The sequence below is a fragment of the Mycobacterium sp. IDUB_17 genome, assembly GCF_055419465.1.
In genome coordinates, this window is the sequence record NZ_JBVAXS010000001.1 from 111,340 (window position 1) to 167,161 (window position 55,822).

Below are 55,822 nucleotides of genomic sequence, written 5' to 3' on the forward strand. Positions count from 1 at the left end.
CGGTCAAGCACAGCTCAGCCATGAAATGGAGGTACTCACCCGTGAACCTGGTCCCCGCGATGACGTACGGATGGCTGTGGGCGACAAGCGCCGGATCGATCGGAGCCTCGGTAAATCGAGGAATCTTTGCAGGGTTCCACCCGAGATCCGACGGCAATTCAAACTCAGTCCAAACAATCCGGGCAGGGCGCGAAGCCCCCACCTCGATTACCTCTTCGCCGGTCTCAGAGTCGGCGATCTTACTGCAAATCTGCTTACTGGCCACGATCTGCTGAGCATCATTCGACGGCTTAATCGGCAGATGCAACAGAACATCACGGCTGACTTTGCGCTTATCTATCTCGTTGAAAATCCGTTCATTAATTACCATTCGCATTCGGTGCCAAGCGGATAGGTTCTCCCAATGCCAAACAGTCGCATCAATAAGGACGAGGCCCTCGGGGACCTCGATTCCGTAATCGGGTGACGGCGGTTTCCTTGGGGCGGCTCGCAGTGCCGGCGGCACCAGCGGCTCAAGGCTGAACCGTTCGAAATTGCAGCTCAGCACTGAGCCAACTTCGAGCTCGGCCAGGTTCTCCTCAAACACCATTTCCTTGGCACGGAACAGAGCTGCGATCTTGGGCTTGAGCACCTGGCGGCCCTCGGGGCCAACGCGAACCAGCAGCTGATTCAACGAGAAAGCCAAGTTGATCAGACGTGCGGCTGATTGCCCCGTTGGTGCGTTCCAGTAGATCGCTAGCTGACCAACCGGGTTCTTCGGCCAGTCCCCATCCTCGATGATTTTGAAGATCTCCGGGTAGATTGCCTGCGCAAACTTCATCCACTCCGCACCACTGTGCGGGCCGCTATCCGGGAATCCCTCAGGCATGGCCTCACGCGGGTCGATCGATAGAAAGTTGACCTGGAAGGACATGCCAAGGATCGTAGGACGGCCCAGTGACATCGCGTCTGCGAACAGGACAACTGCGGCTGTAAGCGGCGGGATTTGCAATCGTCAGCGTGGACGGTTCGCACTCGGCTCTGGACGCTTGTTAGCAGACCAAAAGCGGCGCCTCCCTGGAGACCCGAGGGCCTCGAAGGCCACCGGGCGAGTGCGAGAGGGCCTACGCCTTGCTCCGCCGGCCCCACTGGCAATCGGCCTAGCTGCCGCGCAACTCCCGGCGCAGGATCTTGCCGGCGGACGACTTGGGGATCGCCTCGATGAACTCGACCTGCCGCACCTTCTTGTAGGGCGCCACCAGGCCGGCCACGAACGCCATCACTTCATCGGCGCTCAACTCGGATGAGGGCTGTTTGACCACAAAGGCTTTCGGCACTTCCTCGCCGGATTCCTTGTCTTGCACACCGATCACCGCGGCATCGGCGATGCCGGGATGGCCCAGCAGCACAGCCTCCAGTTCGGCGGGCGGGACCTGGTAGCCCTTGTACTTGATGAGTTCCTTCAGCCGGTCGACGACGTAGACGCAGCCGTTGGAATCGACCTGGGCCAGATCCCCGGTGTGCAGGAACCCGTCGGCGTCGATGGTCTCCCGGGTGGCCGCCTCATTGCCGAGGTACCCGGCCATCACGTTGGGCCCCTTGAACCACAGCTCGCCGGTCTCACTCAATCCCTCTGCCGCGATCTCGATTTCCTTGCCGGTGTCGGGGTCGACCAGCTTGCTCACGCCGTTGGGAACGGTCCATCCGCACGAGTCCAGCGGCGCGATCGTGCCGACCGACGCCAGTCCACCGTCATGCGGGGTGATGTGGCTGACCGGGCTCAGCTCGCTCATGCCGTAGCCCTGAGACACCGTGCAGCTCAATCGATCTGCAACGGCGCGACCAAGGTCGGCATCGAGCGAGGCCGCACCGGACAGGACCGCGCGCAGTGAGGACAGGTCATAGGAATCGACCAGTGGGTGCTTGGCCAGGGCGACGGCCACCGGTGGGGCGATGTAGACGAACGTGCACCGGTGGGTCGCGATGTTGTCCAGGAATTCAGTGAGGTCGAACGACGGCATGATGACGAGTTGGGCGCGCGCGTGCAGGGCGGCGTTGAGCAGCACCGTCATGCCGTAGATGTGGAAGAACGGCAGCACTGCCAGCAGCCGGTCATCGGCGGTCATGCCCTGCAGCGGGCGGATCTGTGCCACGTTGGCGGTCAGGTTGGCGTGGGTGAGCATGACGCCCTTGGGGTTCGCCGTGGTGCCCGAGCTGTAGGGGAGTGCGGCCAGATGCGTGGCCGGATCGAAGCTCACGTCGGGTGCCGGGCCCTGCGCACCGAGGCCGTCGCCGTCGAGCACCACCACCTGGTCGGGGGCCAGGCCCGCGGCGGCCGCGCCCTCGGTGGCCTGCGGCAGCAACGCGCTCGCCGTGACCAACAGGCGCGCCTTCGAATCCTTGAGCTGCTTGGCGATGTCACGCGCGGTGAACAGCGCGTTGACGGTGGTGGCGGTGGCGCCCGCGCGCAGGATCCCGTGGAACGCGATCGCGAAACCCGAACTGTTGGGGGACAGCAGTGCCACCACGTCGCCGACGCCGATGCCGCGCGCCGCCAGCCCGCCGGCGAACGCGTCAATCCGGTTCACCAGGTCGCCGTAGCTGGTCTCGGTACCGGACTTGGCGTCCACCATGGCGATCCGGCCGGCATCGGCCGCTGACATGCCGGCGAACAGGTAGTCGTAGACGCTGACGGCAGGCAGGTCGACGTCGGGGAATGGGCTGGCGAAACTCATGGCTGCTTCCGATCAGTTCTCGTCGAGTTGTTTGATGAGCCGGCGCGCGGCGACCAGGCGGAACGAGGCGTCGATGAGTTCGCGGACCTCGCCCCAATCCACCTTCGCCGCAGTGAAGTCCAGACCGAGCCAGCCGAACGGGCCCATGTAGGCCGGGAAGAAGAAGCGGTTGTCCTGCTCTAGCGCCCGGCGGTCGCTTTCGTCGACCTTGATCAGCAGTGAATGCGGATACGGCACCATCTCGCCGCGACCCTCGGGTTTGACGTTGCCGCCGTACATGGCGAACATCTTCGGCGCACAGAACACCGGCCGGCCCCAGGAGATCTTCTCGAACGCCTCGGGAAATCCCAGGGCAACGGTGCGGAGTTCGGCCAGGCCCAAGTCGTCGTCGCTGAACATGATCGGGTGCGGCATGCACCTAGATTAATGGGACGCCCGGTCCCGCCTGCGGGCGCAACCCAGCAGGCGATTCGGCCGTTCTGCGCCTTGGGCAATCCTGTGGTGTCACGCTGAATCGATGATCGATCGGCGCGGATTTCTGGTGTTGTCCGCGGCAGGCGCCGCTGCGGCGCTCGGCGCCTGCACGTCACGGACGCCGTCGGCCGACAATTCTGGCAAACCCGTCGAAGTCGCGTTCACCGCGGCCGAATCCGACGTCGACCTCGGTGGCGTCGCGGTGCGCACCTGGACGTACACCGGCACGGTCCCCGCCACCGAGATCCGGTTGCGAAAAGGCCAGACGCTGCGCGTACCGGTGACCAACAAGCTGCCGCAGGAGACCAGCGTGCACTGGCACGGCCTGGCGATTCCCAATGCGATGGACGGTGTTCCGGTGCTGACCCAGCCGGCGATCGCTCCGGGCGGGAACTTCACCTACGAGTTCGCCGTCCCCGACGCGGGCACCTACTATCTGCACCCCCACGTCGGGACCCAGCTCGACCGCGGCATGTACGGACCGCTGATCGTGGAGGACCCTGCGGACGGCAAGGACTACGACGACGAACTCGTTGTCGTGCTCGATGACTGGGTCGACGGCACCGGCACCGATCCGGATCAGGTGGCCGAAAATCTCAAGAGCAAGGGCATGAAGCCGATGTCCGGTGCGGGACCGATGCTCAGCCCGACGATGCCGCTCGGCGCGGACGGTGGGGATGTCACCTATCCGTACTTCCTGGCGAACGGGCGCACCATCAAGGACCCGCAGACGGTCGATTACCGGTCCGGGCAACGTATTCGGCTGCGGATCATCAACGCGGGCGCCGATACCGCATTCCGGGTCGCGGTGCCCGGCGCCGAGCTGACCGTCACCCACGCCGACGGGTATCCGGTGCAGCCGCAGCGCACCGAATCCGTGATCCTCGGCATGGGCGAACGCGCCGACGCCATCGTCACGCTGGGGTCCTCGGTTCCGGTGATCGCCGCGGCCGAGGGCAAGGACGGTTATGCGCGTCTGAACATGCGGGTCGACACCTTGCCGTCAACGCTCGACGTGGAGGCATTCGTCAAGACGCTGCGTGCGCGGGCCCCACTGAACACCGCGATACTCAGGCCCACCGCGGCTGTCCTTCTGCCGCAACGCAATCCGGATATCACCGTGGATCTACGGCTGGCCGGACCGATGGCCGGCTACACCTGGCCGATCAACGGGAAGCTCTACGACCCGCCCGACAACGGCATCGTCCTGGCGAAAGCCAAGCGGGTCCGCATCCGGTTTCTCAGTGAATCGATGATGTTCCATCCGATGCACCTGCACGGCCACACGTTCCAGGTGGTCGGGCGCAGCGGTCCGGCGGCCCGCAAAGACACCGTTCTGGTGCCGCCCAAACAGACCGTGGAGGTGGACTTCGACACCGACAATCCCGGCAAATGGATTGTCCATTGTCACAACGACTACCACCTCGACGGCGGAATGGCGACATACTTCTCCTACAGCGGCTGATCGGCTTGTCGGCGCATTCGACTAACCTGCGGGGGTGACCTCGAACGACACTGGAGACGCTGACCTGCGACGACGTTGGCAGGAACTCGCAGAAGAGGTGCGGGGCCATCAGTTCCGGTACTACGTCAAAGACGCACCGGTCATCTCCGACGCCGATTTCGACGTGCTGCTGCGGCAGTTGCAGGCGCTCGAGGAGGCGCACCCCGAGCTGCGGACCCCGGATTCCCCGACGCAACTCGTCGGCGGCGCCGGGTTCGCCACCGAATTCGCGCCCGCCGAGCATCTGGAACGGATGCTGTCCCTGGACAACGTGTTCGATTCCGATGAGCTCTCGGCGTGGGCGGCCCGGATCAGCGGGGAGACGGGCGACGCCGCGCACTTTCTGTGCGAGCTGAAGATCGACGGCGTCGCATTGGCGCTCGTCTACCGCAACGGCCGCCTGGTGCGGGCCGCCACCCGGGGTGACGGGCGCAGCGGTGAGGACGTGACGCTCAACGCCCGCACCATCACCGACATCCCTGAGCAACTGACGGCCTCCGACGAGTTTCCGGTGCCCGATGTGCTGGAGGTGCGCGGTGAGGTGTTCTTCCGCGTCGCCGACTTCGAGGAGCTCAACGCCGGGTTGGTAGCCGAGGGCAAGCCGCCGTTCGCCAACCCCCGCAACAGCGCAGCGGGCTCGCTGCGTCAGAAGAACCCGGCGGTCACCGCACGCCGCCGGTTGCGGATGATCTGCCACGGGCTCGGGTACACCGAGGGTTTCAACCCGCCGTCGTTGCATGACGCCTACCGGGCGCTGGGTGCGTGGGGGCTGCCGGTATCCGCGCACACCGCAAAGGTTTCCGGCGTCGCCGCGGTCGCCGAGCGGATCGCCTACTGGGGTGAGCACCGCCACGATGTCGACCATGAGATCGACGGCCTGGTCGTCAAGGTGGACGAGGTGGCGCTGCAGCGTCGGCTCGGCTCGACCTCACGCGCACCCCGCTGGGCGGTGGCCTACAAATACCCACCGGAAGAGGCGACCACGAAGCTGCTCGACATCCGGGTGAGCGTGGGGCGGACCGGCCGGGTCACGCCGTTCGCCTACATGGAGCCGGTCAAGGTGGCGGGCTCGACCGTCGGCCTGGCCACACTGCACAACGCGACGGAAGTTCAGCGCAAGGGGGTGCTGATCGGCGACACCGTGGTGATCCGCAAGGCCGGCGACGTGATCCCCGAGGTGCTCGGCCCGGTGGTCGACCTGCGCGACGGATCCGAGCATGCGTTCGTCATGCCGACCAACTGTCCCGAATGTGGCACCGAGCTGGCGCCGGCCAAGGAGGGCGACGCCGACATCCGCTGCCCGAATACCCGTAGTTGCCCGGCGCAGTTGCGGGAGAGGGTGTTTCACGTCGCGGGCCGCGGCGCGTTCGACATCGAGGGGCTCGGCTATGAGGCGGCCACTGCGCTGCTGCAGGCCGGGGTGATCGCCGACGAGGGTGATCTGTTCACCTTGACCGCCGACCAGTTACTGCGCACCGAACTGTTCACGACCAAGGCCGGTGAATTGTCGGCCAACGGCAAGCGGTTGCTGGCCAATCTGGACAAGGCCAAGGCCCAGCCGCTGTGGCGGGTGCTGGTGGCGTTGTCGATCCGCCACGTGGGTCCCACTGCGGCGCGGGCGCTTGCCACCGAGTTCGCCAGCCTGGACGCCATCATCGCGGCGAGCGAGGAGCAGCTCGCCGCGGTCGAAGGGGTCGGCCCGACGATCGCCGCCGCGGTCATCGACTGGTTCACCGTCGACTGGCACCGCGCGATCGTCGACAAGTGGCGCGCTGCCGGGGTCCGGATGGCCGACGAGCGCGACGCCAGCATCGAGCGCACGCTGGAAGGTCTGTCGATCGTGGTGACCGGGTCCCTGCCCGGGTTCTCCCGCGACCAGGCCAAGGAGGCCATCATCAGCCGCGGCGGCAAAGCCGCCAGCTCGGTCTCCAAGAAGACCGCCTACGTGGTGGCCGGGGACGCGCCCGGATCCAAGTACGACAAGGCCGTGGAGCTCGGCGTTCCCATCCTCGATGAGGACGGCTTCCGCACCTTGCTGGCGGAAGGCCCGCAAGCGGGACCGGACGAGGAAACGCCTGAGGAGAGCTAGTCGCAGGGCGTTTCAGCGCAGGATCGTGGCGACGATCCCGGCCAGATAACCCAACCGGGCCACCTCCGAGGGCCGGAACCCCGGACCGCCGGGACGGCCCAGCACGACCGCTGTGTTCGGGTCACCCAGGGGCGCGGCGGCCAGGGTGGTGTCCATGTCACGCCACACCCGCGGCACCCATTCCTCGGTGCCGTCGAGTGCGGCGGCGTGCTGTAACGGCAACCACGGCGCCGACTGGGCCTGCGTCTCGGGAGCGCCGTGACTCCCGGCGATGCGTTCGACGCCGGTTGCGGTGGACCGGACCACGACACACCAGCTGACGCGCAGGACCCGGGGTGCTTCTTCGGCGAGCATCTTCAGCCGGTCGGCCCTTGAATGCGCGGCGGCGACGTGGTCGATCAATTCGAGTTCGCGGTGTGCCTCCAGCAGCCCGGTATGCGGGCGGATGCTGTCGACAAAGACGCCCGACAGGTTCTCGGCGGCAGTGATCAAGGTGTCCGGCATGGAGCCCTGCGGCAGGTCGACGACCAGATCGTCGATCGCGTAGCCGGCTCCGCGCTCGACGACGTCGAGCGACAGGATGTCGGCACCGACCGAGCCCAGAGCCACGGCGAGCGAGCCGAGGCTGCCTGGTCGGTCCTCTAGCTGGACCCGCAGCAGATACGAAGGCACGCGCATCACTGTTGCACAGGGCGCGTGCCGGGGCATGCCGGCGCATCGTCGGTTGTACTGCCGACGGGAGCCCGATTTGGCGGCTTGACTAGGCTGCTTTGTCGTGTCGAAGATCTCCCGAGACGAGGTTGCCCATCTGGCGCGTCTGGCGCGCTTGGCGCTGACCGACGACGAACTGGACAGTTACGCCGGCCAGCTGGATGCCATCCTCGGCCACGTCAGCCAGATCCAGTCCGTCGACGTCACCGGCGTGGAAGCGACGGACAACCCACTCAAGGACGTCAACGTCAGCCGGCCTGACGTTGTCGAGCCATGCCTGACGCAGGAAGAAGCGCTGGCCGCCGCACCGCGTGCCGAAGACGGGCGCTTCGCCGTGCCGCGGATTCTCGGAGAGGGTGAATGACGAGCATGAGTGAGCTGACCCGTCGCGATGCGGCGACCCTGGGTGCCCAGATCGCGGCCAAGGAGGTCTCCTCGACCGAGGTGACTCAGGCCCACCTGGACCAGATCGCGGAGACCGACGACCGCTTCAACGCTTTCCTGCATGTGGCAGCCGACTCCGCATTGGCGACCGCGGCCCGGATCGACGCCGCTGTGGCTGCCGGTGAGGCGCTGCCCTCGCCGCTGGCCGGGGTGCCGCTGGCGCTCAAGGACGTCTTCACCGCCACCGACATGCCCACCACCGCGGGTTCGAAAATCCTCGAGGGGTGGCGTGCGCCGTACGACGCGACGGTCACCGCCAAACTGCGCGCCGCGGGCATCCCGATCCTCGGCAAGACGAACATGGACGAGTTCGCCATGGGGTCCTCGACCGAGAATTCGGCCTACGGTCCGACGCGTAACCCGTGGAACACCGAGCGGGTGCCCGGCGGGTCAGGCGGCGGCAGCGCCGCGGCTCTCGCCGCGTATCAAGCTCCGCTGGCCATCGGCACCGACACCGGCGGCTCGATTCGTCAGCCCGCCGCGCTGACTGCCACCGTCGGCGTCAAGCCGACCTACGGCACGGTCTCGCGGTATGGGTTGATCGCCTGCGCGTCCTCACTGGACCAGGGTGGCCCCTGCGCCCGCACGGTGCTCGACACCGCGCTGCTGCACCAGGTGATCGCCGGCCACGACCCGCGTGATTCCACCTCCGTCGACGCTCCGGTGCCCGATGTGGTCGGTGCGGCCCGGGACGGTGCGGCAGGCGATCTCAAGGGCGTGCGCGTCGGCGTCGTCAAGCAGTTGCGCGGCGATGGATACCAGCCCGGCGTGCTGGAGTCGTTCAATGCCGCGGTCGCTCAGCTGACCGCGCTGGGGGCCGAGGTCACCGAGGTCGACTGTCCGCACTTCGACCATGCGATGGATGCCTACTACCTGATCCTGCCGTCGGAGGTGTCCAGCAACCTGGCCCGGTTCGACGCGATGCGGTTCGGGCTGCGCGTCGGCGATGACGGCACCCACAGCGCCGAGGAGGTCATGGCGTTGACCCGGGCCGCCGGCTTCGGGCCGGAGGTCAAGCGCCGGATCATGATCGGCACCTACGCGTTGTCGGCGGGCTACTACGACGCCTACTACAACCAGGCGCAGAAGGTGCGGACCCTGATCGCCCGCGACCTGGAGCGGGCCTACCAGAGCGTGGACGTCCTGGTGTCCCCGGCCACGCCGACGACGGCGTTCCGGTTGGGGGAGAAGGTCGACGATCCGCTGGCGATGTATCTGTTCGATCTGTGCACGCTGCCGCTGAACCTGGCCGGGCACTGCGGTATGTCGGTGCCGTCGGGTCTGTCGCCCGACGACGGGCTGCCCGTCGGTCTGCAGATCATGGCGCCCGCCCTGGCCGATGACCGGCTGTACCGCGTCGGCGCGGCCTACGAGGCCGCCCGCGGTCCGTTGCCCAGCGCGCTGTAATTCCCGGCTAGCGGACGCGGAATCGCATAAAAATCGCGCGGCGCGTGCGATTCTGCGTCTGCTCGAGCCGCTGAAACGGCCGGCGCGGGGCAAGATGGTGCCCATGCGCATCGGAGTTCTCACCGGCGGTGGTGACTGTCCTGGCCTGAACGCGGTGATCCGGGCGGTGGTGCGTACCTGCGACCAGCGCTACGGCTCGTCGGTGGTCGGATTCCTCGACGGCTGGCGAGGTCTGTTGGAGGATCGCCGCATCCAGCTGGCCAACGACGATCGCAATGACCGGCTGCTGGCCAAGGGCGGCACCGTGTTGGGCACCGCGCGGGTCAACCCGGACAAGCTGCGGGCGGGCCTGGACCAGATCAAGCAGACGCTCGAGGACAACGGGATCGACGTGTTGATCCCGATCGGCGGTGAAGGCACGTTGACCGCCGCACACTGGTTGTCCGAGGAGAATGTCCCGGTGGTCGGGGTACCCAAGACCATCGACAACGACATCGACTGCACGGACGTGACTTTCGGCCACGACACGGCCCTGCAGGTGGCGACCGAGGCCATCGACCGGCTGCACAGCACCGCCGAATCGCACCAGCGCGTCATGCTGGTCGAGGTGATGGGCCGGCACGCCGGCTGGATCGCGCTGAACGCCGGGATCGCCTCTGGCGCGCACATGACGCTGATCCCCGAGCAGCCCTTCGACGTCGAGGAAGTGTGTCGCCTGGTGAAGAAGCGGTTCCAGCACGGATCGTCACACTTCATCTGCGTGGTGGCCGAGGGTGCGAAGCCGGCCGAGGGCACCATGCAGCTGCGCCAGGGCGGCATGGATGAGTTCGGACACGAGAAATTCACCGGTGTGGCACAGCAATTGGCGCTCGAGGTGGAGAAGCGGATCAAGAAGGACGTCCGGGTCACGGTGCTGGGGCACGTCCAGCGCGGCGGCACCCCGACGGCGTATGACCGGGTGCTGGCCACCCGGTTCGGAGTGAACGCCGCCGACGCCGCGCATGCCGGCGAGTTCGGGATGATGGTGTCGTTGCAGGGGCAGGACATCGGCCGGGTATCACTGGCCGATGCGACCCGCCACCTCAAACTGGTACCGCAGTCTCGTTACGACGACGCCGCCGAATTCTTCGGCTAGGCCGGAGATCATGCGCTCTTGAGCGCTTCGCGGCGTAGCAGCTGCCACATGGACGGGGTGTCAACCGTCGTCGAAATCGTCACGGTCGCACCGGTTTCGGGTGATTCGGCCACCTTCAGCAAGTAGTCGGCGAGATCGGTGCGCGACGTGAACGCGCCGACCGGGTCGCGCCGGCCGGCGATGTATTCGGTGACGTCGGGCAGGTCGAACAGCCCGGACGGCCGCACGATCGTCCAGTTCAGTCCGCTGCCGGTAACGATGTCCTCCATCCTGCGCATGTCGGCGTAGAGGGTCTTGCCGAAGATGCGGCTGATCACGGGCTGGACCACGCGCAGCGCGAGCGGCGTATCGGTTCGGCCGGGGTAGTCGGCGATCGCGGTGGAGCTCACGACGGCCAACCGGTCGACTCCGGTGGCGCGCATCGCGGTGACGATGTTGCCGACCCCGACCGAGTAGGTGTCGACCGGATCCATGGTGAACGTGACACCCAGGGTGGACAGCACCGCGTCGGCGCCTTCGACTACGGCGCTGACCGCTGCTGCGTCGCGTACGTCGGCTTCGGCCACTGTGAGTGCGGCGTCGGTGAGCGGGAACTGTTCAGGGTGGCGCGTGACCGCCACGACGGTGTGGCCGGCGTCGAGGGCTCGGCGGGTGAGCAGACGTCCGGTTGCGCCGTTGGCGCCGAAGATGACGATTCGCATGTGAACTCCCGATATAGTCACTAATAGTGACAATCACTGTAGATGACAATCATCGGCAGTGCTAGTGTCCGCAGCGTGGCTGAGGAACCGATCGGTGTGTCCGCGCTCGACCAGCGCATACCGTTTCTGCTGTCCCAACTCGGCGCGTATGTGGCCGAGGGGTTCAAGGCCCGCCTCGAACCGCTGGGCCTGCATCCCCGGGCCACCGCAGTCCTGCTGGCGCTGGCCGCGGCCGACGGGCAGTCGCAGCGCGAGCTGTACGAACGCCTCGGTCTGCACCGCAACGTCATGGTCACGCTGATCGACACATTGGAAGCCGAAGGGCTCGTCGAACGCCGGCCGCACCCCGACGACCGGCGGGCATTCGCCGTGTCGCTGACCGAGCGGGCGCGCGAGCTGATCCCGGCGCTGGACGCCACGGGTCGTGCGCTCGAGGACGAGGTGACGGCGTCGTTGTCGGATGAGGAACGTGCCGCGCTGCGACACATTCTGCGGCGGCTGTCGGCCGCGGCCGGTCTGATCCCCGGCGTCCACCCCGGACTGGCCTGAAAAGCTGCCCAACTAGGATCGACACCATGTCTGTCGCTACCGCTGAACTCGTCGACTACGACGACGTCATCGCCGCCTACGAGCCCGTGATGGGCATGGAGGTGCACGTCGAGCTGTCCACGGCCACCAAGATGTTCTGCGGCTGCGCCAATCAGTTCGGTGCCGAGCCCAACACGCTGGTCTGCCCGGTCTGCCTCGGCCTGCCCGGCTCCCTGCCGGTGCTCAACGAGGCCGCCGTGGAGGCGGCCATCCGCATCGGTCTGGCGCTCAACTGCGACATCGCACCGTGGGGCCGGTTCGCCAGGAAGAACTACTTCTACCCGGACCAGCCGAAGAACTACCAGATCTCGCAATACGACGAGCCGATCGCGATCAACGGATACCTCGACGTTCCGCTCGATGACGGCACCACCTTCCGCGTCGAGATCGAGCGTGCGCACATGGAGGAGGACACCGGCAAGCTGACCCACCTGGGCAGCGACACCGGCCGCATCGCGGGCGCGACCACGTCGTTGGCCGACTTCAACCGCGCCGGCGTGCCGCTGATCGAGATCGTCAGCAGACCCATCGAGGGAACCGGGGCGCGTGCGCCGGAAATCGCCCGCGCCTACGTCACTGCCCTGCGGGATCTGCTGCGCGGCTTGGACGTATCGGATGTGCGGATGGACCAGGGATCGATGCGATGTGACTCGAACCTGTCTCTCAAGCCGATCGGCGCCGCCGAGTTCGGCACCCGCACCGAGACCAAGAACGTGAACTCGCTCAAGAGCGTCGAGGTTGCGGTCCGGTACGAAATGCGCCGTCAGGCAGCAGTCCTCAATTCCGGCGGCACCATCACCCAGGAGACCAGGCATTTCCACGAGGACGGCTACACCTCGCCGGGGCGCAGCAAGGAGACCGCGGAGGATTACCGCTACTTCCCCGAGCCAGACCTGGAACCGGTCGCTCCCAGCGCCGAGTTGGTCGAGCGGTTGCGCCAGACCATCCCTGAGCTGCCGTGGTTGGCGCGCAAGCGGATTCAGGAGGACTGGGGCATCTCCGACGAGGTGATGCGCGATCTGGTCAACGCCGGTGCGGTCGAGCTGGTGGCAGCCACCGTCTCACACGGCGCCTCCAGCGAGGCCGCCCGCGCCTGGTGGGGCAACTTCCTGGTGCAGAAGGCCAACGAGTCCCAGATCGAGCTCGACGCGCTGCCGATCACCCCGGCCCAGGTGGCCGCCGTCGTCAAGCTCGTCGACGAAGGCAAGCTGTCCAACAAACTGGCCCGCCAGGTGATCGAGGGCGTGCTGGCCGGCGAGGGAGAACCCGAGCAGGTGATGACCGACCGCGGGTTGGCGCTCGTGCGTGATGACTCGGTGATCCAGACCGCTGTGGACGAGGCGCTGGCCGCCAACCCGGACGTCGCGGAGAAGATCCGCGGCGGCAAGATCCAGGCCGCCGGTGCGATCGTCGGTGCGGTGATGAAGGCGACCAAGGGTTCGGCCGACGCCGCCCGGGTTCGTGAGCTGGTCCTGGCCGCGTGCGGCCAGAGCGGGTAATCGCCCGTCAGCGCACCGGACCGGCGAACATCGTCATCGCCGCGGCGGCATATTGCTCCAGTCGCTCGCGCGGGTAGTTGTCCGGATCGTGTACGGCCAGTCGGCCCAGCATCTCGGCGAATGAGAGCAGGGTGTGGCCGAGCAGCTCGGGGTCCAGCGCGGAAAGCCGGGGGTCCACCGCGATGCCGGCTTTCGCCATCTGCTCGAGCTGCGTGAGGATCTGGTTGCGGGCGTTGCGGACCGCCGCGCGGTAGTCCCGCGGAGTGCTGTCGGGCACGGTGAGGATGAGCCGCCAGCGCGTCGGGTTCTCCAACACGCAACGCAGGAACCCGGTGACGGTCGCGGTGTAGGCGTCCGTCGGGCCCGCGACGGACAGTTTCTTGGGCAGGGCGCTCAGTACCTGGCTCAGCCCGTTCTGGTGTTCGCGGATGAGCAAGGCGGTCACCAGCTCGGTGCGCGTCCGGAAAGCGGTGTAGAGGACAGGTTTGCCGACTCCGCCGGCCTCGGCGACCGCCTCCATCCTCAGCTCGTGCAAGGGGCAGTCGTGGAGCACGGTCATCGCCGCGTCCAGCAGTTGCTCGCGCCGTTCTTCACGCGGTAGCCGCGGTGCATATCTGCGGCGCTGGCGGTCAGGCACCCGGACAATGGTACGTGATAGGCGAACCATTTCTAAGGGCGCATCACGCACGTTGTATTCATCTCGACCCATTGACTCAGCCGGTCCCGGTCAGGCCCCGAGGGTCGATCTATGACGAAATGTCTTGTGCCTCAGGTGTTGTCGGCATTGCTGCGCGGGAAGCCGCCGCCCTGCGGGAAGAGCGGGAAGACGACGTCATCGAAGCTCTCGGCATCTCCGGCAGTTCGGTTCACCGTCGCACCCCACACGTTGCCGTCGGGGGAGAGCTGCAACGCCCAGGCGTGACCGCGCACGTTCTCCCGGACCACCTCCGGGTCGCCGGTGACCGCGCCGGTGTCGGGCGCCAGCCGTACGGCGACGGTCTTCTTGGAGTTGACCAGGTTGACCAACACCGTGCCCTCCAGGGCGGCGCACCCGGCGACTCCCGGTCGGTCCGGCCAGGTCCACACCGTGGACACCTTGGAATCCTTGGTGATCCGCTGCAGCCGATCTGCGCTCGGAGTGCGGTCGGTGACGTAGAGCGAGCCGTCCGACGAATCGACACACATGGCCCCGGCGGCGCCCAGACCGCTGAGCGCCGTGGTGACCGGGGCCTGGTTGACCGTGGTGGGCTGCTCGATGCGCAGCACCTTGCCGGCCAGTGATCCGGGATCGGCGCCCAGTGCCGGATCGCCCGCATCACCCGTCTGCACCAGCAGGGTGGTCTTGCTGGTGAAGGTCAGCGACCCCATATTGCCGCTGGCGCCCTTCGGGATGCCGGTGAGAATCGGCTTCGGCACGTCGCCGTCGGCAATGCGTATCACCCGGTTGTCGGTCGGCGTGCTGACGTACGCGTACATCAACCGGTCCTGGCCGTAGGTCGGCGACAACACGATGTCCATCAGACCGCCGTCACCGGACGGATCGACCGGGATCATCACCTTGACCTTCGGTTCGGCCTTCACCGACACCTGCTTGACCGCGCCGGTGAGCCGCTCGCCGACCAGGGCGGACTGGCTGTCGGGGAGCATGATCAAACCGCTGGTGCTGTCCAGGCAGCCCTGCATCACGCCCGTTGCCTTGCATTCCTTGGGGAACGGCTTGGCCGGCAGTGGTGGCGGAGGCGGTGGCGTCGTGGTCGGCCCCGGCTCCATCTTCGGTGCAGTGGTGAAAGGCTCGGACTGGGCCGCGTCGAAACGGGCACAGCCCGAACCGACCAGCATCGCGGCACACAGAACGGCGGCCACCCCCGTCATCCGCCGGCGCGATTTCATGCCCGCCAGATTACGGATGCCTCGGCAGTGCGCGCCACGTCGGCACCTTGTGCCGCATCCATAGCAGCCCGATACCAGGCAGAAGCGCCGGGGTAAATACCAGGATCGGACCGACCTTGCACTTACCCTGGCAGCTGTGACCAGTCACTCGCAGGACCCGCAAGCCTGGCAACGACCGGGTTACTCGGACGATTCCGCCAGGCCGGCCGGAGCCAGCCTGGTCGACCCGGAGGACGACCTGCCGTCGGCGGCGTACGGCGGGGACTTCGAAACCACCGCGATTCCGCGCTACGACTCCAAATCGGGCGACCAGTCGGCGTTCAGCCTGGTCGCCGACCCTGAGCCACTGCCGTATGTGCAACCGGGCGGACCAGCCCCGATCGGACCCTTCTCGGCCGAACCGGCCGAGATCGAGCGCGACGAATTCGTCGACGACCGCATCAAGGCCGCCGGGCGGCGGGGCACCCAGGACCTCGGTCTACTGATCCTGCGCGTGGCCCTCGGCGGGTTGATGATCATCCACGGCCTGCAGAAGGCGTTCGGTTGGTGGGGCGGCCCGGGACTGGACGGATTCAACGCCTCGCTGGGCGATATGGGCTTCAAGAACGCCGACATCCTGACCTATGCGGCCACCGGAGGTCAGATCGCCGCCGGTGTCCTACTGGTTCTCGGGCTGTTCACGCCGATCGCGGCTGCCGGCGCACTGGCCTACCTGATCAACGGGTTGCTCGCCACGGCGATGGCGGCCCATGAGCAGGCCCGGCTCTCGGAAGTCATCACCGACGGCACCGAATACCGGATGATCGTCGTCGTGGCCGCGGCCGCCATAATCCTGACCGGCCCGGGTCGCTACGGATTCGACGCCGGTCGAGGCTGGGCCCGGCGACCCTTCGTCGGATCCTTCGTGGCCCTGTTGCTCGGAGTGGCCGGCGGCATCGCCATCTGGGTGCTGCTCAACGGCGGCAACCCGCTCGCCTGACAGAGCTGAGCCGTCAGGCGTAGGGATTCGGTACTCGGCCGCCGCTCACCTCGGTAAGCAACGGCAGCGTGGCGAACGTCACGGCGGGCAGGCGCAAGTCGGTTCCGTCGTTCAACTCGGCAATCGCCCATGACGACCGGTCGAACCGCAGTCCCTTGATATCGCCCCACGGCACCGTGCGGCTGCGCGTCAGAGAACGTGCGGTGACGGTGTCGGCATCGACAGTGGTGCGGTACCGGACGATGGCCGTGGACAAGGCAATCGGAATCACCAGCAGTACCGAGAATGAAGTCGGATTGCTCAGCACCAGGGTCAGTAGGCCGAGCGTCAGGAAGCCGACTGCCAGGTGCGCCATGGGCGATATCCGGATGACGACAGGGGCGGTTGCCGAACGTGCGCTCACGGGTTCATCCTTGCACCAGCCGAAGTGCGGTCCTCGCCCATCACCCCGTCTCCGGCGGCAATTTGACCTTTAACCTGTACGGCAGCTACCGTCGGGTGCTATGCAGACCCCCGGATTGCTCGTAGTAATTGGTTGGCGCGTTGATGCCGCGCTGGCCCTCTGCCGGGCATAGCAAAACGCATCGACGCGCCACCCTCGTACAGCTGCCAGCTGACGGGGGTTTTTTGTTTGCCCACAAGTGCACCGGAATCATTGGAAAATTAAAACTTCCTGAACAGGAATGTGACGCAGACCGTGAAGAGGACATCGTGAGCGCACCGACAACGCGACCGCCGGCCCGGTCGGGATCAGCGCCTGCCAATGGCGCAGCCAAGGCCAAATCAGAATCCGGGCAGCCCAATCGGGTTGCTCCGCAGCAGCTCACCGGTGCCCAGGCGGTCGTCCGGTCGCTGGAAGAGCTCGGCGTCGACGTCGTGTTCGGCATCCCCGGCGGCGCCGTGCTGCCGGTTTACGATCCGCTGTTCGACTCGCAGAAGCTGCGCCACGTGCTGGTCCGCCACGAGCAGGGGGCCGGCCACGCGGCCAGCGGCTACGCGCACGCCACCGGCAAGGTCGGCGTGATGATGGCGACGTCGGGCCCCGGCGCGACCAACCTGGTCACCCCGCTGGCCGATGCCCAGATGGACTCCATCCCGGTGGTGGCCATCACCGGGCAGGTGGGTCGCGGCCTGATCGGCACCGACGCCTTCCAGGAAGCCGACATCTCCGGCATCACCATGCCAATCACCAAGCACAACTTCCTGGTGCGCAACGGTGACGACATCGCCCAGGTGATGGCCGAGGCCTTCCACATCGCCAGTTCTGGGCGCCCGGGTGCGGTGCTCGTCGACATCCCCAAGGACATCCTGCAGGGCCAGTGCACCTTCTCGTGGCCGCCGCAGATGGATCTGCCCGGCTACAAGCCGAACACCAAACCGCACAGCCGTCAGGTGCGCGAGGCCGCCAAGCTGATCGCCGCGGCCCGCAAGCCGGTGCTCTACGTCGGCGGTGGTGTCATCCGCGGTGAGGCCAGTACCGAGCTGCTCGAACTGGCCGAGCTGACCGGTATCCCGGTCGTCACCACGCTGATGGCCCGTGGCGCGTTCCCGGACAGCCACCCGCAGCACCTGGGGATGCCGGGCATGCACGGCACCGTGGCCGCCGTGGGTGCATTGCAGAAGAGCGACCTGCTGATCGCCCTGGGCACCCGGTTCGACGACCGGGTCACCGGCCAGCTGTCCTCGTTCGCCCCTGAGGCGAAGGTGATCCACGCCGACATCGACCCCGCGGAGATCGGCAAGAACCGGCACGCCGACGTGCCGATCGTGGGTGACGTGAAGGCTGTCATCACCGATCTCATCGAGGTGCTGCGCCGCGACGGAACCACCAGCGCCGCACTGAAAATGGACAGCTGGTGGGAGTACCTGTCGGGCCTCAAGTCGACCTACCCGCTGAGCTACGGTCCGCAGAGCGACGGCAGCCTCAGCCCCGAGTACGTCATCGAGAAGCTGGGCCAGATCGCCGGACCGGAAGCGATCTACGTCGCCGGTGTGGGTCAGCACCAGATGTGGGCCGCGCAGTTCGTCAAGTACGAGAACCCGAAGACTTGGCTGAACTCCGGCGGGCTGGGCACCATGGGCTTCTCCGTCCCCGCGGCTATGGGCGCCAAGTTCGCCCGCCCCGAGGCCGAGGTGTGGGCCATCGACGGCGACGGCTGCTTCCAGATGACCAACCAGGAACTGGCCACCTGCGCCATCGAAGGTGCACCGATCAAGGTGGCGTTGATCAACAACGGCAACCTCGGCATGGTGCGGCAGTGGCAGACGCTGTTCTACGACCAGCGCTACAGCCAGACCGATTTGGCTACGCACTCACGCCGGATCCCCGACTTCGTCAAGCTGGCCGAGGCGCTGGGTTGCGTCGGACTGCGCTGCGAGCGGGCCGAAGACGTCGAGGACGTCATCAACCAGGCCCGGGCCATCAACGACCGCCCGGTGGTCATCGACTTCATCGTCGGTGCCGACGCGCAGGTGTGGCCGATGGTCGCCGCCGGTACCAGCAACGACGAGATCATGGCGGCCCGCGATATCCGGCCGCTGTTCGACGAGAACGATGAAGAGGGGCATGCCTGATGAGCAACTCCACCCCCACCCACACCCTGTCGGTGTTGGTCGAGGACAAGCCCGGCGTGCTCGCCCGGGTGGCCACGCTGTTCTCCCGTCGCGGCTACAACATCCAGTCCCTGGCTGTGGGTGCCACCGAGCAGAAGCACCTGTCGCGGATGACGATCGTGGTCAGCGTCGAGGAATCGCCGCTGGAGCAGATCACCAAGCAGCTCAACAAGCTGATCAACGTGATCAAGATCGTCGAGCAGGAGGACGACAATTCCGTCTCGCGCGAACTCGCCCTGATCAAGGTGCGGGCCGATGCGACCAACCGCGGCCAGGTCATCGAAGCAGTGAACCTGTTCCGCGCCAAGGTCGTTGATGTTTCGACCGAGTCCCTGACGGTCGAGGCGACCGGTACGGCGGAGAAGCTGGAGGCCCTGCTGCGGGTCCTGGAGCCCTACGGTATCCGCGAGATCGCACAGTCCGGCATGGTGTCGGTCTCGCGCGGACCCCGTGGTATCAGCGCAGTGAAGTAAGCACGTCAAGTAGCGTTAATCGGCTGTAGAGCTAGAAAGAGAAGGAATATTTCGCATGGCAGTTGAGATGTTTTACGACGCCGACGCGGACCTGTCGATCATCCAGGGTCGTAAGGTCGCCGTCATCGGCTACGGCAGCCAGGGGCACGCGCATTCGCTTTCGCTGCGCGACTCGGGCGTGCAGGTCAAGGTCGGTCTGAAAGAGGGCTCGAAGTCCCGCGTCAAGGTCGAGGAGCAGGGCCTCGAGGTCGACACCCCGGCCGAGGTGGCCAAGTGGGCCGACGTGATCATGGTGCTCGCACCCGATACCGCGCAGGCCGAGATCTTCAAGAACGACATCGAGCCCAACCTGGAGGACGGCAACGCGCTGTTCTTCGGCCACGGCCTCAACATCCACTTCGGTCTGATCAAGGCCCCGGCCAACGTCACCGTCGGCATGGTCGCCCCCAAGGGCCCCGGCCACCTGGTGCGTCGCCAGTTCGTCGACGGCAAGGGCGTGCCCTGCCTGATCGCCGTCGACCAGGACCCCAAGGGCGAGGGCCAGGCCCTGGCGCTGTCCTACGCCGCCGCGATCGGTGGTGCCCGCGCCGGCGTCATCAAGACCACCTTCAAGGAAGAGACCGAGACCGACCTCTTCGGTGAGCAGGCCGTGCTCTGCGGCGGCACCGAGGAACTGGTCAAGGCCGGCTTCGAGGTCATGGTCGAGGCGGGCTACGCCCCGGAGATGGCCTACTTCGAGGTGCTGCACGAGCTCAAGCTCATCGTCGACCTGATGTACGAGGGTGGCATCGCCCGCATGAACTACTCGGTGAGCGACACCGCGGAGTTCGGCGGCTACCTGTCGGGTCCGCGCGTCATCGATGCCGACACCAAGCAGCGTATGCGGGACATCCTGACCGACATCCAGGACGGCACCTTCGTCAAGCGCCTGGTCGCCAACGTCGAGGGCGGCAACAAGGAGCTCGAGGCGCTGCGCAAGGCCAACGCCGAGCACCCGATCGAGGTCACCGGCAAGCAGCTGCGCGACCTGATGAGCTGGGTCGACCGGCCGATCACCGAAACGGCCTAATTTTTCACGCTGACTGGCCAGTTATTGCACGCAAGCATTGAAAGCGCGTGCAATAACTGGCCTTTCGCGTTCTAGACAATTCGGTAGCCGAGCGCGGCCAGCGTGCGGGACACGTTCCTGCCGTCGGCGCTTCCGGGCAGCTTCCCGGTACCGTCGATCTGCAGACCTTCACCGACCACGCCGTAGAGCTCGGTCGACACCGGATCGTCAGGCTCGGCCGGCTCGATCCGACCATCCGGGTAGATGCACTGCGCGCGCATGGCCCACAGCTGTTGTGAAGCGGCGACGACGTTGTAGCCGTGCAACGGCGGACTCACGTGATAGAGCTCCAGGTCACCCACCGCGAACAACGTCATGATCGGATCCGTGTGCGGGACGGTTCCCACCAACCGCGCGAAGCCCGTGTTCACCGTTCAAATCTAAGCGGTCCCGGCAGGGCTGCGGCGCAGCAGTTCTCGTCAGGAGCTCAGGCGCGCAGTCACGCTGACCACACGACGGGCCAGGTGATCCAGCGCGTCGTAGGTGGCGTCGTCGAATTCGCTGATGTTGTCGTGGTTGGCGATCAGGCTCGCGCCGTACGGGTTGCCGTCGACGAATTTCAGCGGGTCCGTGTAGCCCGGCGGCACGATGATCCCACCCCAGTGCATCAACGTGACGTACAGCGTCAGCAGCGTGGTCTCCTGCCCGCCATGGGCGGTGTTGGTCGAGGTGAACCCGGCGTAGACCTTGTCGGCGAGCTTGCCCTGCGACCAGAGGCCGCCGAGCGAGTCCAGAAATCCCCGCAATTGCGAAGCGACAGAACCGAATCGGGTGGGGGAGCCGAAGATCACCGCGTCCGCCCACACGATGTCGTCACCGGTGGCGCGCGGTTGATCTTTGGTGGCTTCGTAATTGGCGGTCCAGGCCGGATTGTGGGCGAAGGATTCCGGGGCGGCGGTCTCGGCAACAGGGCGCAGCCGCACCTCGGCACCCGCGGCTTCCGCAGTGGCGGTGACGCGTCGGGCCATCGTGGTGCCGTGGCCGGTCGCGGAGTAGTAGATGACGGCGACCTTGGGCTGGGTGGTGGTCATGGCGCCAGCTTAGGCAGATCCTTGATGCCGAACTCGCGTTTCAAGACGGTGCGGGCCGCGTAGAACCCGGCCATCCCGTGCACGCCACCGCCGGGCGGGGTGGCCGACGAGCACAGGTAGACCTTGGGGATCGGTGTGGTCCAGGGATCGAACCGCGGAGTGGGTCCCAGCAGAGCGCTGGCCATGTTGTTGCCGCCGACCCCGATATCGCCGCCGACCAGATTGGCGTTGTGTTCGTCCATCCGCGACGCCGGCACGCTGCGTACGGCGACCACGACATCGCGAAAGCCCGGGGCGAACCGTTCGAAGATCCCGATGACGGTCTCGGCCATGTCCAGCGTGGAGTTGTTGGGTACGTGGACGTAGGTCCACAACGGGCGGCGGCCGGCGTCATCGATGCGGGAGGGGTCGGCGATATGGGGGAGTGCGGCCAGCACCATGGGCCACTCGGCGTGGCGGCCTGCGGCGATCTCGGACTCGGCCAGCGCCATCTGGGCGCGGCTGCCGCCCAGGTGCAGCGTCGGTGCCAGGACCAGACGTGGGTCACGCCAAGGTATCTCGCCGCTCAGCACGAAATCGACCTTCGCTACCCCCGGCCCGTAGGTGTAACGGCCCAATGCCCGGGCGTAGCGAGGCGGCAGGGTCTGGCCGTAGATCGACAGCAGCGCGGTCGGTGCGGTGTCGTAGAGGACCACTCCCGACGGCGGTTCGGTGACCTCATGTCCGAGGACCAGTTCGCCGCCGTGTGCGGTGAGATCGGCGATCAGCGCATCGGGGATGGCCTGGGATCCGCCGAGCGGGATGGGCCATCCCACCGCGTGTCCCAGTGTTGCCAGCATCAACCCGGCGCCTCCCGAAACCAAGGACGGCATTGTTGAGATCGTGTGTGCGGCAACACCACTGAACAGTGCGCGGGCATCCTCGCCTTTGAGTGACCGCCACAGCGGGGTGCCCTGGGCCAGGAGTCGGGGTGCGACGCGCACCGCCGCGCCCAGAGACGGGGGTATCGACCGTTTGTCGCCGAGGATGAGGCCCACCACGCCATCGCAATCGGCGGCCAGTGGGCCGAGTAGCCGTCGCCAGGAATCTCCCGAGTCCAATTCGGCGCAGGTGCGCTCGATGTCGCGGTAGCCGACCGCGGCGGGCCGGTCGGTCAGCGGGCTGGCATAGGAGATCTCGGGGACGGCCAGGCGCACCCCGCGGGCCTGCAGGTCGTAGGCGGCGAAGAACGGCGACGCCAGCGCCAGCGGATGTACTGCCGAACAGATGTCGTGGCTGACGCCCGAAAACTCTGGGTCGCTCACGGTGCGGGCGCCGCCACCCGGGGTCGGCTGCGCTTCGATCACGCGTACCGACAGTCCGGCTCGGGCGCAGATGACAGCGGCGGACAAGCCGTTGGGGCCGCTGCCGACGATTGTGACGTCCACGCCCATCAGTACACCGCACGCGGTTCGGCTGTGGTAGGGCCCACACATTAGGCTGTCCGCGTGAGTCTTCCCGTTGTTTTGATTGCCGACAAGCTCGCGGAATCGACCGTCGCCGCCCTCGGCGACCAGGTAGAGGTCAGGTGGGTCGACGGTCCGGACCGCGAGAAGCTGCTCGCTGCCGTGCCGGAAGCCGACGCGCTTCTGGTGCGTTCCGCCACCACGGTCGACGCCGAGGTCATTGCCGCGGCCCCCAAGCTCAAGATCGTCGCCCGCGCAGGCGTCGGCCTGGACAACGTCGACGTCGACGCCGCGACCGCCCGCGGGGTGCTCGTGGTCAACGCGCCGACCTCCAACATCCACAGCGCCGCCGAGCACGCCCTGGCCCTGCTGCTGTCCACGGCCCGGCAGATCCCCGCCGCTGACGCGACCCTGCGCGATCACACCTGGAAGCGGTCGTCGTTCTCGGGCGTCGAGATCTTCGACAAGACCGTCGGCGTCGTCGGCCTGGGCCGCATCGGGCAGCTGGTCGCCCAGCGCCTCGCCGCCTTCGGCGCGCACATCGTGGCGTACGACCCCTACGTCTCGCAGGCCCGCGCCGCACAGCTCGGCATCGAGTTGCTGCCGCTGGACGAGCTTCTCGGCCGCGCCGACTTCATCTCGGTGCACCTGCCCAAGACCAAGGAGACCGCAGGCCTGCTGGGCAAGGAGAACCTGGCCAAGACCAAGCCGGGCGTCATCATCGTCAACGCCGCCCGCGGCGGCCTGATCGATGAGCAGGCCCTGGCCGACGCCATCACCAGCGGCCATGTGCGCGCCGCCGGCCTCGACGTCTTCTCGACCGAACCGTGCACCGACAGCCCGCTGTTCGAGCTGCCCCAGGTTGTCGTGACCCCGCACCTGGGCGCCTCGACCTCTGAGGCGCAGGACCGGGCCGGTACCGATGTGGCCGCCAGCGTGAAGCTGGCGCTGGCCGGCGAGTTCGTGCCGGACGCGGTCAACGTCGGCGGCGGATCCGTCGGCGAAGAGGTCGCGCCGTGGCTGGACCTGGTGCGCAAGCTCGGTCTGCTGGCCGGTGCCCTGTCCGACGCGGCCCCGGTGTCGCTGTCCGTGCAGGCGCGTGGCGAGCTGGCTTCCGAAGACGTTGAGATCCTGAAGCTGTCGGCGCTGCGTGGGTTGTTCTCCGCGGTGGTCGACGAGCAGGTGACGTTCGTCAACGCGCCGACACTGGCCGCCGACCGTGGCGTGGCCTCCGAGATCAGCACCGCCACCGAGAGCCCGAACCACCGCAGCGTGGTCGATGTACGTGTCGTGCACGCTGACGGCAGCGCGCTGAACGTGGCGGGCACCCTGTCCGGGCCGCAGCTGGTCGAGAAGATCGTCCAGATCAACGGACGCAACTTCGACCTGCGGGCCGAGGGCTACAACCTCATCGTCCACTACAACGATCAGCCGGGCGCGCTCGGCAAGATCGGCACCCTGCTCGGTGGCGCCAACGTCAACATCCTGGCCGCGCAGCTGAGCCAGGATGTCGAGGGCGACAGCGCCATCGTGATGCTGCGGCTGGATACCGATGTGCCCGAGGATGTGCGTTCCGCGATCGCCGCTGCGGTTGACGCCACGACGCTGGAAGTGGTCGACCTGTCATGAAACTCGCTGTCATCGCCGGCGACGGCATCGGTCCGGAGGTCATCGCCGAGGCACTGAAGGTGCTCGACGCGGTACTGCCCGGTGTGGACCGGACGGAATACGACCTGGGTGCGCGGCGCTACCACGCGACCGGGGAGACCCTGCCCGAGGGCTTTGTCGACGAGCTCAAGGGCTACGACGCAATCCTGTTGGGCGCCATCGGTGATCCCTCTGTGCCCAGTGGTGTGCTCGAGCGCGGACTGCTGCTGAACATGCGGTTTGCGTTGGACCACCATGTGAACCTGCGCCCGTCGCGGTTGTTCGCCGGGGTTTCCAGCCCGCTGGCGGGCAACCCGGAGATCGACTTCGTGGTGGTGCGCGAGGGCACCGAGGGTCCCTACACCGGAACCGGCGGCGCGATCCGGGTGGGCACCCCGCACGAGGTTGCCACCGAGGTGTCCACCAACACCCGGTTCGGTGTGGAGCGCGTGGTGCGCTACGCGTTCGAGAAAGCCCGCGCTCGGCGCAAACACCTCACTCTGGTGCACAAGAACAACGTGCTGGCGTTTGCCGGCTCTCTGTGGAAGCGCACCGTCGATGAGATCGGTGCGGAATACCCGGACGTCGAGACGGCTTACCAGCACATCGATGCCGCAACCATCCACATGGTCACCGACCCGGGCCGCTTCGACGTGATCGTCACCGACAACCTGTTCGGCGACATCATCACCGACCTGGCGGCCGCGGTGTCCGGCGGTATCGGCCTGGCCGCATCGGGCAACATCGATGCGACGGGCACCAACCCGTCGATGTTCGAACCGGTGCACGGCAGTGCTCCGGATATCGCCGGGCAGGGTCTTGCCGATCCGACCGCTGCGGTGATGAGCGTGGCGCTGCTGCTGACCCACCTCGGGGAAACCGACGCGGCGGCGCGGGTCGACAAGGCTGTCAGCGAGCACCTGGCCACCCGTGGTGACGCCAAGCTCTCGACCAGCGAGGTCGGCGAGCGCATCCTGTCGCTGCTGTAAAGATCTCTGCCGAGCAGACGCAAAGTGCCCCAGATCGCTTGATTTGGGGCACTTTTACGTCTGCTCGCGGCATCGGCGGCGTCGCTACACCGGCAGCCTGCGGTTGACCAGCAACGCGCACCCGGCGGCGGCGAGCGCGGCCAATGCGCCGGCCCGCAGCCACCAGCCGCGATCGGGGCCGCTGATCGTCTGATATCCGATCTGCTGCTGGATCGCTTGATAGTTGTGGTTCAGCTCATCGATGTCGGTGGCGGTGTAGGACTCACCACCGGACAACGTGGCGATGCGCTTGAGCATCTCGTCGTCGACGGGTACCGGCACCTGATTGTTCTCGAGGGCGACCCAGCCGTCCTTGGTGCCGAACGCAATCGTGGACACCGGCACGCCTTGATCTTTCGCGGCGCGTGCCGCGGTGTAGGCGCCACGCGGGTTGTCGGGATTGGCGGGTTTGTTTGCCGCGCCATCGGACTCGAGCACGATCCGCGCGGGCGGAGCATCGGAGTTATCGGCCGCGAGTACCTGGCCGACAGATGAAATCGATTGCAGTGCAGTGAATATTGCTTCACCTGTGGCTGTCGCGTCGTTGAGGCTCAGGTGGTCGAGGGCCTGCACCGTGGCTTCGTGATCCGGCGTCGGTGAGACCAGTAGGGCAGCGTTACCCGCGAAAGCCACCAGGCCCAGGTTCACCCCGGGTGTGAGCTGTTCGGCGAACTGTTTGGCGGCGTCCTGGGCTGCCGCCAGACGTGTGGGGGTGACATCGGTGGCACCCATCGACCGGGACTCGTCGATGACGAGCATGATCACCGCACGGTTGCGAGGGATGCGGATCTCGCGCGTCGGCCCCGCCAGCGCCACGGTGAGCAGGACCAGTGAGCACAGCCCGAGTGCCACCGGTAGATGACGTTTCCACCGGCGCGGCGCGGTGTGGCCGGTGAACCGACGAAACAGACGTTGTCTGCGGATCTGGGCGACGACATAGAGCACCAGCAGCGCAACCGGCACCGCCAGCAGCGCCAGCCAACCCGGTTCAGACAGCGCCCTCATCAGCAGCGCCTCCTTGTCCGGGCCAGGCGAACGGAACTATCGGCCGAGTCGAATCTCACGTTGACACCATCCGTTCCATTGCGCTGCGTCCGGTCGGGCCAGCGGGCGCACTCCTGATTCAGTTATATACTCAAGCAATCGTTTGATCGTTGTGGGTTGCACCGAAAGGCCGGAATTCTCGTGCTGAACGACCTGAGCCTGTCCGGGTTTGCCCATCCTTTGTACTTCCTGTGCCTGCTCGCCGTCGTGGCGATTGCTGTCGCCTACCTGTGGGTGCAGCGAACCCGGCGGAAGCGCGTGTTGCGGTTCGCCAACATGGAGGTGCTCGAGCAGGTCGCTGCCGCACAGACGCCAAGCCGTTGGCGTCACCTGCCCGCCGCGCTGCTCGTTTCTGCACTGGCCTTGATGACCACCGCGATGGCCGGCCCGACTGACGACATCCGTGTCCCGCGGAATCGCGCGGTGGTCATGTTGGTCATCGACGTATCCGAATCGATGGCCGCCACAGACGTGCCGCCGAGCCGGATCGAGGCAGCCCGCGATGCGGCGACTCACTTCGCCGACCAACTCACCCCGGGGATCAACCTCGGACTGGTCAAATTCTCTTCGAGTGCTGTGATGCTGGTGGCCCCCACAGCGGATCACGATGCCGTCAAGCGCGCGGTCGCCACGCTGCAACCCGAGCCACGCACCGCGACCGGCGAGGGGATCTTCACCGCACTGCAGGCCATCGCTACGGCCGGGGCGGTAATGGGCGGAGGCGATGGCCCACCGCCGGCCAGGATCGTGCTGGAGTCTGATGGCAAGGAGACGGTGCCCGGGAATCCGGACGATCCGCGCGGTGCGTTCTCTGCGGCACGAGCCGCACGCGACCAGGACGTGCCGATCTCGACGATTTCGTTCGGAACCCCTTACGGCACTGTGAATATGGAGGGCCAGCAGATACCGGTTCCCGTCGATGACAGCACCCTGCAGAAGATCGTCGAGATCAGCCACGGTCAGGCCTATCACGCGGGCAGTCTCGATGAACTCAATTCGGTCTACTCAGAATTGGAGCAGCAGGTCGGGTATGAGACGGTGCGCGGGGATGCCAGCGCCGGTTGGATCGGGTTGTCGCTCTTGGTGATGACAGCCGCGGTGACTACGGGCATTCTCGTCAATCGGCGGCTACCGTTGTAGGACATGGATGTGGCGCGCCAACGTTGGCGACAACCGGTCGCGGTCATCGCCGCCACCGTTATCCTGCTCGCCTCAAGCTGCAGCGGCCACTTCGCTTCGCCGATCCCGGAAGGGATCCCGCCGCCACCCGGTGATCCGGTGCCCGATATCGACATCTCGGCCCGGGGCCGGCCCGCCGACCAACTCGCAGCATGGGCTGCACCTCGCGCCGCCGCGATGGGCCTCCCGGCCGCCGCGCTGGAGGCGTACGCGTACGCGGCCAAGGTTGCGGAGGTGGTGAATCCGGGGTGCCATATCGGCTGGACCACGTTGGCCGGAATCGGCACCGTGGAAAGTCGCAATGGCACCTACCGGGGAGCCACGATCGCATCCAACGGCGATGTTGCCCCGCCCATCCGTGGTGTGAGACTCGATGGCACCAACGGCAATCTCCGCATCGTCGAAGAGGCCGGTACCGACCAAGCCGAGTACGCGCAGGCCATGGGGCCCATGCAGTTCATCCCGGAGACGTGGCGACTCTACGGTGTCGATGCCCACAACGACGGGGTGGTCAATGTCGACAACATCGACGATGCGGCGCTGGCAGCGGCGGGATACCTGTGTTACCGCGGCGGCGATCTGTCCACCCGGCTGGGGTGGCTGGATGCGCTCTTGGCCTACAACGACTCCGGACTGTATGTGCGTACGGTCCGAGACTGGGCGACGGCTTACGCGGCAGGGCATTCGTTGTGGGCGTGACCGGCGTCGATCTGTGCCTTCGGGCAAGCGCTCATCGTGCCTTATTGCTCTTCGCGCAAGCGCTCACGGACTATTGCTCTTCGCGCAAGCGCTCATCGGCCGGCACGAGGGGGACCGCCAACAACGGCAACAACGCACACACCGCGAAAGCCGCCGGGTAGCCCGCCGCACCGATCAGCGCACCGAACAACGGTGCCGAGCTGGCGGTCGCCAGGTGCTGGCTGGTGTTCTGTGTGCCCAGTGCGCGTCCGCTCCAGAACGGACCGGCGATCTCGGCGATCGCCGTGAACGCCAAACCGTTGTCGGACACCGTGATCACCGAGGCGATCACGATCAGCGCGACACTGATCGGTGAACCCAGCCAATCGGTGAGCGCCAGCAGCCCCATCGTCGCTGCTGCGGCCAACGCAATCGTCCGGATAGGCCGCAGCCGCTGCCCGACGACATCGGACCATCGGCCCGCCGCGATCCGCCCTGCCGCGCCCAGCAATTGAGCGACGGTCACCAGTGTGCCCGCCGATGCCGCAGACCAACCCCGGTCGCTCATCAACCACACCAGGGTGAAGGTCCACACCACGCCCTGGGGGATCACCAGCAGTACCGACACCGCGTGGATGCGCCACAACACGTTTGAGCGGCGGTACGGGTTGGCCAGGTGTTCGGCCGGTGCCTCGTGGCGGGCCGGCCGGGGCGGATCCAGCACGCCCACAGCGCAGATCACCGCCGAGAGGACACACACCACTGCAGGGAACAGCAGTGCCGTCGCGGTGCCGTGGCTCTCGGCCAGGCGCGGAATCACCAATGCGCCCAAGCCGACACCCAAAGGTGTTGCCGTCTGCCGGATTCCCATCGCCAGCCCACGCTGTTCAGGTGGGAACCAGCCCACCACGACCCGCCCGCTCGCCGAATTACTACTGGCCGCAGCCATTCCACCCAGCAGCAGGAACAGTCCGACGGACATCAGGGAATCCGCCGCAGCCGCCCCGAAGGCCGCCGCGGCGGTCAGGGCCGAGCCCACCGTCAGCACGATCCGTTCGCCTACCCGGTCAACGATGTACCCCCAGGCGATCAGGGTGAGCACCAGTCCGAAGCTCGGCATCGACGACAGCAGACCGGCCTTGGCCAGATCCAGGCCACGCTCGGCGTGCAGGGTGGGGATGAGGAACGCGGCGCCGTTGATGAACACGTTGGCGCATGTGGTCGCGGTGAGTGCGATCGCCAACATCGACCAACGGCGAAACGTGCTGATCGACGAAACAGCCATGCGTGCATCGTTCCACGGATATCTCAAAATATTGAACCTGCGTCCCAATATGTGAGACCGATGAAAAGCTGACCTAAGCTGTGCCGGTGAAGTTGTGGTTGACGGCAACCGTTTTGCTGATGTGTGGACTTGTGGCGGCACCGACCGCGGCGGCGGCCGTGCCGAACTGGTCGGGCCTGGACGCCCGTCACTACGACGCGCCCATTCCCGTGGCCGGAACCTTGATCGAGGCGGTCCCGTTGGATCCCGCACTGTCGGTACCGGGTGCGGCGAGTGCCTACCGCATCCTCTACTCGACTGTCGATCAACATGATTCGCCGGCGCTGAGTACCGCCGTGGTGTTCATCCCGCACGGCCAGGCGCCCGAGGGCGGCTGGCCCACGATCGCATGGGCACACGGCACGGTCGGACTCGGTGACGATTGCGCACCGTCGGCACAGCCGCGCACCGCAAGGGATGTCGAGTATCTGACGCACTGGCTTGACCAGGGCTACGCCGTCGTCGGCTCCGATTACGCCGGGCTGGGCACCCCGGGGCTGATGAGCTACCTCAACACCGTGGCCACCGCCCACAGCGTCGTCGACTCGGTGATCGCGATGCACCACATGGATCTGCCGTTGTCGCCGAAATGGGCCATCGTGGGTCAGTCTCAGGGCGGCGGGGCCGCGGTCAACAGCGCACGCTGGGCCACCGAATTCAGCCGGGGGACCGGCCTGGACTATCGCGGCGTGGTGGCCACCGGGACGCCGTTCAATGTCGAGGGCATCGTGAAGCAGGCGGGCCCCGATATGGCGCTGCCGCCGAATCTGGGACCGGCGGCCAACAGCTATACCGGCTACATCCTGGCCGGGTTCCGGGAAGCTCGTCCCGACATCGACGTCAACAGTGTCCTCACCCCGGCCGGGCTGGATGCCGTGGACAAGGCGGAGACGCTGTGTAAGCCGCAACTCGATCAGCAGCTCACCGGGATGACGCCGACGGCGTTCTTCCGCGCGCCGCTGGACACCCTGCCCGGCGCCTCGGAGGCTCTCGACGCCTACCTGGGCACGCCGACCAGCGGTTACGACCGGCCGATCTTCCTCGGCGTCGGACTCCTGGACCGCGATGTCCCGCCGAACATGTCACTGCAACTCGATGAGCAGCTGCGGGCGAACGGACAGGACGTCACACTCAAGGTTTATCCCGACGAAGATCACTCGGGCACCGTGCTGGCCTCGGTCCCGGATTCCACGCCGTTCCTGGCCGCGGCATTCGCGGCCGACTGACGGAATCCGACCGGAGGCGTCCGCGCTGGTGGTCGGACGCTGCGCACTACCCTGGTCAAAATGCGCTTAGGTCGAATCGCCAGTCCCGACGGCGTCGCTTTCGTCAGTGTCGAAGGCGACGGCGCCGATGCCGTCTGCAAAGAGATCGCCGAGCATCCGTTCGGCAATCCCAACTTCACCGGGCGGAGCTGGCCGCTGGCCGACGTCCGCCTGCTGGCGCCCATCCTGGCCAGCAAGGTCATCTGTATGGGCAAGAACTACGAGGCCCACGCCGCGGAGATGGGTGGGGTAGCTCCCGAGGATCCGGTGATCTTCCTCAAACCCAACACCGCGATCATCGGGCCCAACGTGCCGATCCAGTTGCCGGCCGACGCCAATCCCGTTCACCACGAGGGTGAGCTGGCCATCGTCATCGGGCGGCCCTGCAAGGACGTGCCCGCCGCACGTGCGGCCGAGAACATTCTGGGCTACACCATCGCCAACGACATCTCGGCGCGCGACCAGCAGGCCAAGGACGGCCAGTGGATGCGGGCCAAGGGCCACGACACCTTCTGTCCCGTGGGCCCGTGGATCGTCAACGACCTCGATCCCTCGGACCTGGAGATCCGCACCGAGGTGAACGGAGAAGTGCGCCAGCGCAGCCGGACCTCGCTGATGATCCATGACATCGGTGCCATCGTCGAGTGGGTCTCGGCGGTGATGACGCTGCTTCCTGGCGACCTGATCCTCACCGGAACCCCCGAAGGTGTCGGCCCCATCGAAGACGGGGACACCGTGAGCGTCACCGTCGAGGGCATCGGCACCCTTACCAATCCCGTTGTACGCAAGCAGAAGTAGAGGTAAGTGATGACATCTCCCTCTGGTCATGTCAGGGTGCGGTTCTGCCCGTCGCCGACCGGGACCCCGCACGTCGGGTTGGTGCGCACCGCGCTGTTCAACTGGGCCTATGCCCGGCATACCGGCGGAACCTTCGTCTTCCGTATCGAGGACACCGATGCCGCGCGCGACAGCGACGAGAGCTACGCCGCGATTCTCGACGCCCTGCGGTGGTTGGGCCTGGACTGGGATGAGGGCCCCGAGGTCGGCGGCCCGTACGAGCCGTACCGGCAGTCACAGCGCAGCGAGATCTACCGCGATGTGATCGCCCGTCTGCTCGAGGCCGGCGAGGTCTACGAGGCCTATTCGACGCCCGAAGAGGTCGAGGCGCGGCATGTCGCGGCCGGGCGAAATCCCAAACTCGGATACGACAATTACGACCGCGACCTCACTGACGAGCAGCGCAAGGCGTTTGCCGACGACGGCCGTAAGCCCGTGCTGCGCTTGCGTATGCCTGACGAGGACCTCGGCTGGACCGATCTGGTGCGCGGCCCGGTGAGCTTCCCAGCGGGCTCGGTGCCGGATTTCGCGATCACGCGTGCCAACGGAGATCCGTTGTACACCTTGGTCAATCCGGTCGACGACGCGATGATGAAGATCACCCACGTGCTGCGCGGCGAGGACATCATGCCCTCGACACCGCGGCAGATCGCGCTGTACCGGGCGCTGATGCGGATCGGCGTGGCCGAGCGGGTACCTGAATTCGCTCATTTGCCAAGTGTTCTCGGCGAGGGCAACAAGAAGTTGTCCAAGCGTGATCCGCAGTCGAATCTGTTCCTGCACCGCGACCGCGGCTTCCTGCCGGAGGGGCTACTGAACTACCTGGCGCTGCTGGGCTGGGGCATCGCCGACGACCACGACGTGTTCAGCCTCGACGAGATGGTGGCCGCATTCGACGTGGCCAACGTCAACTCCAACCCGGCGCGGTTCGACCAGAAGAAGGCCGACGCGATCAATGCCGAGCACATCCGGCTGCTGACGCCAGAGGATTTCACGGCCCGGCTGCGCGCCTATCTCGACGCCCACGGTCACGACACCGGTTTGGACGACGCCGCATTCGCCGAAGCCGCCGCGCTGATCCAGACCCGCATCGTCGTCCTCGGCGATGCGTGGGGGCTGCTGAAGTTCTTCGACGACGACTCCTACGAGATCGACGAGAAGGCGGCCGCCAAGGAACTGCGTGAGGAGGCCGCACCGGTCCTGGACGCCGCGCTGAGCGCCTTGGAGGGCGTCGGGGAGTGGAACACCCCCAACATCGAGGCGGCGCTCAAGGCGGCGCTTCTGGACGGTCTGGAGCTCAAGCCCCGTAAGGCGTTCGGACCGATCCGCGTCGCCGTCACGGGCGCGACGATCAGCCCGCCACTGTTCGAGTCGATGGAGCTGTTGGGTGCCGACCGCAGCCTGGCGCGGTTGCGGGCCGCCCGGGGCCGGCTGTGAACGCCCAGGCGTGCCGGGGGTTGGTAAAGAGAGCCGAAAATCTTTGGTAGTCTGCTCGTCGGCCCGAAAAGCAAAACGGGGAAGCCCCCGCTGAGCCGATCGGATCGAAATTGCCTGTGACCTGCGGTGATGGGCAATTATTGGGGTATGGTGTAATTGGCAACACAGCGGTTTCTGGTACCGCCATTCTAGGTTCGAGTCCTGGTACCCCAGCCATCCGGAGAGGATCAGCCGGATTAGGTGAGCACGACCGCCTAAGCTAAGCTGACCATCCGGAAGTTCTAGCCCCCGTCGTCTAGCGGCCTAGGACGCCGCCCTCTCACGGCGGTAGCGTGGGTTCGAATCCCATCGGGGGTACAGAAGTAAAAGCGCCCAGTTCTCACGAACTGGGCGCTTTTGCGTTATGCGGACACGGCGCCCGCCCGCGCCCCATCGTCACGCCAGAATGGCCCCGGGTGGTGAACGTCACTCCGCCGTGAGGCTGGTCGGATTCGGGGCCGGCGACGTCCCGCCACGCCGGGCGCGTCAGCCGCGTGTTGAGATTCGTCTCACAGTCGGCGGGTGAGCGCATCGGAGGCGGCAAGCAGATCGGCGGCCCAGCGGGCCCCGGGTCGCCGGCCCATGCGGTCGATCGGCCCGGACACGGACACCGCGGCGATCACCGCGCCACGGCCGTCACGCACCGGTGCCGAGACGCTGGCCACACCCGGCTCACGTTCGGCGGCGCTCTGCGCCCAGCCGCGCTTGCGGACCTCGGCCAGGGTGCGGTCGGTGAACTTGGCGGCCGGCAGCACGGCCTGCTGGGTGGCCGGGTCGGCATAGGCCAGTAGCACTTTGGCGCCCGAGCCGGCCGTCATCGGGAGGTGGGTGCCCACCGGCACGGTGTCGCGCAGCCCGGCCGGAGGCTCCAGCGCCACCACGCAGACCCGGGACTGCCCTTCGCGCCGGTACAGCTGCACGCTCTCGCCGGTGATCTCACGCAGGCGGGGCAGGACCGCGGCGCCGGCCGCCAGGAGCGGATCGTTGACGTGGGAGGCCAATTCGGTCAATGCCGGGCCGAGGCGCCAGCGTCCGTCTCCGTCGCGGGCCAGCAGCCGGTGGGTTTCGAGCCCGGCGGCCAGCCGGTGCGCGGTCGCCCGCGGGAGCCCGGTCCGCTCGCAGAGTTCGGCCAGCCCGCAAGGTGACTCGGCCACGGTGTGCAGCACACCCACGGCTTTGTCGAGAACGCCGATGCCGCTATCATTTCTCACAGAGAGATACTAGCGTCTCGCATTGTGAGATGGCAGATGAGATGGCGACAGTAACTCCCAGCCCTGGCGGACTCTTGATGCAAGCCCGCGTTGCCGTTAATCGAATCGAGAAGTAGCGATGGACCAATCGACACAGACATCCGTGAAGCCGCGCACCCTGGCCGAAAAGGTTTGGGACGACCACGTCGTGGCGCGCGGTGAGGGAGAGGGCGCGGCCAGAGAGCCCGACCTGATTTACATCGACCTGCATCTCGTCCACGAGGTCACCAGCCCGCAGGCGTTCGACGGCCTGCGATTGGCGGGCCGGCCGGTGCGACGACCGGACCTCACGATCGCCACCGAGGACCACAACGTGCCCACGGTCGACATCGACAAGCCGATCGCGGATCCGGTTTCGCGCACCCAGGTCGAGACATTGCGGCGCAACTGCGAGGAATTCGGCATCCGGTTGCACCCGATGGGCGATGCCGAACAGGGCATCGTGCACATCATCGGACCGCAGCTGGGGCTGACGCAGCCGGGCATGACGGTCGTGTGCGGGGACAGCCATACCTCGACCCACGGTGCATTCGGCGCCATCGCGATGGGTATCGGCACCTCCGAGGTCGAACACGTGATGGCCACGCAGACACTGCCGCTCAAGCCGTTCAAGACCATGGCGGTCAACGTCGACGGCGTGCTGCCGCCCGGCGTGAGCGCCAAGGACGTCATCCTGGCCGTGATCGCCAAGATCGGTACCGGCGGCGGCCAGGGCCACGTCATCGAGTACCGGGGCAGCGCCATCGAGGCGTTGTCCATGGAAGGCCGGATGACGATCTGCAACATGAGCATCGAGGCCGGGGCCCGGGCCGGCATGGTCGCTCCTGACGAGACCACCTTCGAATTCCTCAAGGGCCGCCCGAACGCTCCGAAGGGGGCCGACTGGGACGCCGCGGTGGCCGCCTGGAGCGAGTTGCGTACCGACGAGGGCGCCGAATTCGACACCGAGGTCTACCTGGACGCCGCCACGCTGAGCCCGTTCGTGACATGGGGAACCAACCCGGGACAGGGCGTCCCGCTGTCCGCTTCGGTGCCCGATCCGGAGTTGATCGGCGACGACGGTGAGCGTCAGTCGGCGGAGAAGGCCTTGGCCTACATGGATCTTCGACCCGGGATGGCCATGCGTGACATCGCCGTGGACACCGTTTTCGTCGGGTCCTGCACCAACGGCAGGATCGAGGACCTGCGGGTGGTCGCCGACGTGCTGCGCGATCGCAAGGTCGCCGACGGGGTGCGGATGCTCGTCGTGCCGGGCTCGATGCGGGTCCGGGCCCAGGCCGAATCGGAAGGTCTCGACCGGATATTCACCGCCGCGGGCGCCGAATGGCGGCAAGCCGGCTGCTCGATGTGTCTGGGCATGAACCCCGATCAACTGTCCCCGGGGCAGCGCTGTGCCTCGACGTCCAACCGGAATTTCGAAGGCCGACAGGGCAAGGGGGGCCGCACGCACCTGGTCTCGCCGGCCGTTGCCGCAGCCACCGCCGTACGCGGAAAGCTGGCGTCCCCTGCCGATCTGCCCGCCGCGACCCGCTAAGAAACCAGAAGGAGAAGCCTGATGGAGGCTTTTAGCACTCACACCGGCATCGGCGTCCCGCTGCGGCGGTCCAATGTCGACACCGACCAGATCATCCCCGCCGTCTATTTGAAGCGGGTAACCCGAACGGGTTTCGAGGACGGATTGTTCGCCGCCTGGCGCGCTGATCCGTCGTTCATTCTGAATCTTCCGCCATTCGACAAAGGCTCGGTGTTGGTCGCCGGACCCGATTTCGGCACCGGATCGTCACGCGAACATGCCGTCTGGGCGCTCATGGACTATGGCTTCCGGGTGGTTATCTCATCCCGTTTCGCCGATATTTTCCGCGGCAACGCCGGCAAGGCCGGGCTATTGGCCGCCGAAGTCGCCCAAGACGATGTCGAGCTCTTATGGAAGCTCATCGAGCAGAATCCGGGGCTGGAAATCACTGTGAATCTTCAAGATCGAAATATCGTCGCCGGAACGGTTGTGCTGCCGTTCAGAATTGACGACTACACGGCTTGGCGACTGCTCGAGGGACTCGACGATATAGGCCTTACGCTGCGGAAACTCTCTTCGATCGAGGATTACGAGAAGCACCGGCCGGCCTGGAAGCCGCGCACTCTGCCCGCCTGATCGGGGGCCTCGTACGGGTGCATCGGAGCCCGAATTCGCCGCGTGCCAAACCGGTTCTGGACCCAACCTGGGGGAGTCCAAGTGGGGCAAGCGGATTGCCGGATTGTTCGCTAGCTACGCCTGAAATTGCGCGTGGCTCTTGGAAATCAGTGGTTACAGGGTTTACCGTGTCCTCTAGTCGGTCCAAGGAGGACCACTGGTTTCGGAGGTTTTGGATGAACAAAGCGGAGCTCATCGACGTACTCACAACCAAACTGGGCACCGATCGTCGGCAGGCTACCGCCGCGGTGGAGAACGTTGTGGACACCATCGTCCGCGCGGTGCACAAGGGCGACAGCGTCACGATCACCGGCTTCGGTGTCTTCGAGCAGCGCCGCCGCGCTGCCCGTGTGGCGCGCAACCCGCGCACCGGCGAGACGGTGAAGGTCAAGCCCACCTCGGTGCCGGCTTTCCGTCCGGGCGCTCAGTTCAAGGCGGTTGTCTCTGGGGCACAGCGCCTCCCGTCTGAAGGTCCGGCGGTCAAGCGTGGCGTCACCGCAGGCCCGGTCAAGCGCGCCGCCGCCAAGAAGGTGGCCACCAGGGCAGTGGCCAAGAAGGCCGCCACCAAGGCAGTCAAGAAGGCTGCGGTCAAGGCCGTTGTGAAGAAGGCTGCGGCCAAGGCACCCGCCAAGAAGGTGGCTGCCAAGAAGGCCCCGGCCGCCAAGAAGGTCGCTGCCAAGAAGGCCCCGGCCGCCAAGAAGGCCGCGACCAAGGCGCCCGCCAAGAAGGCCGCGACCAAGGCACCCGCCAAGAAGGCCGCGACCAAGGCACCCGCCAAGAAGGCCGCGACCAAGGCACCCGCCAAGAAGGTGGCTGCCAAGAAGGCACCGGCCAAGAAGGGCCGCAAGTAATTACGGTAAAGGCACGTCGTGAGCCGTAGGTGAGCTCACGACGTGTCTTTTCTCGTGTGTAACTAGCCGCCGGCGGGCAGGGGACTGCCGAGGTGGTCTGCAGCGACCAGTCGGCCGTCCGTCATCGACAGCACCCAGGTGCTGCCCTTGCGGTTTCCGGTGGTCTGCGGGCGCACCTGTGAGCGCGAGCACCACCACGAGATGAGATCGGGAATCACCTTGCCCTGTGTGCAGATCACCGGGGTCCCGGCCCGGGCCGCGAGTTCGAGCACACGATTGCGGCCGGCCTTGTGGTCGGAGTTGTACGCTTCCTCGGTCAGCGTCGGCTCATTGTGAATGTCCACCCCGAGCTCCTGGGCCAACGGCTCCAGGGTCTGGTGGCAGCGCAGCCGATCGGCCGCGTAAAGCGTTGTGGCACCGAATGCCAGTAGTTGGGCGACCAGGGCTTCGGCCTGTGCCCGCCCCTTCTTGTCCAGCGGACGCTTGCGGTCGTCGCCCTTGAATCGGGATCGCCGGCCGGCCACACCGTGCCGCACGATGAGTACCGTCTTGGTATCCGGCGGCTGTTTTGCAAAGCGGCGCAATACTTTTCGGTCATGCGGGTAGATCAGCTGATCCATCGCGGATTCCACCGGCAGCCAGATGAGCTTGTCCACCTCATCGTTGGGGGTGAAGTCGCCGCCGGTCGCGCGCGCAGCCCAGTACCAAACCCGTTTGGTTCCCTGCGGAATGTCATACGAGATCGAGCCGAGCCGGCGCCCGAGCTGCGCGGTGTAGCCGGTCTCCTCGTGAACCTCGCGCACCGCGGCCACCGGATCGGTTTCGTTGAACTCGACCTTTCCCTTGGGCAGGGACCAATCGTCGTACCGTGGACGGTGGATGACGGCCACCTCGGGCACGGCAGTGCCCGCGGCGTCCTCGCCGCTGCGCCACAACACGGCGCCTGCTGCGGGCACCAGCTTGTTGCCCGGCTGCGCTGCTGTCGTGCTGTCGTTCGACACCTCAACTCCTGCAGGTCATTCACCGGCCCGGGCCAGGTGGGATCAGGGGTGCCGGTGACGTTCCATCAGTGACACCTGGTGGTCGCGAACTGTCTGCCCCTCCTGGGGCAGCGCCGTCCAGTGACCATCGTGTCGTAACTCCCAGCACCGGGTGGCCGGATCCATCGCGGACTCGAACACCTCGTTGAGTTGCGCCATCAGCCTCGGATCCTTGACCTGAGCCATCACTTCGACACGGCGGTCGAGATTACGATGCATCATGTCGGCACTGCCGATCCAGAACTCATTGATGGCGCGGAAGTGAATAATCCGCGAGTGCTCGAGGAAGCGCCCCAGGATCGAGCGCACCCTGATGTTGTCGGAGTACCCGGGCACGCCTGGGCGTAGGGCGCAGATGCCCCGCACCACGATCTCGACCGGGATCCCGGCCTGCGACGCCCGGTACAGCGCATCGATCACCTGCTCGTCCACCAGTGCGTTTGCCTTCAACCGGATTCCGGTCGTGGCTCCCTCATGATGGGCGGCGATCTCACGGTCGATGCGTTCGATGATGCCCTTGCGCACACCGCGCGGAGCCACCAGCAGGTTGCGGTAGGCGTCTTTGCGTGAGTAGCCGGTCAGTGAATTGAACAGATCGGTCAGGTCGGCGCCGATGTCGGGATCGGCGGTGAGCAACCCGACGTCTTCATACAGCCGCGCGGTTTTCGGGTTGTAGTTGCCGGTGCCGATGTGGCAGTAGCGCCGGATGGTCGACCCCTCACGGCGCACCACAAGGCAGGTCTTGCAGTGGGTCTTGAGGCCGATCAACCCGTAGACCACGTGCACTCCGGCTTGTTCGAGTGCTCTGGCCCACTTGATGTTGGCCTGTTCGTCGAAGCGCGCCTTGATCTCGACGAGCGCGACCACCTGCTTGCCTGCCTCGGCGGCGTCGATCAGTGCGTTGACGATCGGCGAGTCACCGGATGTGCGGTAGAGCGTCTGTTTGATCGCCAGCACGTTGGGGTCGGCGGCGGCCTGCTCGATGAAGCGTTGCACGGTGGTGGAGAACGAGTCATAGGGATGATGTACCAGCACATCCCCGTCGCGCAGCGTCGAGAAAATGCTCTTGGGCGTCTCACGTTCGCCGAATGCCGGTGGGGTGGCGGGCACGAACGGCCGGTCCTTGAGCGCGGGCCGGTCCACGGCATAGATCTGCCACAGCGCGGACAGATCCAGCAGCCCGGGCACCTCGATAACGTCGCCGGGCGCCACATCCAGTTCCCGCAACAGCAGTTCGAGCATGCTCTCGGTCATGTCGTCGGACACTTCCAACCGCACCGGCGAGCCGAATCTGCGGCGCGCCAGCTCGCGTTCGAGCGCCTGCAGCAGATCCTCGTCGCGATCCTCTTCGACTTCGAAGTCGGCGTTGCGAGTGATCCGGAACGCGTGGTGCTCGACGATCTCCAGGCCGGGGAACAACACCGGCAGGAACGCCGCGATGAGTTCCTCCATGGGCAGGAACCGCACCACGGTCGATCCATCGGTGGGGGCGCTCAGTTCCACGAAGCGGCCGACGTTGTCGGGCACCTTGATCCTGGCGAAGTGTTGCCCGCCGTCCTCGGGATGCTTGACGGTAATTGCCAGGTTCAGGCTCAGCCCGCTCACGAACGGGAACGGGTGGGCCGGGTCCACCGCGAGCGGGGTGAGCACCGGGAACACCTGCTCGTGGAAGTAGGTGGAGAGCTTGGCGCGTTCGGTTTCGTCGAGCTGGGCCCAGTTGACGATGATGATGCCCTCTTCGGCGAGCGCCGGGCGGACCGAGCTGAGGAACACGTTGGCGTGCCGGTTGGCGATCTGCTGGGTGCGTTCGTTGATACGGCGCAGCTGTTCACGCGGGGACAGACCATCGGCCGAGCGCACCGAAAGCCCCATCTCGTCGCGCCGTTTCAGCCCGGCCACCCGCACCATGTAGAACTCGTCGAGATTGGACGCGAAGATCGCCAGGAACTTCGCCCGCTCGAGCAACGGCAGTGACGGGTCGGCCGCCAGCGCCAGTACCCGGGCGTTGAAGTCCAGCCAGCTCAGCTCGCGGTTGAGGTACCGGTCTTCGGGCAGTGCGTTGTCCACTGCCGGCCAGGTCGCAGCCGGTGGGACTTCCGGTGTTGCCGGCTCGACGGACTGCCCCGATGCGGCTGCGGTGTTATCCCGATGGGAGTGCTCCGCCCGGGTCGCAGGCTCGGCTTCGGTGGCTTCGCTCATTCGTCCGATCATTCCCTATCTGGTGGGGTCGCGGCTACCTGCTGGCATGCCTACCGAGGGTGTGCGTGGTTGCGGTACCGACGCCGAGGCGTCGCGCGGTCTGAAGATCGTCGGGTGTGTCGATGTCGCAGCGCAGACCGGGCCACGCGCCGGTGAGTTCGATCGCGCCGGAGTGTCGATGGCGCGCAGCCGAATCGGATCCGAAGCGCGGAGCCAGCGAAGTGCCGAACGCGAACAGCGCCGAGGTACCGGTGCCGTGCCGGTCACCGACGAAGCTGCGTTGATAACCGCGGGCCATGGCCAGGGCCTCGGCCAACTCCTGGGGCTGCAGGGCAGGCAGATCTCCTTGGAGAACAACGATATTCGGGGCGGTGGAGCGAAGTTCGGCCTCGGCCGCGGTGATGGCGTTGTTGAGTGGGTCACGATGACCGGGCGGTGTCGGGTCCATCAACACCCCGGCCCCGAGCTGCCTGGCCGCGTCGGCCGCGGTGTCGTCGGGGGTGACGACTGTTACCGGGGCGATGGAGGACGCGGCGGTGATGGTGTCGACGAGCATCGCCAGCACCACGGCCTCGCGGGTAGCCGCGGAGAAGATGGGCGCCAGCCGGGTTTTGGCGGCCGACAGCCGCTTCACCGCGATCACGAGGGTGACGTCAGCGGCCTGCGGTGCTGCTGCGGCGTTGTCGCTTCGGGAGCCGCTCATGGGTTCATCCTGCCAGCCCCGCTGGTGTCGGTGAGTGGTGCAGCCGCCGGGATAGGGTGAGCGGGTGGTAGAGGCTGCGGTGATGGGTGCCGGTGCGTGGGGGACGGCGCTGGCCAAGGTGCTGGCGGACGCGGGCAATCCGGTGACGATGTGGGCCCGGCGACCCGAGGTTGCCGACGAGATCAACACCGACCATCGCAACAGTCGGTACCTCGGCGACGTCGTGCTGCCCTCGACGATCCGGGCCACCACCGATCCGGCCGAGGCATTGACCGGGGCCTGCACGGTGCTGCTCGGAGTTCCGGCGCAGCAGCTGCGGGCGAACCTCGAAGGCTGGAAGCATCTGATCGGTGACGACGTGACGCTGGTGAGCCTGGCCAAGGGCATCGAGCTCGGCACGCTCATGCGGATGAGCCAGGTCATCGTCCAGGTGACCGGCGCCGATCCGTCCCGGGTCGCGGTGGTGACCGGGCCGAACCTGGCCAGCGAGATCGCCGACGAGCAGCCCGCAGCCACCGTTGTCGCATGCAGCGACTCCGGACGCGCGGTCACGCTCCAGCGCGCACTGGCCACCGGATACTTCCGGCCCTATACCAACGCCGACGTGGTCGGCGCCGAGGTGGGCGGGGCCTGCAAGAACGTCATCGCGCTCGCCTGCGGCATGGCGGTCGGAGTCGGCTTGGGGGAGAACACCGTGGCCGCCATCATCACCCGCGGCCTGGCCGAGGTCATGCGGCTGGGCATCGCGCTGGGCGCCACCCCCGCCACGCTGGCCGGGCTGGCCGGCGTAGGCGACCTGGTAGCTACGTGTACCTCCGGACATTCCCGCAACCGCACCTTCGGCGAGCGACTCGGCAAGGGCGGCACCATGGAATCAGCGCTGATCGCGGCAGGTGGACATGTGGCCGAGGGAGTGACCTCGTGTGAATCGGTGTTGGCACTGGCATCCAGCTACGGCGTCGAGATGCCGTTGACCGACGCCGTTCATAGGGTGTGTCACAAGGGATTGTCGGTTCACGAGGCAGTCGCAGGCTTGTTGGGGCGCAGTACCAAACCGGAGTAACGGCCTCCGGACGCGAGGAGGTAACAGGTATGGACGGCTTGTACGGGGATTCCACCCGGAGCGTCAAAGCCGTTGGTCTGGAATCGATTCCGGGACAGCCGGTGGCCCCGATCCCGGTACCGGCGTCGACGTACCATCTCTCGCCCGACGAAACCGAACCACTGGACAGCTACGGGCGCAGCTCCAACCCGTCATGGCGACAACTGGAATCAGCACTCGCCGAACTGGAAGGGGCCGGCGCCGCGCTCACGTTCGGGTCCGGCATGGCCGCGATCACCTCGGCTCTGCGGGTGCTCGCCAAACCCGGAACCACGCTGGTCGTGCCGGCCGACGGCTACTATCAGGTCCGCCGGTACGCGGCAGAATACCTTGCCCCGCAAGGGATCACAGTGATCGAGGCGAATGTCGCCGATATCTGCGAGGCGGCCGCTCGCGCTGACGTGGTGCTTGCCGAGACTCCGGCCAACCCCGGGCTCGACGTCGTCGACCTGCACCGGCTGGCGATGACCTGCCGTGCCCGCGGCGCCACTCTCGTCGTCGACAACACCACCGCCACACCGCTGGGCCAACAACCGCTTTCGCTCGGTGCCGACCTCGTGGTGGCCAGCGCCACCAAATCACTGTCGGGACACAGCGATCTGGTGGCCGGCTACGTCGCGGGCAGCCAGCCCGAGCTGATGGCCGCGGTAGAGCGGGACCGGCTGCTGGCCGGGCCGATCCTGGGCGCGTTCGAGGCCTGGCTGGTGTTACGCAGCCTCGGCAGTGCCGGCCTGCGCTTCGAGCGGCAGTGCCAGAACGCCGCAGCCCTGGCGATGATGCTGCGCAACCATTCGGCGGTGCGCTCGGTCCGGTACCCAGGGCTGCCCGAAGATCCGGCCCACGAGCTGGCGGCGACCCAGATGAAGCGGTTTGGCGGACTGGTGTCGATCGAGCTGGCCGACGCTGCCGCAGTCCATGCCCTGGTGGAACGCAGCGCCCTGCTCATCTCGTCGACCAGCTTCGGCGGCATTCACACCTCGGTCGACCGCCGGGCCCGCTGGGGTGACCCGGTACCTGCCGGGTTCGCCCGCATCTCGGCCGGGATCGAGGACACCGAAGACCTGATCTCCGACGTGGAGCAGGCGTTACCGGGGTGAAAGCCCCAGGTCGGGATGCGCCGGAAGGCAGGGACCGACCGGGACGGTAGCCTCTCTAGGTTGTGACAGGCCGCAATCAGACCGGATCCCGCACCCGCGTCGCCGTCGTCTACGGCGGGCGTAGCTCGGAGCACGCGATCTCCTGCGTATCGGCAGGCAGCATTCTGCGCAATCTCGACCCAGAGCGGTTCGAGGTGGTCGCCGTCGGGATCACCCCCGATGGCTCCTGGATGTTGACCGACGGACGCCCCGAGACGCTCGCGATCACGGACGGTCAGCTGCCCGAGGTCACCGAGACGTCCGGTACCGAGCTGGCGCTGCCTGCCGCCCCCAACCGCAGCGGCCAGCTGCTGGCGCTGAGCAACGGACCCGGTGAGCTGCTGGCCGCCGTCGACGTGGTCTTCCCGGTGCTGCACGGCCCCTACGGCGAGGACGGCACCATCCAGGGACTGCTGGAGCTGGCCGGGATTCCCTACGTGGGCTCAGGTGTGCTGTCCAGCGCTGCCGGCATGGACAAGGAGTTCACCAAGAAGCTGCTCGTCGCCGAGGGTCTGCCGATCGGCGACTTCGTGGTGCTGCGTGCCAACGCCCCCACCCTCGATCTGGAGCAGCGGGAACGCCTCGGCCTGCCGGTGTTCGTCAAGCCCGCCCGCGGTGGCTCCTCGATCGGCGTGAGCCGGGTCGCGGCGTGGGACGAGCTGCCCGCGGCGATCGAGCTCGCGCGCCGCCACGACCCGAAGGTCATCGTCGAGGCCGCAGTCCCGGGGCGCGAACTGGAATGTGGTGTGCTCGAGTTCCCCGACGGCAGCATCGAAGCCAGCACGGTCGGCGAGATCCGGGTGGCCGGAGTGCGCGGACGCGAGGACGGCTTCTACGACTTCGCCACCAAATACCTTGTCGATGCAGCCGAGTTGGATGTGCCCGCCAAGGTCGACGATGACGTCTCCGAGGAGGTCCGCCGGCTGGCCGTGCGCGCCTTCGCCGCGATCGACTGCCAGGGGCTGGCTCGCGTCGACTTCTTCCTCACCGACGACGGGCCCGTGATCAACGAGATCAACACCATGCCGGGGTTCACCACCATCTCGATGTTCCCGCGGATGTGGGCGGCCAGCGGCGTCGACTACCCGACCTTGCTGACGGCGATGGTCGAGACCGCGCTCGCGCGCGGCACCGGCCTGCGCTGAGCCGCGCACGCGAGGAGCGAAAAACGCTTCAGCGCACCGCACCCGGTGCCGGCTCCTGGGCCGGCATCGTGCGGGCGACCTGTCCGGAGATCTGCTGAATGGGGGTCGGTCCCGAGCCGGCCGGCAGGGTCAACGCGACGTACACCGGGCGGTCGACCGCGTACCAGGTGCTGCGGCCCTGATCGTCGGCCTCGTTAGCCGGGCCCGCCACGCCCGTGTCTGTAACCCGGAACCATTGGACCTCGTCGACCACCTGCAGTGGCGTGCCCACGACGAAATCAGTCGGGCGTTCGAGCCCGCACCGCAGGACGACCGGCTCGGTGTCCGGCTCGGCGCGCCAGGCCGCGGTGGCAGGAGGCGTCGGATCGACGGTCGGGGCGCGCCGGAAATCACCGAGCTGCTCGGGCAGCGCGTTCAGCAGGTCGTGGCACTGCTGGCTGTCGGCCTGGGGTGCCGGTATCGCCGGGATGGCGACGGGTTGCTGGTCGGGGGATTGCTGCCGTGACGCCGCGATCCCGAGGACGGTGATCAGCACCGAGACTGCGACGACGACCGCCGCGATGAGTAAGGCGCGGGGCGGTCCATCGACGGCGTGTGAGTCGGTCACACCACCAACTCTATGGCCGGCCGGCGTTTGCGATCGGGCAGGTCAAGGTCCGGGTGATTCCGGGTACCTGTTGCACGGCGGGCACCACATCGGACTGGAGCAGCGCCAAGGTGTCGGCACTGATGCGCAACACCACGTCGTAGGGCCCGGTCACATACTCCGCGGACACCACGCCCGGCAGGCTGGCGAGCTGTTTGGCGACGACTTCGGCGCGGCCCACCTCGGTCTGGATCAGCACGTAAGCCTCCACCACCGGCTGTCTCCTCCATCTCGCTGCATAAACTGCTGGCCGCAGGCACCAAACTTACCGCAGGTCGGGTTCGGGTTCAGGACGCGGCAGCCGACCGGCAGGAGGCCATATGACCGACGAGACCATCGGCGATGATTCCGGTGACGACAACGACGACACTCTGGCAGGAGCCGGGGAATTCGTCGTCATCGACCGCTTGGTGGCCGGACGTACACAAGCCGACGCGGTGACGCTGGGCCCGGGTGATGACGCGGCCGTGGTGGCAGTGGCCGACGGCCGCACCGTGGTGTCCACCGACATGCTGGTGCAGGACCGCCATTTCCGGCTGGATTGGTCGACGCCGCACGACATCGGCCGCAAGGCGATCGCCCAGAACGCCGCCGATATCGAAGCCATGGGCGGCCGGAGTACCGCCTTCGTGGTGGCGTTCGGCGCACCGTCGGACACCTCCGTCACCGCCGCCGCGGAATTGGCCGACGGTCTGTGGGACGAGGCGCGCCGGCTGGGCGCCAGCATCGCCGGGGGAGACCTGGTGAGGGCACCACAGTGGGTGATATCGGTCACGGTTCTCGGGGATCTCGGCGGCCGGGAACCGGTGTGTCGCAGCGGTGCCCGGGTCGGCGACACCGTGGCAGTGGCAGGCGAACTGGGTCGCTCCGCGGCCGGATATGCACTCCTGCACCGTGGCATAGAAGGGCAGGCCGGGTTCTCCGAATTGCGGCAGCGGCACCTGACCCCGCAGCCCCCTTACGGGCAGGGAGCACGGGCGGCCGACGCCGGTGCCACCTCGATGACCGATGTGTCCGACGGCCTCCTTGCCGATCTGGGACACATCGCGACGGCCTCCGCGGTCGGCATCGACGTGGACCGCAGCCTTCTCGACGGCGATCGGCAGGAGGTCGCCGAGGCCGCCGCGGCAGTGGGTGCGGATCCGTGGGAATGGGTGCTCGGCGGAGGTGAGGACCACGCGCTGGCAGCGACATTCCCGGGTGCACTTCCGCCTGGCTGGCGGGCCATCGGGCGGGTGCTCGAAGGCCCGGCCGTGGTGCTCGTCGACGGCGCGCCGTGGGCGGGTAATGCGGGATGGCAATCGTTTGACTGAGCGCTCACGCTAAGTTGGCTTTCCGTGACTGCGGACGCGAGGAGCGAGACGGTGGGGGCGGATGCGACGAGCGATTCAACAGGTGCACGCCCCCTGAATGAACTTCTCGAGGACGGCTGGGCCCGCGCGCTGGAGCCGGTGGGAGCGCACGTCGCGCAGATGGGGCAGTTCCTCCGCGACGAACTGGCCGCGGGCAGGCGCTATCTGCCAGCAGGCCAGAATGTTCTGCGCGCCTTCACGTTCCCGTTCGAGCAGGTGCGCGTGCTGATCGTCGGTCAGGACCCGTACCCGATGCCGGGGCATGCCGTCGGCCTCAGTTTCTCGGTCGGTGCCGACGTGCGTCCGCTGCCGCGCAGTCTGTCGAACATCTTCACCGAGTACTCCGAGGATCTCGGCCATCCGAAGCCGGCCAACGGTGATCTCACGCCGTGGGCACAACAAGGCGTGATGCTGCTCAACAGGGTGCTGACGGTTTCCCCGGGCACTCCGGCCTCGCACCGCGGCAAGGGCTGGGAAGCGGTGACGGAGTGCGCGATCCGGGCGCTGGTGGCGCGCGAGCAACCTATGGTGGCGGTGCTGTGGGGCCGTGATGCGTCGACGCTGAAACCGCTGCTGGCCGAAGGCGACTGCGCGACGATCGAATCGCCGCATCCCTCGCCGTTGTCGGCGTCGCGCGGATTCTTCGGGTCGCGTCCGTTCAGCCGGGCCAACGAACTGCTGCAGCAGAAAGGCGCCGACCCGATCGACTGGCGGTTGCCCTGAGACGATCAGGGCATGGGAACCGCAGGCGGGGCGGGGATCGCGGGCGGCGCCGGGATCGGCGGGGGTGACGGGATCTCCGGTGAGGGAATCTGGATGGTCATGTCCCCACCGCCTCCGGTCGCGGGGCCGGGCATCTCCGCCGACGGCGATGCCGGGCCGGGCGATACCGGGGATTCGATGACGGTGGTCTCGGTGTGGGTCACCGGAGCCTCGGTCGTCGAAGGGGTCTCCGAAGTGGTCTTGTTGTCGTCGGAGGCGGTACCGCCACACGCGGTCAGCATCGAGCCGACCGCGATGGCGGCAGCAAACGCATAAAGCGATTTATGTGATGCAGGGCATAAGGTCATGACGGCAGGAAATACCCCGCCGTCACCTCAGCTAAACAAGATGGTCGCGCACCCGATCAGGCGTGCGACGTCAGCCGCGCGAGACCTTGCCGGCCTTGATGCAGGAGGTGCAGGCGTTCACGCGCTGCTTGTTGCCACCCGGACGCGCAACGGTACGCACCGACTGGATGTTCGGATCCCAGCGCCGGCTGGTCCGCCGATGCGAGTGCGACACCGACTTGCCGAAGCCTGGGGCCTTTCCGCAGATATCGCACACGGCAGCCATATCAACAACTCCTTGAAATCAGTACTTGGGGGGTCTGGGCCCGCTCGCCGCAAAACGGCGGGGCTCAACCCGACAACCTGATCAGAATACCGGGAGGCCGGAAGATCGCCAAAACGGCCCGTGAACACCACCCCAGGTTGTCCACAGCCGGCGGTGCTCTGATCAAGATTGTCGCCGTCAGTCGATAGGCTGGCGCCCACGGCGGTGACTGCGGGGGACGGCCGCGGGATTCTGTGGGATCTGATGGGGATTGGGAGGTCCGATGTCGGCTCGGCGGCTGGACGCCCCTGCTCTGCGGGCATGGGCCCACGCTGCCGTTGATGACCTGATCACCCATACCGACGAGATCAACCGGCTCAACGTGTTCCCGGTGGCCGACGCGGACACTGGGACAAACATGCTGTTCACGATGCGTTCGGCATGGGCGCATGCCGATGCCGAACCGGTAGGCGGGGACATCCCGTCGGTGGCAGGCGCGTTGGCGGCCGGGGCGTTGCAGGGGGCCCGCGGCAACTCCGGGGTGATCCTGTCGCAAATTCTGCTCGGCCTGGCCGAGGTGGTCACCACCGCGGCGGCCCAGCGTGACGGCGACCTTGCCGTTGTGGACGCCGCGCTGTTCGGTGCGGCGCTGCGCCATGCGGCAGCCCTGGCTGTCACCTCGATGGGTGAGCCCGTGCCGGGCACGATCGTGTCGGTGCTGGAGGCCGCGGCCGAGGCTGCCGAACACTGCGCGGCCGGGGGAGGTGACGTCGCCGATGCGGCTACCGCCGCCGGCGATGCCGCATCAGCAGCCCTGGATCGCACACCACAGCAACTCGACGTGCTCGCCAGGGCCGGCGTGGTCGATTCCGGTGGCCGCGGTCTGTTGGTCCTGCTCGACGCGATGACAGCGACCCTGGTCGGGCATGCGCCGCGGCGGCCGGTGTACACCCCGGCCTCACCGCAGGCCGCACTCGCGGCCACGGCCCTTGCCGCCGCAGAGGCCGCGCCGCAGTTCGAGGTCATGTACCTGCTCACCGGATGCGGCGCACCCGCCGTCGAGGGGTTGCGGGCCGCGCTCGAGCAGATGGGCGAGTCGGTGGCGATCGCCGCTTCGGGAAGTGATCAGTACTCGGTTCACGTCCACGTCGACGACGCCGGGGCTGCGGTCGAGGCCGGGCTCGCGGTCGGCGCGCTGAACCGCATCCAGATCACCGCCCTGACCGGGGCCCCGGGCCTCCGGTCTGCCGGGGCCTGGGCCCGCGAGCGTGCGGTGCTGGCCGTCGTCGACGGGGACGGCGGCGTCGAACTGTTCGCCGGTGAGGGCGCGCACGTATTACGGCCCGACGGAGGCGAGCCCATCAACGCCCAGCAGTTGTTGCGTGCCCTGATCGACGTGGGCGCTGCCCAGGTCATGGTGCTGCCCAATGGGTACGTCGCCGCCGAGGAGTTGGTGGCGGGCTGCACGGCGGCGATCGGGCGCGGCATCGATGTCGTGCCGGTGCCGGCCGGCTCGATGGTGCAGGGGCTGGCCGCGTTGGCGGTCCACGACGAGAGCAGACAAGCGGTCGATGACGGGTACACCATGGCGCGAGCAGCGGCAGGGGCGCGGCACGGAGCCGTGCGGATCGCCACCGAAGAGGCGTTGACGTGGGCGGGTACCTGTAAGCCGGGCGACGGGCTGGGCATCGCAGGCGATGAGGTGCTGATCGTGGGGCCCGACATCACCACCGCGGCCGCCGGGTTGATCGACCTGTTGATGGTGGCGGGCGGAGAGCTGATCACGGTGCTGACCGGGGATGGTGTGGACGGCGCGGTGGGGGAGGCGCTGCAGGCCCATGTGCATCGCGAGCACCTCGGCGCCGAGCTGATCACCTATCACACCGGCCACCGCGGCGACGCCCTGCTCATCGGGGTGGAGTAATGGTCAGTCTCAGCGACCGCCTCGAGTTCGTGGTCGGAAAGAAGAACGCGGACAAGCTGAATGTGAATTTCGGCCTTCGCACGGTCAACGATCTGCTGCGGCACTACCCGCGCAAATACAGCGACGGTATGACGGTGCGTGAGGAGGGTGAGGCGCTCGACCTGGAAGAAGGCGAACACGTCACCTTCATCGACGTGGTGACCAAAGCCGAGGTCGGTGAGATGAAGTCGACCGTCCGAACGAAATCCGGCGGGACCAGGCGGGCCAAATACCTGCGGGTGGCCCTGGGCGATCATCGGCCCGCGGTGACGGCCACGTTCTTCAATGCCGGGTGGATGGTTGACAAGGTGGAGACGGGCACCCGTCTGATGCTCTCCGGCGAGGTCAAGTACTTCCGCAACACCCTGCAGTTGAACCACCCGGCGTTCCTGGTGCTCAATCCGCCACCCGGAAAGCAGATCGGCACCAAGTCGTTGACCACCATCGCGTCGGCGTCGGGGGCCAGCGGCGAGGACATGCTGGCCGAGTTCGAGCGGGACTTCTTCCCGATCTACCCGGCGTCGGCCAAGATTCAGAGCTGGGACATCTACGCCTGCGTGCGGCAGACCCTCGACATGCTCGACCCGATCCCGGATCCGCTTCCGGAAGATTTTGTCCGCCAACACAACCTGGTATCCGAGGATGAGGCACTGCGGGCCATCCACCTGGCCGAGAACGCGACGCAGCGGGAGCGTGCGGCCGAACGACTTACCTTCGATGAGGCCATCGGTCTGCAGTGGGGGTTGGTGGGCCGGCGCTACAGCGAGCTCAGCGAATCCGGTCCTCCCGCACCACCTGTCGACGGCGGATTGGCCGCGGCGATGCGCAGTCGGATGCCCTTCGAGCTGACCGCGGGGCAATCCGAAGTGCTGGAGGTGATCTCGGGCGAGTTGGCCTCAACGCGGCCGATGAACCGGATGCTTCAGGGCGAGGTGGGTTCGGGCAAGACCATCGTGTCGGTGCTGGCGATGCTGCAGATGGTCGATGCCGGTTACCAGTGCGCATTACTGGCGCCCACCGAAGTGCTTGCCTCCCAACATGCGCGCTCGATCCGTGACGTGCTGGGGCCGCTGGCAATGGCGGGACAGCTCGGCGGCACCGAGACGGCCACCGGTATCGCGCTGCTGACCGGGTCGATGACGGCGCCGCAGAAGCGTGCCGTGCGCGGCGAGGTGGCGTCCGGGCAGGCCGGGATCGTCGTCGGTACGCACGCCCTGCTGCAGGATGCGGTGGAGTTTCACAATCTCGGCATGGTGGTCGTCGACGAACAGCACCGGTTCGGCGTCGAGCAGCGGGATGCACTGCGTGCCAAGGCTCGTGATGGATTGACTCCCCACCTCCTGGTGATGACGGCCACCCCGATCCCGCGCACCGTGGCGCTCACGGTGTACGGCGATCTGGAGACCTCGACGCTGCGCGAACTACCCCGCGGCCGTCAACCCATCACCACCAACACCATTTTCGTCTCGCAGAAGCCGACCTGGCTGGACCGGGCCTGGGCCCGCATCCGAGAGGAGGTGGGCGCGGGCCGGCAGGCCTACGTGGTCGCCTCACGTATCGACGAATCCGACAAGCCCGGCGACAAGAACGACGGGCGCGGCGGCCCGCCGCCCGTCACGGTGGTCGATCTGTTCGATCGGTTGAGCGCAGGCCCGTTGTCGGGGTTGCGGATCGGGCTCATGCACGGCCGGTTGTCCGGTGACGAGAAGGACGCCGTGATGGGTGCGTTCCGGGCCGGCGAGATCGACGTGCTGGTGTGTACCACCGTCATCGAGGTCGGCGTCGACGTACCCAACTCGACGATGATGGTGGTGATGGACGCCGACCGGTTCGGCATCAGCCAGCTGCACCAGCTGCGCGGCCGGATCGGTCGTGGCCAGCATCCCAGCCTGTGCCTGCTGGCCACCCGGCTCCCCGAGACCTCCAAGGCCGGTGCTCGCATCACCGCGGTGGCCGGAACACTCGACGGTTTCGCCCTGGCGGATCTCGACCTCGATGAGCGTCGCGAGGGAGATGTGCTGGGCCTCAACCAATCCGGGCGCACCATCAATCTGCGCTTCCTGTCCCTGCGGGATCACCTCGAAGTGATCCAGGAGGCCCGGGCGTTCTGCGAGCAGCGTTACTCGCAGAGCCCGCACGATTCCGGAATGGATCTGCTGGCAGCACAGTTCGTGAACACCGATCGCGTCGAATACCTGGACAAGGCATGACCCGCCGCCGGGTGTGGTGGCTGGCCGCGGCCGTCGCGCTCGCGGTGGTGGTCGCCGTCCAGGTGAGCACATCGAACCGACACTCCGTACAGTTCGCGGCCCAGGCGCAACCGCCCACTATCGCCCCCGGGGCCGATCTCTTGGCCGGAGTGCCCGAGGTGCCGGTGCGGGTGCGCGGCAACGACTATCGTCGCGCGGCGTTCGGTGAGTCCTGGGACGATGACAACAGCGCGCCCGGTGGCCACAACGGCTGCGACACCCGTAACGACATCCTCAACCGCGACCTCGTCGACAAGACGTTCGTCGCGATCAAGCGGTGTCCGGACGCCGTGGCGACCGGCACGCTGCACGATCCGTACACGAATGCGGTGGTGTCGTTCGTCCGCGGCAATCAGACCGGCGCCTCGGTACAGATCGACCACATCGTGCCGCTGGCGTTGGCCTGGGATCTGGGGGCCCGCGACTGGCCCGACGATCTACGGCTGCGGTTCGCCAACGACCCGGCCAATCTGTTGGCGGTCGCCGGCAAACCCAATCAGGACAAGGGCGATCAGGAGCCGGCCCACTGGATGCCGCCCAACCGGGCGTTCTGGTGTCAGTACGCGGTGCAGTTCGTCGAGGTACTGCGCGGCTACGCGCTCCCGGTCGACACCGCGTCGGCCGGGGTGCTGCGCGAAGCCGCGGGCACCTGCCCCACGGGCTGAGTGACTCCCGCGCGAGGTGGTCACAGCAGGTATGACACCACGAAGACTCCGACCGAGAGCGCAAGCATGCCCAGGCAATTGAGCCAGAACTCCTGTTTCAAGAACTTGGCACGATAGTGCGCATAGGTGGCGCATAGGAAGTAGGCGATCACGCCGACGTTGGCGGCCACGCCGATACCGGGATATTTCAATCCAGCCACCAGGCCGGCCGCAGCCAACAGCTTGACTACCACCAACGCCCACCACCAGTCCTGCGGAAGGCGCACTCCCTCCAAGCATTTGCGGATGAACTGTGGCGGGTGGATCGACATCACGGCATCGCCGAAGAGGGCAAGCGCCAACAATGCTGTAGGCCACCAGTAGTGCGGAACACCAGTCACAAATCATCTCCTTGTTGTGGATGCTCGATCACGGAGCGGACCGCATCGCGCAGTTGGTCGGGCACCGATGCGCCGCCGGACACGTAATTGCCACCGGTCATGACGATGCCCAGATACGCGAAGTAGACGACCCGGGCTGCGCGCGCGGCGGCGGCATCGCAGAGGGCGGCTCGTGCCAGCACTGCCTGAAATTCGGTGACCAATGCGACGGCGAGGTCGCCGAAGATCGCTGATTCGTGGGTGCCGCGAACGACGATCGACGAGTACTGCCTGGACAGGGCCGGATCTTTGGCGAAATGCCGCAAGAACGGCATGAGCAGATCGATCACCGCGTCGGCCGCGCCTTCGGGGGTCAACGGCTCTTGCCGTTCGCCTCCCGGTCGGCGTGCACGGTGCACTGCGGCGATCCAGTCGTCGAACACCTTGATCAGCAGGCCGTCCTTATCGCCGACGCCCATCACCGTGCCCGTGCTGACGCCCGCCTCCGCAGCGATCTGGCGGATGGTCGTGTCAACGAAACCCTGTCTGCGAAACAGCCGTTCGGCGGCCACCAGGACCTTGCGCCTGGTCTCGTCCTTGGCGGCGGCGCGTGACTGAACATGTTCAGTGAACATGTTCAAATAATGGAGTGTGCGCGCACGAACGTCAAGGGCTCGGAGACATACACCGGTGCAGGCACGATTGCAGATGTGCCGGCGACCATCGCGAACGGACGAGAAACCCCCTCTTCCAATGGAAAAGGGGGTTTCTCGTCTGCTCGCGCGGGGAGCTACCCGCGAACGTGGCTAGCCCGTGAACGTCGCCGGGTCCGGCCGGAACCGGGTGCCGTCGTCGAGGCCGTTGAGGCTGTCCATCTGCTCGGCGGTCAGCTCGAAGCCGAACACCTCAAGGTTGGACGCGATCCGCTCCGGGTTGGTCGACCGGGAGATCACGATGTTGCCCAGCTGGATGCTCCAGCGGATCAGCACCTGTGCCGGGGTCCTGCCGTGCGCCTCGGCGATGGCCGTGACAACCGGGTTGTCGAGCAGATTGCCGACGCCGAGCGGGCTGTAGGCCGCGGTCGTGACGTTGTACTGGGCATTGGCCGCCCGCCAGGCGCTCTGGTTGAGCAAGGGGTGCAGCTCGATCTGGTTGACCGCGGGTGCGACGAAGGTCAGGTCCACGATCGTCGAGAGGTTCTCGGGGCTGAAGTTGGACACGCCGGTGGAGCGGGCCAGCCCCTCCTGCTTGAGTGCCATCAGCCCACCCCAGCTGTCGACGTACTTGCCGATGTCGTTGCCGGGCCAATGGATCAGGTAGAGGTCCACGTAGTCCAGGCCCAGCCGCTCCAGGCTGGCCCGCCCGGCGTTCTGGGACGACTGGAAACCCTGATCGGTGATGGCCAGCTTGGTGGTGACCGAGATCTCCTCGCGCGGAATGCCCGATGCCGCGATGGCGCGCCCGACGCCGGCCTCGTTTCCGTAGGCCGCCGCCGTGTCGATCAACCGGTGGCCCGCCTCCAGCGCCGCGGACACGACACGCTCTGCCTCGGAATCCGAGAGGCCGCCGACGCCGAGACCGACGACGGGGATCGTACGGTCGTCGTTGAGCGTGACGGTGGGAATCGCAGCCCCGTCCGAGGAGGTCATGTCACCTATCCTGTGAAGTTGAAGGTTCGGGGATCGGGTCCCAGGCGGGTGTCCGTCTCCAACGTGGCGATGGCCGCCATGTCCGTTTCGTCCAGATCGAAATCGAACACGTCGAAATTACTGACAATGCGCTCGGGGTTCACCGACTTGGGGATGACGATATTACCCAGATGGATATGCCACCTAATCAGTACCTGTGCGGGGGTTTTACCGTGCCGTCCGGCGATGCCGGTGATCACCGGATCCGTGAGCAGCGAACCCTGCCCCAGCGGGCTCCATGCCTCGGTGGCGATGCCCAATCTGGCGTGCGCTTCACGAAGCTCGCGTTGCGGAAACAGCGGGTGCAATTCGATCTGATTGACCGCAGGCACGATGCCGGTGGCGTCGATGAGCACAGTGAGGTGTTCGGGCGCGAAATTGCTCACCCCGATCGAGCGGACCCGGCCCTGATCGTGGAGGTGTGCGAAGGCCTTGAACGTGTCGACGTAGGCGTTGTTGGCCGGTACCGGCCAATGGATGAGGTAGAGGTCGAGGTAGTCGACGCCGAGCCGGTCCAGGCTCGCGTCGAACGCAGCCAGGGTGGAGTCATATCCCTGGTCGCTGTTCCACAGTTTGGTCACCAGGAACACGTCTTCGCGGGGGACCCCGGAGTTGAGCAGGCCGCGGCCGGTCTCGGCCTCGTTGCGGTAGGCGGCGGCAGTATCGATGTGCCGATACCCGGCCTGCAG

Annotated in this window: 54 protein-coding genes and 2 tRNA genes (2 of these 56 running past the window's edge); 32 read left to right on the plus strand and 24 right to left on the minus strand. The window is 66.8% G+C overall.

Features of this window, described 5'->3' with window-relative positions:
- From ACZYZ7_RS00580 to ACZYZ7_RS00590, 3 genes are all read right to left on the minus strand, one after another.
- Positions 1-913, minus strand: the 5' portion of a protein-coding gene (locus tag ACZYZ7_RS00580) for a hypothetical protein (protein ID WP_450068697.1). The gene continues 350 nt to the left of window position 1, outside the view; only the first 913 of its 1,263 coding nucleotides appear in the window; its start codon is at positions 911-913; its stop codon lies beyond the left edge, outside the window.
- Between the two features lie 226 nt (positions 914-1,139).
- Positions 1,140-2,714, minus strand: a complete 1,575-nt coding sequence (locus tag ACZYZ7_RS00585; protein WP_450068698.1) for a 4-coumarate--CoA ligase family protein — start codon at positions 2,712-2,714, stop codon at positions 1,140-1,142.
- 12 nt (positions 2,715-2,726) lie between these two features.
- A complete protein-coding gene (locus tag ACZYZ7_RS00590) occupies positions 2,727-3,128 on the minus strand; it encodes an MmcQ/YjbR family DNA-binding protein (protein WP_450068699.1) in 402 nt (133 codons plus the stop codon).
- A 103-nt stretch (positions 3,129-3,231) separates the two neighbouring features.
- On the opposite strand from ACZYZ7_RS00590, the gene ACZYZ7_RS00595 reads away from it, so the two are divergent.
- Both ACZYZ7_RS00595 and ligA read left to right on the plus strand, forming a co-directional pair.
- Positions 3,232-4,653, plus strand: a complete 1,422-nt coding sequence (locus tag ACZYZ7_RS00595; RefSeq protein WP_450068700.1) for a multicopper oxidase family protein — start codon at positions 3,232-3,234, stop codon at positions 4,651-4,653.
- A gap of 34 nt (positions 4,654-4,687) precedes the next feature.
- Positions 4,688-6,781, plus strand: a complete 2,094-nt coding sequence (ligA, locus tag ACZYZ7_RS00600) for an NAD-dependent DNA ligase LigA (RefSeq protein ID WP_450068701.1) — start codon at positions 4,688-4,690, stop codon at positions 6,779-6,781.
- A gap of 12 nt (positions 6,782-6,793) precedes the next feature.
- Here the strand turns inward: ligA and ACZYZ7_RS00605 are convergent, their stop codons facing one another.
- Positions 6,794-7,453, minus strand: coding sequence for an ACT domain-containing protein (locus ACZYZ7_RS00605; protein WP_450068702.1), 660 nt, complete (start codon positions 7,451-7,453; stop codon positions 6,794-6,796).
- Positions 7,454-7,556: 103 nt separating this feature from the next.
- Here ACZYZ7_RS00605 and gatC point away from each other — a divergent pair, with 103 nt between their 5' ends.
- From gatC to ACZYZ7_RS00620, 3 genes are all read left to right on the plus strand, one after another.
- Positions 7,557-7,856, plus strand: a complete 300-nt coding sequence (gene gatC / locus ACZYZ7_RS00610; RefSeq protein ID WP_044517434.1) for an Asp-tRNA(Asn)/Glu-tRNA(Gln) amidotransferase subunit GatC — start codon at positions 7,557-7,559, stop codon at positions 7,854-7,856.
- A gap of 5 nt (positions 7,857-7,861) precedes the next feature.
- Positions 7,862-9,343, plus strand: coding sequence for an Asp-tRNA(Asn)/Glu-tRNA(Gln) amidotransferase subunit GatA (gene gatA, locus ACZYZ7_RS00615; RefSeq protein WP_450068703.1), 1,482 nt, complete (start codon positions 7,862-7,864; stop codon positions 9,341-9,343).
- Between the two features lie 103 nt (positions 9,344-9,446).
- Positions 9,447-10,478 carry an ATP-dependent 6-phosphofructokinase gene (locus ACZYZ7_RS00620; protein WP_135453561.1) on the plus strand — a complete coding sequence of 344 codons (1,032 nt, stop codon included), beginning with the start codon at positions 9,447-9,449 and terminating at the stop codon, positions 10,476-10,478.
- A gap of 8 nt (positions 10,479-10,486) precedes the next feature.
- Here the strand turns inward: ACZYZ7_RS00620 and ACZYZ7_RS00625 are convergent, their stop codons facing one another.
- Positions 10,487-11,179 carry an NAD(P)-dependent oxidoreductase gene (locus ACZYZ7_RS00625; RefSeq protein WP_450068704.1) on the minus strand — a complete coding sequence of 231 codons (693 nt, stop codon included), beginning with the start codon at positions 11,177-11,179 and terminating at the stop codon, positions 10,487-10,489.
- Between the two features lie 75 nt (positions 11,180-11,254).
- Here ACZYZ7_RS00625 and ACZYZ7_RS00630 point away from each other — a divergent pair, with 75 nt between their 5' ends.
- Positions 11,255-11,728, plus strand: a complete 474-nt coding sequence (locus ACZYZ7_RS00630) for a MarR family winged helix-turn-helix transcriptional regulator (protein ID WP_450068705.1) — start codon at positions 11,255-11,257, stop codon at positions 11,726-11,728.
- 26 nt (positions 11,729-11,754) lie between these two features.
- Complete coding sequence (gatB, locus tag ACZYZ7_RS00635; protein WP_450068706.1) at positions 11,755-13,266, plus strand: Asp-tRNA(Asn)/Glu-tRNA(Gln) amidotransferase subunit GatB; 1,512 nt, start codon at positions 11,755-11,757, stop codon at positions 13,264-13,266.
- A 7-nt stretch (positions 13,267-13,273) separates the two neighbouring features.
- Here gatB and ACZYZ7_RS00640 read toward each other — a convergent pair whose 3' ends face one another.
- Both ACZYZ7_RS00640 and ACZYZ7_RS00645 read right to left on the minus strand, forming a co-directional pair.
- Positions 13,274-13,933, minus strand: coding sequence for a TetR/AcrR family transcriptional regulator (locus ACZYZ7_RS00640; RefSeq protein ID WP_167857789.1), 660 nt, complete (start codon positions 13,931-13,933; stop codon positions 13,274-13,276).
- 101 nt (positions 13,934-14,034) lie between these two features.
- Positions 14,035-15,156 carry a PQQ-dependent sugar dehydrogenase gene (locus ACZYZ7_RS00645; protein ID WP_450068707.1) on the minus strand — a complete coding sequence of 374 codons (1,122 nt, stop codon included), beginning with the start codon at positions 15,154-15,156 and terminating at the stop codon, positions 14,035-14,037.
- 136 nt (positions 15,157-15,292) lie between these two features.
- Here ACZYZ7_RS00645 and ACZYZ7_RS00650 point away from each other — a divergent pair, with 136 nt between their 5' ends.
- Complete coding sequence (locus ACZYZ7_RS00650) at positions 15,293-16,135, plus strand: DoxX family protein (protein WP_450068708.1); 843 nt, start codon at positions 15,293-15,295, stop codon at positions 16,133-16,135.
- Positions 16,136-16,148: 13 nt separating this feature from the next.
- Here the strand turns inward: ACZYZ7_RS00650 and ACZYZ7_RS00655 are convergent, their stop codons facing one another.
- The gene (locus ACZYZ7_RS00655) at positions 16,149-16,490 is read right to left on the minus strand and encodes a PH domain-containing protein (RefSeq protein ID WP_450069243.1); all 342 of its coding nucleotides are present in this window, start codon (positions 16,488-16,490) and stop codon (positions 16,149-16,151) included.
- Positions 16,491-16,846: 356 nt separating this feature from the next.
- Between ACZYZ7_RS00655 and ACZYZ7_RS00660 the strand changes: the two genes are divergently transcribed.
- The 3 genes from ACZYZ7_RS00660 (at position 16,847) to ilvC (ending at position 20,290) form a co-directional block, all read left to right on the plus strand.
- Positions 16,847-18,709: an acetolactate synthase large subunit gene (locus ACZYZ7_RS00660; protein ID WP_450068709.1), complete on the plus strand. Its 1,863-nt coding sequence runs from the start codon at positions 16,847-16,849 to the stop codon at positions 18,707-18,709.
- Complete coding sequence (ilvN, locus tag ACZYZ7_RS00665) at positions 18,709-19,221, plus strand: acetolactate synthase small subunit (protein WP_135453568.1); 513 nt, start codon at positions 18,709-18,711, stop codon at positions 19,219-19,221. The genes ACZYZ7_RS00660 and ilvN overlap by 1 nt, the downstream gene beginning before the upstream one ends.
- Before the next feature lie 67 nt (positions 19,222-19,288).
- The gene (ilvC, locus tag ACZYZ7_RS00670) at positions 19,289-20,290 is read left to right on the plus strand and encodes a ketol-acid reductoisomerase (protein ID WP_210115643.1); all 1,002 of its coding nucleotides are present in this window, start codon (positions 19,289-19,291) and stop codon (positions 20,288-20,290) included.
- Between the two features lie 71 nt (positions 20,291-20,361).
- On the opposite strand, the gene ACZYZ7_RS00675 is transcribed toward ilvC, so the two are convergent.
- The 3 genes from ACZYZ7_RS00675 to ACZYZ7_RS00685 are packed head-to-tail and all read right to left on the minus strand — an operon-like array spanning position 20,362 to position 22,787.
- Positions 20,362-20,700, minus strand: coding sequence for a hypothetical protein (locus ACZYZ7_RS00675; RefSeq protein ID WP_450068710.1), 339 nt, complete (start codon positions 20,698-20,700; stop codon positions 20,362-20,364).
- 48 nt (positions 20,701-20,748) lie between these two features.
- Positions 20,749-21,360: an NAD(P)H:quinone oxidoreductase gene (gene wrbA / locus ACZYZ7_RS00680; RefSeq protein ID WP_450068711.1), complete on the minus strand. Its 612-nt coding sequence runs from the start codon at positions 21,358-21,360 to the stop codon at positions 20,749-20,751.
- Positions 21,357-22,787, minus strand: coding sequence for a phytoene desaturase family protein (locus tag ACZYZ7_RS00685; RefSeq protein WP_450068712.1), 1,431 nt, complete (start codon positions 22,785-22,787; stop codon positions 21,357-21,359). Before ACZYZ7_RS00685 ends, wrbA begins: the two co-directional genes overlap by 4 nt.
- A gap of 60 nt (positions 22,788-22,847) precedes the next feature.
- Here ACZYZ7_RS00685 and serA point away from each other — a divergent pair, with 60 nt between their 5' ends.
- Both serA and ACZYZ7_RS00695 read left to right on the plus strand, forming a co-directional pair.
- Positions 22,848-24,434, plus strand: a complete 1,587-nt coding sequence (gene serA / locus ACZYZ7_RS00690) for a phosphoglycerate dehydrogenase (RefSeq protein ID WP_135453572.1) — start codon at positions 22,848-22,850, stop codon at positions 24,432-24,434.
- Positions 24,431-25,441, plus strand: coding sequence for a 3-isopropylmalate dehydrogenase (locus ACZYZ7_RS00695; protein WP_135453573.1), 1,011 nt, complete (start codon positions 24,431-24,433; stop codon positions 25,439-25,441). Before serA ends, ACZYZ7_RS00695 begins: the two co-directional genes overlap by 4 nt.
- Positions 25,442-25,525: 84 nt before the next feature.
- On the opposite strand, the gene ACZYZ7_RS00700 is transcribed toward ACZYZ7_RS00695, so the two are convergent.
- On the minus strand, positions 25,526-26,485 hold the full coding sequence (locus ACZYZ7_RS00700; protein WP_463740036.1) for a VWA domain-containing protein: 960 nt from the start codon (positions 26,483-26,485) through the stop codon (positions 25,526-25,528).
- Positions 26,486-26,665: 180 nt separating this feature from the next.
- On the opposite strand from ACZYZ7_RS00700, the gene ACZYZ7_RS00705 reads away from it, so the two are divergent.
- Both ACZYZ7_RS00705 and ACZYZ7_RS00710 read left to right on the plus strand, forming a co-directional pair.
- Positions 26,666-27,664, plus strand: coding sequence for a VWA domain-containing protein (locus tag ACZYZ7_RS00705; RefSeq protein WP_450068714.1), 999 nt, complete (start codon positions 26,666-26,668; stop codon positions 27,662-27,664).
- A 3-nt stretch (positions 27,665-27,667) separates the two neighbouring features.
- On the plus strand, positions 27,668-28,402 hold the full coding sequence (locus ACZYZ7_RS00710; protein WP_450068715.1) for a lytic transglycosylase domain-containing protein: 735 nt from the start codon (positions 27,668-27,670) through the stop codon (positions 28,400-28,402).
- A 70-nt stretch (positions 28,403-28,472) separates the two neighbouring features.
- Here ACZYZ7_RS00710 and ACZYZ7_RS00715 read toward each other — a convergent pair whose 3' ends face one another.
- Positions 28,473-29,666, minus strand: a complete 1,194-nt coding sequence (locus ACZYZ7_RS00715) for an MFS transporter (protein ID WP_450068716.1) — start codon at positions 29,664-29,666, stop codon at positions 28,473-28,475.
- A gap of 119 nt (positions 29,667-29,785) precedes the next feature.
- Between ACZYZ7_RS00715 and ACZYZ7_RS00720 the strand changes: the two genes are divergently transcribed.
- From ACZYZ7_RS00720 to ACZYZ7_RS00740, 5 genes are all read left to right on the plus strand, one after another.
- Complete coding sequence (locus ACZYZ7_RS00720; RefSeq protein ID WP_135453578.1) at positions 29,786-30,931, plus strand: alpha/beta hydrolase family protein; 1,146 nt, start codon at positions 29,786-29,788, stop codon at positions 30,929-30,931.
- A 60-nt stretch (positions 30,932-30,991) separates the two neighbouring features.
- Positions 30,992-31,768, plus strand: coding sequence for a fumarylacetoacetate hydrolase family protein (locus tag ACZYZ7_RS00725; RefSeq protein WP_450068717.1), 777 nt, complete (start codon positions 30,992-30,994; stop codon positions 31,766-31,768).
- Positions 31,769-31,777: 9 nt separating this feature from the next.
- Positions 31,778-33,244, plus strand: coding sequence for a glutamate--tRNA ligase (gene gltX, locus ACZYZ7_RS00730; RefSeq protein WP_450068718.1), 1,467 nt, complete (start codon positions 31,778-31,780; stop codon positions 33,242-33,244).
- A gap of 141 nt (positions 33,245-33,385) precedes the next feature.
- A tRNA-Gln gene (locus ACZYZ7_RS00735) sits at positions 33,386-33,460 on the plus strand.
- A gap of 68 nt (positions 33,461-33,528) precedes the next feature.
- Positions 33,529-33,601: transfer RNA gene (locus tag ACZYZ7_RS00740), tRNA-Glu, on the plus strand.
- Positions 33,602-33,792: 191 nt separating this feature from the next.
- Here the strand turns inward: ACZYZ7_RS00740 and ACZYZ7_RS00745 are convergent.
- On the minus strand, positions 33,793-34,494 hold the full coding sequence (locus tag ACZYZ7_RS00745) for an IclR family transcriptional regulator (RefSeq protein WP_135453581.1): 702 nt from the start codon (positions 34,492-34,494) through the stop codon (positions 33,793-33,795).
- A gap of 118 nt (positions 34,495-34,612) precedes the next feature.
- Between ACZYZ7_RS00745 and leuC the strand changes: the two genes are divergently transcribed.
- The 3 genes from leuC to ACZYZ7_RS00760 all read left to right on the plus strand — a co-directional run bounded on the left by leuC (position 34,613) and on the right by ACZYZ7_RS00760 (position 37,572).
- Entirely contained in the window at positions 34,613-36,067 is a 1,455-nt protein-coding gene (gene leuC, locus ACZYZ7_RS00750; RefSeq protein WP_135453582.1) for a 3-isopropylmalate dehydratase large subunit, read from the plus strand.
- A 21-nt stretch (positions 36,068-36,088) separates the two neighbouring features.
- Positions 36,089-36,682, plus strand: a complete 594-nt coding sequence (gene leuD / locus ACZYZ7_RS00755) for a 3-isopropylmalate dehydratase small subunit (protein WP_135453583.1) — start codon at positions 36,089-36,091, stop codon at positions 36,680-36,682.
- A 215-nt stretch (positions 36,683-36,897) separates the two neighbouring features.
- Positions 36,898-37,572, plus strand: coding sequence for an HU family DNA-binding protein (locus ACZYZ7_RS00760; RefSeq protein WP_450068719.1), 675 nt, complete (start codon positions 36,898-36,900; stop codon positions 37,570-37,572).
- 62 nt (positions 37,573-37,634) lie between these two features.
- Here ACZYZ7_RS00760 and mutT1 read toward each other — a convergent pair whose 3' ends face one another.
- Genes mutT1 through cofC form a run of 3 tightly spaced genes read right to left on the minus strand, consistent with a single transcriptional unit; the run spans position 37,635 to position 41,514 of the window.
- Entirely contained in the window at positions 37,635-38,573 is a 939-nt protein-coding gene (mutT1, locus tag ACZYZ7_RS00765; RefSeq protein ID WP_450068720.1) for an 8-oxo-(d)GTP phosphatase MutT1, read from the minus strand.
- Positions 38,574-38,615: 42 nt separating this feature from the next.
- A complete protein-coding gene (locus tag ACZYZ7_RS00770; RefSeq protein WP_450068721.1) occupies positions 38,616-40,823 on the minus strand; it encodes an RNA degradosome polyphosphate kinase in 2,208 nt (735 codons plus the stop codon).
- A gap of 22 nt (positions 40,824-40,845) precedes the next feature.
- Positions 40,846-41,514, minus strand: coding sequence for a 2-phospho-L-lactate guanylyltransferase (gene cofC, locus ACZYZ7_RS00775; protein ID WP_135453587.1), 669 nt, complete (start codon positions 41,512-41,514; stop codon positions 40,846-40,848).
- 82 nt (positions 41,515-41,596) lie between these two features.
- Here cofC and ACZYZ7_RS00780 point away from each other — a divergent pair, with 82 nt between their 5' ends.
- The 3 genes from ACZYZ7_RS00780 (at position 41,597) to ACZYZ7_RS00790 (ending at position 44,897) form a co-directional block, all read left to right on the plus strand.
- Positions 41,597-42,577, plus strand: a complete 981-nt coding sequence (locus ACZYZ7_RS00780; protein WP_135459956.1) for an NAD(P)H-dependent glycerol-3-phosphate dehydrogenase — start codon at positions 41,597-41,599, stop codon at positions 42,575-42,577.
- 29 nt (positions 42,578-42,606) lie between these two features.
- The gene (locus tag ACZYZ7_RS00785; RefSeq protein WP_450068722.1) at positions 42,607-43,713 is read left to right on the plus strand and encodes a cystathionine gamma-lyase; all 1,107 of its coding nucleotides are present in this window, start codon (positions 42,607-42,609) and stop codon (positions 43,711-43,713) included.
- Positions 43,714-43,775: 62 nt separating this feature from the next.
- On the plus strand, positions 43,776-44,897 hold the full coding sequence (locus ACZYZ7_RS00790; protein WP_450068723.1) for a D-alanine--D-alanine ligase family protein: 1,122 nt from the start codon (positions 43,776-43,778) through the stop codon (positions 44,895-44,897).
- A gap of 28 nt (positions 44,898-44,925) precedes the next feature.
- Here ACZYZ7_RS00790 and ACZYZ7_RS00795 read toward each other — a convergent pair whose 3' ends face one another.
- Together ACZYZ7_RS00795 and ACZYZ7_RS00800 are read right to left on the minus strand one after the other, a co-directional pair.
- A complete protein-coding gene (locus ACZYZ7_RS00795) occupies positions 44,926-45,504 on the minus strand; it encodes a DUF3515 domain-containing protein (protein ID WP_450068724.1) in 579 nt (192 codons plus the stop codon).
- Between the two features lie 10 nt (positions 45,505-45,514).
- Complete coding sequence (locus ACZYZ7_RS00800) at positions 45,515-45,757, minus strand: Lrp/AsnC ligand binding domain-containing protein (protein ID WP_450068725.1); 243 nt, start codon at positions 45,755-45,757, stop codon at positions 45,515-45,517.
- A gap of 106 nt (positions 45,758-45,863) precedes the next feature.
- Here ACZYZ7_RS00800 and ACZYZ7_RS00805 point away from each other — a divergent pair, with 106 nt between their 5' ends.
- Genes ACZYZ7_RS00805 through ACZYZ7_RS00815 form a run of 3 tightly spaced genes read left to right on the plus strand, consistent with a single transcriptional unit; the run spans position 45,864 to position 47,933 of the window.
- Positions 45,864-46,856, plus strand: a complete 993-nt coding sequence (locus ACZYZ7_RS00805; RefSeq protein ID WP_450068726.1) for a thiamine-phosphate kinase — start codon at positions 45,864-45,866, stop codon at positions 46,854-46,856.
- Between the two features lie 51 nt (positions 46,857-46,907).
- On the plus strand, positions 46,908-47,618 hold the full coding sequence (locus tag ACZYZ7_RS00810; RefSeq protein WP_463740533.1) for a uracil-DNA glycosylase: 711 nt from the start codon (positions 46,908-46,910) through the stop codon (positions 47,616-47,618).
- 12 nt (positions 47,619-47,630) lie between these two features.
- Positions 47,631-47,933 (plus strand): hypothetical protein, encoded by a 303-nt coding sequence (locus tag ACZYZ7_RS00815; RefSeq protein WP_450068727.1) that lies wholly within the window; start codon positions 47,631-47,633, stop codon positions 47,931-47,933.
- Positions 47,934-48,035: 102 nt separating this feature from the next.
- Here ACZYZ7_RS00815 and rpmB read toward each other — a convergent pair whose 3' ends face one another.
- On the minus strand, positions 48,036-48,230 hold the full coding sequence (gene rpmB, locus ACZYZ7_RS00820; RefSeq protein WP_135453593.1) for a 50S ribosomal protein L28: 195 nt from the start codon (positions 48,228-48,230) through the stop codon (positions 48,036-48,038).
- A 262-nt stretch (positions 48,231-48,492) separates the two neighbouring features.
- Here rpmB and ACZYZ7_RS00825 point away from each other — a divergent pair, with 262 nt between their 5' ends.
- Genes ACZYZ7_RS00825 through ACZYZ7_RS00835 form a run of 3 tightly spaced genes read left to right on the plus strand, consistent with a single transcriptional unit; the run spans position 48,493 to position 53,086 of the window.
- Positions 48,493-50,133 (plus strand): DAK2 domain-containing protein, encoded by a 1,641-nt coding sequence (locus ACZYZ7_RS00825; RefSeq protein ID WP_450068728.1) that lies wholly within the window; start codon positions 48,493-48,495, stop codon positions 50,131-50,133.
- The gene (recG, locus tag ACZYZ7_RS00830; protein WP_450068729.1) at positions 50,133-52,382 is read left to right on the plus strand and encodes an ATP-dependent DNA helicase RecG; all 2,250 of its coding nucleotides are present in this window, start codon (positions 50,133-50,135) and stop codon (positions 52,380-52,382) included. Before ACZYZ7_RS00825 ends, recG begins: the two co-directional genes overlap by 1 nt.
- On the plus strand, positions 52,379-53,086 hold the full coding sequence (locus ACZYZ7_RS00835; protein ID WP_450068730.1) for an HNH endonuclease family protein: 708 nt from the start codon (positions 52,379-52,381) through the stop codon (positions 53,084-53,086). The genes recG and ACZYZ7_RS00835 overlap by 4 nt, the downstream gene beginning before the upstream one ends.
- A 20-nt stretch (positions 53,087-53,106) precedes the next feature.
- On the opposite strand, the gene ACZYZ7_RS00840 is transcribed toward ACZYZ7_RS00835, so the two are convergent.
- From ACZYZ7_RS00840 to ACZYZ7_RS00855, 4 genes are all read right to left on the minus strand, one after another.
- Positions 53,107-53,466, minus strand: coding sequence for a DoxX family protein (locus tag ACZYZ7_RS00840; RefSeq protein WP_450068731.1), 360 nt, complete (start codon positions 53,464-53,466; stop codon positions 53,107-53,109).
- Positions 53,463-54,080, minus strand: coding sequence for a TetR/AcrR family transcriptional regulator (locus tag ACZYZ7_RS00845; protein WP_450068732.1), 618 nt, complete (start codon positions 54,078-54,080; stop codon positions 53,463-53,465). Before ACZYZ7_RS00845 ends, ACZYZ7_RS00840 begins: the two co-directional genes overlap by 4 nt.
- A gap of 171 nt (positions 54,081-54,251) precedes the next feature.
- Positions 54,252-55,094 (minus strand): aldo/keto reductase, encoded by an 843-nt coding sequence (locus ACZYZ7_RS00850; protein WP_135453599.1) that lies wholly within the window; start codon positions 55,092-55,094, stop codon positions 54,252-54,254.
- A gap of 5 nt (positions 55,095-55,099) precedes the next feature.
- Positions 55,100-55,822, minus strand: the 3' portion of a protein-coding gene (locus tag ACZYZ7_RS00855) for an aldo/keto reductase (protein ID WP_450069245.1). The gene runs 105 nt beyond the window's last position; 723 of the gene's 828 nt are visible here — the last part of the coding sequence; its start codon lies beyond the right edge, outside the window — the gene reads right to left on this strand; it ends in the stop codon at positions 55,100-55,102.

What these genes read in the sequence shown, in the direction of transcription:
- gatA (WP_450068703.1), top strand. Translation starts at nt 7,862, where the DNA reads ATGAGTGAGCTGACCCGTCGCGATGCGGCGACCCTGGGTGCCCAGATC.
- ACZYZ7_RS00760 (WP_450068719.1), top strand. Translation starts at nt 36,898, where the DNA reads ATGAACAAAGCGGAGCTCATCGACGTACTCACAACCAAACTGGGCACC.
- cofC (WP_135453587.1), bottom strand. Translation starts at nt 41,514, where the DNA reads ATGAGCGGCTCCCGAAGCGACAACGCCGCAGCAGCACCGCAGGCCGCT.
- gatB (WP_450068706.1), top strand. Translation starts at nt 11,755, where the DNA reads ATGTCTGTCGCTACCGCTGAACTCGTCGACTACGACGACGTCATCGCC.
- ACZYZ7_RS00640 (WP_167857789.1), bottom strand. Translation starts at nt 13,933, where the DNA reads ATGGTTCGCCTATCACGTACCATTGTCCGGGTGCCTGACCGCCAGCGC.
- gltX (WP_450068718.1), top strand. Translation starts at nt 31,778, where the DNA reads ATGACATCTCCCTCTGGTCATGTCAGGGTGCGGTTCTGCCCGTCGCCG.
- ACZYZ7_RS00825 (WP_450068728.1), top strand. Translation starts at nt 48,493, where the DNA reads ATGTCGGCTCGGCGGCTGGACGCCCCTGCTCTGCGGGCATGGGCCCAC.
- wrbA (WP_450068711.1), bottom strand. Translation starts at nt 21,360, where the DNA reads ATGACCACCACCCAGCCCAAGGTCGCCGTCATCTACTACTCCGCGACC.
- ACZYZ7_RS00595 (WP_450068700.1), top strand. Translation starts at nt 3,232, where the DNA reads ATGATCGATCGGCGCGGATTTCTGGTGTTGTCCGCGGCAGGCGCCGCT.
- rpmB (WP_135453593.1), bottom strand. Translation starts at nt 48,230, where the DNA reads ATGGCTGCCGTGTGCGATATCTGCGGAAAGGCCCCAGGCTTCGGCAAG.
- ACZYZ7_RS00725 (WP_450068717.1), top strand. Translation starts at nt 30,992, where the DNA reads ATGCGCTTAGGTCGAATCGCCAGTCCCGACGGCGTCGCTTTCGTCAGT.
- ACZYZ7_RS00720 (WP_135453578.1), top strand. Translation starts at nt 29,786, where the DNA reads ATGTGTGGACTTGTGGCGGCACCGACCGCGGCGGCGGCCGTGCCGAAC.
- ACZYZ7_RS00590 (WP_450068699.1), bottom strand. Translation starts at nt 3,128, where the DNA reads ATGCCGCACCCGATCATGTTCAGCGACGACGACTTGGGCCTGGCCGAA.
- ACZYZ7_RS00710 (WP_450068715.1), top strand. Translation starts at nt 27,668, where the DNA reads ATGGATGTGGCGCGCCAACGTTGGCGACAACCGGTCGCGGTCATCGCC.
- ilvN (WP_135453568.1), top strand. Translation starts at nt 18,709, where the DNA reads ATGAGCAACTCCACCCCCACCCACACCCTGTCGGTGTTGGTCGAGGAC.
- ACZYZ7_RS00805 (WP_450068726.1), top strand. Translation starts at nt 45,864, where the DNA reads ATGACCGACGAGACCATCGGCGATGATTCCGGTGACGACAACGACGAC.
- ACZYZ7_RS00655 (WP_450069243.1), bottom strand. Translation starts at nt 16,490, where the DNA reads ATGGCGCACCTGGCAGTCGGCTTCCTGACGCTCGGCCTACTGACCCTG.
- leuD (WP_135453583.1), top strand. Translation starts at nt 36,089, where the DNA reads ATGGAGGCTTTTAGCACTCACACCGGCATCGGCGTCCCGCTGCGGCGG.
- ACZYZ7_RS00700 (WP_463740036.1), bottom strand. Translation starts at nt 26,485, where the DNA reads ATGAGGGCGCTGTCTGAACCGGGTTGGCTGGCGCTGCTGGCGGTGCCG.
- ACZYZ7_RS00585 (WP_450068698.1), bottom strand. Translation starts at nt 2,714, where the DNA reads ATGAGTTTCGCCAGCCCATTCCCCGACGTCGACCTGCCTGCCGTCAGC.
- ACZYZ7_RS00695 (WP_135453573.1), top strand. Translation starts at nt 24,431, where the DNA reads ATGAAACTCGCTGTCATCGCCGGCGACGGCATCGGTCCGGAGGTCATC.
- ilvC (WP_210115643.1), top strand. Translation starts at nt 19,289, where the DNA reads ATGTTTTACGACGCCGACGCGGACCTGTCGATCATCCAGGGTCGTAAG.
- ACZYZ7_RS00815 (WP_450068727.1), top strand. Translation starts at nt 47,631, where the DNA reads ATGGGAACCGCAGGCGGGGCGGGGATCGCGGGCGGCGCCGGGATCGGC.
- ACZYZ7_RS00645 (WP_450068707.1), bottom strand. Translation starts at nt 15,156, where the DNA reads ATGAAATCGCGCCGGCGGATGACGGGGGTGGCCGCCGTTCTGTGTGCC.
- ACZYZ7_RS00835 (WP_450068730.1), top strand. Translation starts at nt 52,379, where the DNA reads ATGACCCGCCGCCGGGTGTGGTGGCTGGCCGCGGCCGTCGCGCTCGCG.
- leuC (WP_135453582.1), top strand. Translation starts at nt 34,613, where the DNA reads ATGGACCAATCGACACAGACATCCGTGAAGCCGCGCACCCTGGCCGAA.
- ACZYZ7_RS00850 (WP_135453599.1), bottom strand. Translation starts at nt 55,094, where the DNA reads ATGACCTCCTCGGACGGGGCTGCGATTCCCACCGTCACGCTCAACGAC.
- ACZYZ7_RS00620 (WP_135453561.1), top strand. Translation starts at nt 9,447, where the DNA reads ATGCGCATCGGAGTTCTCACCGGCGGTGGTGACTGTCCTGGCCTGAAC.
- ACZYZ7_RS00845 (WP_450068732.1), bottom strand. Translation starts at nt 54,080, where the DNA reads ATGTTCACTGAACATGTTCAGTCACGCGCCGCCGCCAAGGACGAGACC.
- ACZYZ7_RS00785 (WP_450068722.1), top strand. Translation starts at nt 42,607, where the DNA reads ATGGACGGCTTGTACGGGGATTCCACCCGGAGCGTCAAAGCCGTTGGT.
- recG (WP_450068729.1), top strand. Translation starts at nt 50,133, where the DNA reads ATGGTCAGTCTCAGCGACCGCCTCGAGTTCGTGGTCGGAAAGAAGAAC.
- ACZYZ7_RS00780 (WP_135459956.1), top strand. Translation starts at nt 41,597, where the DNA reads ATGGGTGCCGGTGCGTGGGGGACGGCGCTGGCCAAGGTGCTGGCGGAC.
- ACZYZ7_RS00625 (WP_450068704.1), bottom strand. Translation starts at nt 11,179, where the DNA reads ATGCGAATCGTCATCTTCGGCGCCAACGGCGCAACCGGACGTCTGCTC.
- ACZYZ7_RS00715 (WP_450068716.1), bottom strand. Translation starts at nt 29,666, where the DNA reads ATGGCTGTTTCGTCGATCAGCACGTTTCGCCGTTGGTCGATGTTGGCG.
- ACZYZ7_RS00770 (WP_450068721.1), bottom strand. Translation starts at nt 40,823, where the DNA reads ATGATCGGACGAATGAGCGAAGCCACCGAAGCCGAGCCTGCGACCCGG.